Below are 44764 nucleotides of genomic sequence, written 5' to 3'. Positions count from 1 at the left end.
TGTGGCCGCGATTATTTCTGCACGTAAGAACGGAACGTTCCTTAAAGCATTAACGGATAAGTTGCCTGAGCTTTCAACGAAACTCCAGCCGGAGTTTAAAGGCGCAGTGAAGGCGGCTTTGAAAAAAGTTAAACCTCAAGCCTCGATTGGTGTTAAATTTGGAAGAATAGCTAATTATGGCTCTACATCAAGCCCCATGGGTCAATTACAAAAATTATTCAATTAAGCTCTCTTTCTCAATCGTTAAAGGCGCTCGCAGAGCGACGAAACGATTGAGAAAGAGTTAAATAAAATGAGTGTTAATTATTTCTAGAATAACTTTCCGACAATAACTTTACACATACACTACAAGTCGAATGATTTTAAAAATAGTGTTATTGTGGTATACTAATGATTGATTATTATAGGGATAGTATGCTTTTCTTTTATTTCTATATAAACACCTAGTACAAGAAGGGGGATGAAAATGAGTAGAATACCTGAAGAAACAATTAATACGATTCGAGAGCAAACAGACATTGTTCAGGTCATTTCTCAATACCTTCAATTACGAAGTTCTGGACAAAACCTTTTTGCGTCCTGCCCCTTTCATGATGATAAAACACCCTCTTTTTCAGTGAGTAAAAAGAAACAGATTTATCATTGTTTCAGTTGTGGCAGAGGGGGCAATGTTTTTAGTTTTTTACAGGAAATTGAAGGCATATCTTTTGTTGAAGCTGTTGGACGAACGGCTGAACTTTCAAATATCGAAGTCGATCAGTCTCTGTTTGAACAGTCGAAATATAATCGGCCCAATGCGGATTCAACGAAAGGAAAGCTTTTAGCCGTTTATGAGAAGGCTCAACTTTTTTACCATCATATTCTTGTGAATACAAAAGCAGGAGAAGAAGCATTAAACTATCTTATTGATAGAGGAATAACTGAAGAGAGTATTGAAACATTCAAAATCGGCTTTTCTCCCCCAAAAAGAGAAGCGCTGAAAATGTATTTAGAAAATGAAAATTTAAGTGAGACAGATATTTTAAAGAAATCAGGTTTGTTTTCTGATAGGGACGATGATAAATTTTATGATCGGTTCACCAATCGTATCTTGTTTCCTATAATGGATGCAAAAGGACATACTGTTGCCTTTTCTGGTCGTGTTTTTTTAGAAAATAAGGATGATCAAAGAAGAACAGCCAAATATATGAATAGTCCTGAGACGGAAATATTTAATAAAAGGCGTATCTTGTTTAATTATGACAAAGCACGTCCCAATATTCGTCGTGAACAAGAAGTGTTTTTATTTGAAGGCTTCATGGACGTTATATCCGCTTGGCAGGCAGGCATTAAAAATGGATTAGCCACTATGGGAACAAGCTTGACAGAAGAACAGGTTCATACTTTAGATAAAGTGACAGACCATGTCGTTATTGCTTACGATGGCGATTCAGCAGGACTTGAAGCGATAAAGCGAGCAACGGAATTTATTACAGAAGAAACACATTTTTCAATTGAAATTGCTGCATTCCCAGAGAAAATGGATCCGGATGACTTTATACAAAGTAAGGGAATCGATGCTTTCAAAGACTTCCTCTCCCATGGGCGGGATACGTTGATGAGTTTTTTGATGAAGTATCACAAACAAGACATTAATTTAAGTAATGAAAGTGATCGATTAAAATATATAGATAAAGTGTTAGATGAATTAACCCGCGTTACATCAGCTGTGGAACGTGAGATGTATCTTAATCAACTCGCTGAAAATTTTGATTTATCTACAGAGTCTTTGAAAGAACAGATGCATGGACATATTGTTTCTAACCAAAAAGAACGTAGAAAAAAGCAGCGTAAAAGAAATGAAAATCAACCCAATAGACAACAGGAAGCACCTCAAGTTGTGCGTCAAAACAAGAGCAAATTGACAGCTGTCATGAAAGCTGAGAATGCTTTGTTGTATCGTTTGTTTACAAATGACGATGTATGGCAGAAAATAACATCACTTGAAAAAGAATTAAGCTTTTCTATTGAGTCAAATCAGCTTTTGTTTTTACTGTATGAAGAATTTTATCACTCATATGATAATCCAAACATGCATGCTTACATCGATTTTCTCCCTGATGAAAAACTCAAAAGTAGAGCGACGGAGATTATGATGCTAACTCTTTCAGAAGAAATCGCACCAGGGGAAATAGAAGATTATCTGGATTTGATTTGTAATCGTCAGCCACTTCAAGACCTTATACAAAACAAACGTGAAGAATTAGTGGATGCACAAAGAAGTGGAGATAAACAAAGACAACAATCTCTAAGTATTGAAATAATTAATTTATATCGTCAATTAAAAAATAAATAGAATTAATCAGGAGGCATGTCATTTTATGGCAAAAAATAAAAACAACAACAAGAATAAGCCTGAAGAAAAATATGAACTCGCAGTCGTTCGTTTCATAAAAGACTTAAAGAAGAAGAAGGAACAGACGGTTTCATATGTTAAAATAACTGATGAAGTAGCCAAACCCTTTGGATTAGAGAAAGAACAAATGGATGACTTGGTTCAAAAGTTAGAAGATGAAGGGATCGGCGTTGTCGACGAAGACGGGAACCCGTTAACTAAACAATTAAAGAAACAAGAAAAAGAAGCAGAAAAAGCTAAAAAAGAAGAGATGATCGCTCCTCCTGGCGTTAAAATCAATGACCCTGTTCGCATGTATTTAAAAGAAATTGGTCGCGTTGATTTACTCTCAGCTGCCGAGGAAGTTTCTTTGGCTAAGCGTATTGAAGCAGGCGAAGATTTGGCTAAGCAGGAACTTGCGGAAGCGAACTTGCGACTCGTTGTTTCAATAGCTAAACGATATGTCGGACGCGGCATGAGCTTTTTAGACCTTATACAAGAAGGAAATATGGGGTTAATGAAAGCCGTTGAAAAATTTGACTATGAAAAAGGGTTTAAATTTTCAACTTACGCAACATGGTGGATTAGACAAGCTATTACACGTGCGATAGCTGACCAAGCACGTACGATACGTATTCCTGTTCATATGGTTGAAACAATCAATAAACTCGTGCGTATTCAGCGTCAATTACTGCAAGATTTAGGTAGAGAGCCAACACCAGAAGAAATCGGTGCTGAAATGGATTTACCGACAGAGAAAGTTCGCGATATTCTGAAGATATCTCAAGAGCCCGTCTCTTTGGAAACCCCTATTGGAGAAGAGGATGATTCTCACCTCGGCGACTTTATCGAAGATGACGGAGCGACAAGCCCATCTGATAACGCTGCTTATGAGTTGTTGAAAAACGAATTAGAAGATGTCCTTGATACTCTGACTGACCGCGAAGAAAACGTCTTGCGTTTAAGATTCGGTCTGGATGATGGACGTCAACGTACATTGGAAGATGTAGGTAAAGTGTTTGGTGTTACAAGAGAACGTATTCGTCAAATCGAAGCAAAAGCTCTAAGAAAATTACGCCATCCTAGTCGTTCTAAGCAATTGAAAGACTTTTTGGAATAAACACTCTAATAGTGAACAAGCAGAGATAAGCGAAAGAAGACCTGTAAAGTAAAAGTTCTTGTCGCTTTTCTTTGCAATCTGTTCGCAATTTTGGTATACTAATTTCTGGCTTGTTCAGTTAATGAAATATGCTAAATACTTAAAATAAAATCGTGGAAGGTGAAGTTTTATGAAATTAACAGCGACAAAACGTACAGAAACTGGAACATCTGCTTCAAAAAGAGCTAGAGCAGAAGGAAAAATCCCTGCAGCTATTTATGGTAGAGAAGTAGAAACAGTGCCTGTTTTATTAAATGAAAAAGAATTGGAAATGACTTTACGTGAAGTTGGATCCAACGGTGTATTCAAAGTAGACGTTGACGGAGAAACGTATGATGTTTTCGTTAAAGATAAGAAAAATGCTGCTTTGAAACCTGAAATTTACCATGTAGACTTGCTTGCCTTTACTAAAGGTCAGAAAGTAAACATGACAATTCCTGTTTATGTTAACGGCGAAGAAGAAATCAAAGAAGGTATCGTTTCACAATCAATCTCTGAATTGGAAGTAAACGTAGCACCTGCTAACGCTCCTTCAGAATATATTGTAGACGTTAGCGAGATGGAAATCGGAGATGCTAAGCATGTTTCTGATATCGTTATTGCTGATGACGTTGAGTTGTTGACAGACACTGAATTAACAGTTGTATCTGTATCAGCACCACAAATCGAAGAAGAACCAGAACCAACTTCTGATGACGAAATGCCTGAACCAGAAGTTATCGGAGAAGACAAAGATTCAGAATAATACCATTTTGGATTCTTGTTTAATTTGATAGTTAATAAAGCCGAGAAGCTTATGTGCAAACATAAGCTTCTCGGCTTTTTTTTATAGTTTAAGTGCTAGTCGCCCAAGATGGATGATGCTTTGTTACTCAGATGATGCCGATTAGTTTAATCCTTTACTTTAAAAAGAATGTTCAACTCTTATCAGTGTTGATTTTGAAACAAAAATACTGGTAAAAAGACGACTATGACTATTGTGTGGATGCACGAAAAAAACCGCCACAATAGGACCGTTTGAATCATGATAAGGCTTATTTCTAGAATTAAAAGTGTAAATCCCTTATAATAATTGTACGTGCATCAAATAGTTGTTTAAATGAGATTAAATATAGGAGGAAGTAACATGGAAAATGAAAAAGAGAATAAAATGAATAATGATGTGGAAAGAGAACATGATAAATTAAAAAAACAGAATTAAAAAACGAATCAAAAAAAGATGATATGGATTCTTTGAATAACTATAATGGGATAAGGGGGCAAAATCCCAACAGAAAAGACAATCCGCATGTAGAAGATAGCTCAGATTAAGAGAGAAGAACTCTTGGCTATCAGTTAATCAGGGTACACCAGACTAATTGTGGCTTAGAAAAAAATGAACAAGTCTAATACCTTTTATTAACGAGAGGTGTTAGACTTTTTTAGATGTTATTAAAAACGCGAAGACTCTTTCCAATTCAACAAAAAAACTGGTAAAATAAAGAAAGAAGATAAGAGGTGACATATGAATTCAGTAAATTTATCCAAACGACTTCAAGTTGTTGCGGATTACGTTGAAAAAGATGCAAGAGTGGCAGATATTGGTTCAGATCATGCCTATTTGCCGTGCTATTTAGTACAAAAAAACCAGATTGATTATGCAGTAGCAGGTGAGGTGGTAAAAGGCCCCTTTTTAAATGCAGTAAATGAAGTATCTAAATTAGGGTTAAAAGAAAAAATCCATGTGCGTTTGGGTGATGGATTAGAGGTGTTGACCGAAAAAGATGGAATAGACACAATAACTATTGCAGGTGTGGGCGGCCCGCTTATTGTACATATCCTTGAAGAAGGGAAACAGCAGAATAAACGCTCTGGTGAAGAAACACTTATACTACAGCCGAATATCAATGAGCGTAGCGTACGAGAATACCTTAAGAATGAATTATACGCAATTGTATCTGAGACTATTTTAGAAGAAAATAATAAACGCTATGAAATTATTAAAGCAGAACCTGTAGCTGAAAAAGTAGATTATTCTGAAGTGGACCTACTTTTCGGGCCCTTATTGAGTGAAGAAAAATCTCAAATTTTTATAGATAAATGGAAAAGTGAAGCTAAAAAATATGAGTATATTGTTACACAAATGAAGAAAGCAGACCAAACGAATAAAAAGAAATTGAAGGAGCTAACCGAGCGATTGAATCTAATCAAGGAGATGATAAAGTGAGTGATGTAAAGGTTTCGGATATCATCAGTCAAATGGAATACTTAGCGCCAACAGATTTGGCAGAAGATTGGGATCCCATCGGACTGTCATTTGGACGTTTGAAGCAACACGTTAAGCGAATACTCGTAGCTCTAGATGTCGATGAAAATACTATCCAAGAAGCCAAGAGGAAAAAGGCCGATTTAATCCTTACCCATCATCCAGCTATTTTTGGTTCACAAAAAACACTGAATCAGGAAGATGAAAGAAGGAAACACTATATTGATTTAATAAAATCAGATATTGCTGTTTACTCTGCGCATACTAATTTAGATGCTGCGGATGGGGGAATGAATGATTGGTTGGCAGATAGTCTAGGCCTTAAAGCAGCGGATCGCAAAATTCTATCCGTCAGTTTAAAGCGAGTCTACAAAAAACTCGCAGTTTATGTTCCTGATTATGCGTCAGAAAAAGTAAGGAAGGCCCTTCATCATGCAGGTGCAGGAGAAGTAGGGAATTATACAGATGTTTCTTACACGTTGGATGGCTATGGACGTTTCACACCACAAGAAGGTGCTGAACCAGCAGAAGGAGAAGTAGGTAAAGCAGAAAAGATACATGAAGAGCGTATTGAGATGATGATCAAAGATACGGATGTATTTAACTGTTTATCCGCATTGAAAGAAGCACATCCTTATGAGGAACCCGTTTTTGATTTATATACACTGGAACATAAATATCAATCATTTGGCTTAGGACGTTCAGGAGATCTAGAAACCCCATTAACTGCTAAAAAACTTGCAGAAAAAATAAACGAACAGTTTGATGTTGATGGCGTAAGATATGGAACAGTCGACCCAAATCGCGTACACAAAAAGATAGCAGTACTAGGTGGAGCAGGAGAAAAGTTTTATAAAGAGGCACTAAATAAAGGGGCAACACTTTATATCACAGGAGACATTTCTTATCATGGTGCTCAAGACATGTTAAGAGAGGGACTCGATTTTATAGATGGTGGCCATTATATGGAAGCAATCGCTGTGCCTAGATTAGTCGATTATTTGAATCAGTGTAAAACAGAAAAAAAATGGGACATAGAAATAATGAAAGCAGAAGACCAAAAAGATGTCTTTTCTTATATTAAATAGAGGCGGGATAAAATGTATGATAATTTAGTGGAACGTTTTTTGAAATATGTAAAAATAGAAACACGATCGGATAGTACATCTACCACAGTACCTTCGACTCAATCACAAGTAGAATTCGCTAAGGTCTTAATGAGTGATTTAGATGATGTGGGTATGGAAGAAATAGAATATAACGAGGCAAACGGGTTTGTTACAGCGACCCTACCAGCAAATACAGACAAAGATATTCCCGTTATTGGCTATATCGCTCACATGGATACAGCAGATTTCAATGCAGCGAACGTTGAACCTAAAATCCATAAAAATTATGATGGTGAAGAGATAATACTAAATGAAGATAAAGGTATTAAATTATCTCCAAAAGATTTTCCAAATATGAGAAATTATATTGGACAGACATTAATTACAACTGATGGGACAACGTTGCTTGGCTCAGATGACAAGTCTGGCATTGCGGAAGTATTCTCTGCAATGGAATGTTTGATTGCAAATCCCGATGTTAAACATGGTAAAATTCGTGTTGCTTTTGGACCGGATGAAGAAATTGGCGTAGGAGCTGACCGATTTGATGTTGATCATTTTGGAGCAGATTTTGCCTACACTATTGATGGCGGACCTGTTGGTGAATTGCAATTTGAGAGTTTCAATGCAGCCGGTGCGAATGTGTTGATTCAAGGGAAAAATGTGCATCCCGGTACCGCTAAAGGTAAAATGGTCAATGCTTTGAAATTAGCACTATCATTTGATGAAGCTTTACCTGATCATGAAGTCCCTGAACAAACCGAAGGCAGAGAAGGATTTTTCCATCTTCTAGGCATGACAGGGACAGTGGAAGGTGCAAGCATGAACTATATTATTCGTGACCATGATAAGGAATTATTTATCAAACGGAAACAGCTCATGCGTGATATCGCAATAAGATTAAATGCGCCATTTGAAGAAGAGCGTGTTAAAGTTGTCATGGATGATTCTTATTACAATATGCGTGAAATTATTGAAAAAGATATGAGACCTGTTGATTTAGCTGAACAAGCCATGAAAAATCTAGATATAGAGCCAGATATTAAACCAATCAGAGGTGGAACGGATGGTTCTAAAATTTCATTTATGGGACTCCCAACACCAAATATTTTTGCAGGTGGAGAGAACTTTCACGGTAGATATGAATTTGTTACAGTTGAAAGTATGGAAAAAGCAACCAATGTCCTTGTAGAAATTGCACGTATAGCAGCTGAATAAATGGTTGAGAGGATTGAGAGTATAGATACTTTCTTTCCTTTCTTCTTTATCTTTATTTATATCGAGAGAAGTCAAAACTTTTCTAAGAGAAAGGAGTACTTCAATGAGTCTACAATTTATATTGGGGCGTTTACATACCAATAAAAAAGACCATATTTATAACCAACTTGTAGAGTGGTCACAAGAAAATAGCGACCATAATGTGTTTTACTTAGTCCCAGACCATATAAAGTTTGAGTCAGAAATGAATATACTTGAATATATTAAAGCAGGGCAGCCTGATCGTTCTAACCAGTATGCGGGGATGATTAATCTTCAAGTTTTCAGTTTTAGTCGTTTAGCCTGGTATTACCTTCAAGATACAGTTATTTTTAATCAGTCTCAATTGACTGAAGCCGGCTTAGCCATGCTTATTCGTAAGATTTTAAGAGAAAAAGAAGAAGAGTTAACCATATACAGAGGAGAGAGCCGTAAACCTGGTTTCGTTGAAAAACTAACGACCTTGTTTATGGAAATGAGAAACGGACGCATACTTCCAGATGATTTAAATGATTTATTTATTAATGAACACACAGATACAAAGGAAGTATTAACGAATGATTTAAAATTAAAATTAGAAGATGTTAGAGCATTGTATGCGGCTTTTATAGAACAACTTGTTGGTAAATATATAGAAAAAGAAGATGTTATGGAAGCACTCATAAACGAAGTGAAATCTAGGGATATGAGTCAAACACAAATTATTATCGACCATTTTGATAGTTTTTCTGCTCAAGAACAAGCACTGATTCTTGAACTAGTAGAACAGTCAAAAGATGTAAAAATTTCTCTGACGTTGGATAAAAAATATGCAGTTACACCTCCTGAATTAACAGATTTCTTTTATGAAACAGGAATGACTTACTATCGTTTGTACCAACAAGCAAGAGAAAGAAAGCTCAAAATAAACTATGATGTTCTACTACAAGAGAAGAGTAGCGAGCAGTGTAAAGAGTTGACTACCTTTGAAACGTATTGGGTAAACAGTTTTGAGTTTTCGTCTGAAAACACAACACCAACAGCAAGTACCGTAGGGAATTGTATTGAAATAAGAGCTGCAGAGAACAAACAAGCCGAAGTGTTGCATGCGGCAACTACAATAAAAAAACTAGTTGCAAATAGCAATTATAGATATAATGATATTTTGGTTGTCTCTCGCGTTTTGGATGATTATAAAAAAATGATTGAAGCAACGTTTGCTGAAAATAACATTGAATTGTTTGTTGACCAAGCCGATTCAATGTCAGGACATGCGCTTGTTGAAATGATAAAGAGTCTCTTTTTAATACATAAGAGATACTGGCGATATGATGACATTATGCGTTTCTTAAAGACTGAATTATTGATTCCGATACTTACAGATGAAAGTTTGCCGAAAGATAATTTAAAAAAGCTGTCTTTTTGGACAATGAAGGGGAAAGAGTGGCGCAAGCAACTTGATATTTTAGAAAACGTAATGCTTGCTTATGGTTATGAAGGCCGAGAGTGGGTTCAGGACAGAGAATGGATTTATGCTCGTTTTCAAATAGAGGATATGGATGAGCAACTTGATGCTGATAAGCATATGCAGAAAATAGCAAATCAAACAAAAAATCAGATACGAGGTATTTTGTTACCTTTTTATAAACAACTAAAAAATGTTAAAACTAACCGAGAAGCTGCGCGACTTCTGTATCAATTTATGGACAAGCAAGGCGTTAACGACCAGCTCTTATACTGGCGAGATCAAGCTATTGAACAGGGAGACCTTGATGAGGCTAGGAAACATGAGCAAGTCTGGCAAACGTTTATACAATTGTTGGATGAGTTTGTAGATGTACTTGGAGAAGAACCATGGGATATGGATTCTTTCTTATCTATCTTGGAGACAGGATTTGAACAAGCAACCTATAGTATCGTTCCCCCAAGTATTGATCAAATCATGTTTACAAATTTTGATAAATCAAGGATAAACACAAAAAAGATTGTGTTTATTCTTGGTATGACAGATACTAAACTCCCTATGAATCAAGAGAATGATTCGATATTAACTGATGAAGATAGGGAAAAATTAGCTCACTTTCTTTCTGAAGATAAATATTTGGCACCTACAACGAGTGGGCGCTTAGCTAGTGAACCTTTTACCGCTTACTCGGCTTTTATGAATGCTTCGGAACGCTTGATTTTTAGTTATCCTATAAAAAATGATGGGTCAGGAGATAATCAATTAAGTCCTTATATAGAAAGGATTAGTAGACAATTAAATATTCCGATCAAAAAGCTTAATGCTGAGCCCGAACAGTCATCAGAAAATCCAATTGAAACATACTCAACTTTTATTGGCTCCCGTCGAGAAACAATTGGGCATATGGTGAATGTTTTAAGAGAAGGTATTGATAAGGAAAAACAACCTTCGCTTTTTTGGATTAAACTTTACCAGCAGTTAATTAAGAATGCGAGCATAGTCGAGAGAAAAATATTCAATAGTTTAGAATACACCAATATACCTAAACGGCTTGACTCAGAACTCGCAGAAAAATTATATGGTCGAGATTTGTATTTATCTGTATCACAACTTGAGAGTTTCTATCTAGATCCTTATAGTCATTTCTTACGTTATGGATTAAAGCTTAAAGAGCGCACAATTCAAGAATTGACACCGGCAGAAACGGGAACATTCTATCACGATGCTCTGGATAGTATTTTCAAAACGATTGTTAAAAGAAATCTAAGTATAAATGAACTATCTGAAGAAAAGTTAAATGATTTAACTACTGAGGTATTAAATGAACTCTACGATAAAAATAAATTCCGCTTGTTGTCGATGTCTAATAGAATGAAATTTATACGAAAACAATTAAGTGAGACGATTCGACAGATGATGTGGGCGATTGCGAATCAAACACGACGGTCTCGTATGACACCCCAAAAATCTGAAGTGCTTTTTGGGCGAATTGCAGGCCAACAAGGTATCGAAGGGCTTTCATTTCCTCTAAATAACGGTGGTAAACTACATGTTAGAGGGAAAATAGATCGTCTGGATGCTGTAGAAATTGATAATCAGCTTTACATTAGTGTCGTGGATTATAAATCTGGAGACAAAAAACTTGAATTTGATGAAATTTATCATGGTTTGATGATGCAACTACTTACTTATCTCGATACAGGTATTGAATATTCAGAAGAATTATTTGGTAGAAAAGCAAAGCCCGCGGGCGCTTTTTATGCACAAGTCAAAAACCCTCTGCTTGATGCGCGATCAATGAAAGGGAAAGATTGGTTAAATGAAATGCTTAAGCAGTTTAAGATGAAAGGCATACTGCTCAACGAAGAAGAATTATTGAATACTATCGATCGGACTCTAGATAATGGCATAAAGTCCTTAGTATATCCTCTGGAAAAATTAGCAAAAGGAAAACTTAAAGGTTCTTTTATAACGTTTGATGACTTGGAGTTACTTTTAAAACATCATAGGCATAGAATAAGAGAGGCTGGAAATCTGATCCTGTCCGGGGAGAATCAACTGGCTCCTTTCTATGAGAAAAAAAAGTATACGCCTACAACGGTTGGTAATGAGTATCATCCAATATCACAATTTGATGTGCTTCTGCCTAATAATCAGAACGCTTACCGAAATATATCCAAAATAAAAGATCAAAATGAATTGATTGAAAAGCTTAAACAAAAATATCAGATTATTGAACCTAAGAAGGAGGACGGTAATGTATGAGTATGATACCAAAAAAACCAGCAAAGACTCCGTTTACTGATCATCAGTGGCAGGCGATTCATGATGAAGGGAAAAATTTATTGGTTTCAGCCTCTGCAGGATCAGGGAAAACAACCGTCCTTGTCCAACGGGTGATTGAAAAGATAAAAAAACAAACAGATATCAATCAATTATTAGTTGTAACATACACCAATGCAGCCGCTAGAGAGATGAAACATCGTATTCAATCAGCTATTCAAAAAGAAATTAATCAGTGTGACGAACAAGAACAAAAGCGTCATTTGATTCGTCAAATCCCTATGCTTGGTCATGCGGATATTTCAACATTGCACTCCTTTTGTTTGAAAGTAATACGTAGATATTACTATCTGATTGATTTTGATCCTGTGTTTCGTTTGTTAACTGATGATACTGAGATTGCTTTAATGAAAGAGGATGTTTGGGAAGAGTTAAGAGAAGAGCTTTATGGGAACGATGATGAATTATTTGAAGAACTCGCTAAGGCGTACTCTTCTGATAAAAATGATGATGGACTGACAACTTTAATTCTTTCACTATACGAATTCTCACGTGCAAATACTGATCCTTTAAAATGGCTGTCAGATTTAACGCAAATGTATAAGGTTAATGGGGAGGATTTAGGAGAAAGCTTCGTCTTTCAGAAACTATTAAAATCTCAACTTTTAAGTACCTTAAAAACGATGGATGATCTGCTTGATGATGCCATCGCTATGGGGAATAATGAAGAAGAGTTGGGAAAAACACTTAAAATACTTATAGATGAACGCGAGCATGCTAAAGAACTGCAAACACTTGTCAAGGACAACGATTTAAAAGAAGCATACTTGTGTATAGAAAACTTCTCTCATGCTAGATGGTATGTTCCAAATAAAAAGACAACATCCGAAAGTGTAAAAGAGATGGGTAAAGAGATGCAAGTCTTCCGAAAAAAAGCAAAAGATTTATATAAAGAAATGGAAAGTGATATCTTTTCGTTTACACCCGATGAGCATTTAGAAAATATGTCGAGAGTGAGTCTCCTTGTAGAAGAAATGGCTCGAGTAACAAAACTTTTTTATGAACGCTATAAAAACCATAAAGCTGATAAGAAAGTACTGGACTTCAATGATCTTGAACATTTAACGCTACGAATTCTTTCTATTGAAACTGAAGATGGTAAAGAACCTTCAGAAGCAGCTATTCATTATCGCAGCCAATTTAGTGAAGTAATGATTGATGAGTATCAAGATGTAAATCAGATACAAGAAGAAATACTGAAGTGGGTTACGCAGCCTGAATCTTTAAATGGTAATCAATTTATGGTTGGGGACGTCAAGCAATCCATTTATTCATTCCGTTTAGCTGATCCAAGCCTATTTATAGAAAAATATGAACAATACGAGAAAAAAGAAAAAGGCGAACGGATCATACTTGCTGAAAACTTTCGCTCTCGGCCCGAGGTTTTATCATTTACTAATTTCATTTTTGATCAGTTGATGGATAAAGAAGTTGGTGAGTTAACTTACGACAAGTCTGCTAAGTTAATCAATGGCTACACCTCTTTTCCAGAGTCTAGTGATTTCAATGCAGAATTATTGATTTATGAATCCAAGGTAGAAGAATCAGAGGATGATGAGGACACCGTATCGTCGTCTTTCAGTGTTGACTCAAAGACAAAAGGCGAATTATATATGGTCGCTAATAGAATTTTAGATATGTTAGCGTGTGGCTATGAAATTTACGATAAAAAATTGGAAAAAATGCGTCTATTAGAATTGCGAGATATCGTTCTTTTGACACCTACAAAGAAAAATAATTTAGACATCCAGGATGTATTCAAGCAGTTGGATATACCAACTGCTGTAAAAGATACTCAAAATTACTTTCAAACAACAGAGATAACCATTATGATGTCTATTTTGAAAATAATTGATAATCCATATCAAGATATTCCTCTTGTGGCGGTTCTGCGTTCTCCGATCGTAGGCTTGAATGAAGTGGATTTAACGCATATTCGTATTACTGATAAACAGTCTTCATATTACGAAGCGCTTGTTCAATTTGCAGGTAAAGACGATTTCGAGGCCACACGGAATCTTCACTTACAGGAAAAAGTTCGAGTATTTCTAGAAATATTTGAAAAATGGAGGAGGCAGTCACGGAGGCAATCGCTTGTTGATCTCATTTGGATGATATTTGAAGATACCGGCTTTTTACATTATGTGGGCGGGATGAGCTCTGGGAGACAACGAAAAGCTAACCTGCATGCATTATATGAAAGGGCAGCAGCTTATGAAAAAACTTCTTTCAAAGGGTTATTTCAATTTATTCGATTCATTGAAAAAATGCAGAAAAAAGATAAGGATTTAGCTGAACCTCAAGCAATTTCTGATGATGAGAATGCGGTTCGTGTGATGACAATACATGCAAGTAAGGGATTGGAGTTCCCTGTTGTATTCATACTCGATATGACAAAGAGATTCAATCTTACGGATGTGAGAACGCCGGTTATTTTTGATGAAGAGTATGGTGTAGGTGCTGAATACCGTGATTTAAAAACACGTGAAAGAAAAACGACTCTACCAGAGAAGGGCCTTAAGCATAAAAAGAAAGCAAAAATTCTATCAGAACAAATGCGTGTCTTATACGTAGCGCTAACTCGGGCTGAGCAGAAATTGATATTAGTTGGTTCTTACAAGAACAAAGAAACTGCCTTGTCACGGTGGGGGCTTGTTGGCGGGCATCCTAAGCGTGTTTTGCCGTCGGATTTGCGTATGAGCGCCCAAGGGCTTATGGATTGGATAGGTTATAGCATCATACGACATAAACATATGGATGAACACCGCTCAGTTCAGTCAGAAAATAGCGAGATACATTCTTATGATACATCATTTTCTGTGGATTTTTATACACAAGATGAGCTAGAGGACGCTTTGCTTTCTCGTCAGAAAATAGAGACATCTGATTGGTATCCAAAATTAAAGGAAGGAACCATAAATCTTCCTGCTGATGAAGAAATTAAAGAGGCTATAAAAAAGGCTAGCAAAATTATGAATCAACCTTATTCTTATCAAATAGCCACGCAAACGACAAGTTACCAGTCAGTATCAGAGATTAAACGCTTATTTGAGGAACCGGATGATGGCCAAATGGTTAAAATTGATGTCACAAAACCTAGACAGGTAAATCGTTATGTCGAAGATCAATTAAGCCGACCAACATTTATTCAAGAAGACCTTACACCTACAGCTGCCGAAATAGGCCAAGCGACACACCTCGTTTTACAAACGCTTGATTTAACTGAAACACCCACAAGAGAGTCGGTTGAATTAGTTATTGGTCATTTAGTTAAAGAAAAGATTTTTACACTGGATTTATCTGAAAGTATTCGTATAAATGAAATCCTGCAATTCTTTACTACGTCATTTGGCCAATATATCCTTGAGCATTCTTCTAAAGTTAAAAGAGAAGTGCCGTTCTCATTACTTATGGAGGCAAAGGAAATATTTAATGACATGGAAGAGTTGGACGATTATGTCTTGATTCATGGTATTATTGATGGTTATATTGAGCGAAAAGATGATATCATTTTATTTGACTACAAGACAGATAGGGTTGCACATTTAGGACAATTAGCTGGCGAAGAAATGCTAAAGAAGTACCGCGGACAATTAACCTTATATAAACGGGCGTTGGAATCCATTCTTAAGAAGCCGGTTTCTGAATCTCATCTGGTAATGCTTAATATCAGTGAGACCGTAAGAGTAAGATAAATTATTTGATTAGTGATATTATAGCTGAAAATATTGGTTCGACTACACTTTTGTTGTGAAATAAAGGTGTAGTCGTTTTTTTCGTTAATATATATAGAAATGAGAAGTAAAATTCTATAATAGGGTGATTTATAACAGGTTTGACCAATTTGCATCAACTATTATTGAGAAGTGTCCGAAGTCGAACCAGGTTCGGACAGTGGGGCATTAAGCAAGTAGTCGAATGTGTCGAAGATGAGCGTGTTCGACCAATTTGGATTAACTATTATTGAGAAGTGTCCGAAGTCGAACCAGGTTCGGACAGTGGAGTATGAAGCAAGTAGCCGAATGTGTCGAAGATGAGTGTGTTCGACTGTTTTGCATTAACTATTATTGAGAAGTGTCCGAAGCCGATAAGGAAGAAGTCGAAGGGATTCGTCTTCATACAACAAGTGAAAGTATTTAAAACAAAAGAAAGAAGCTGAGAGGTCATCTCAGCTTCTTTACAAAAATATTAGTTATTAATCAAAACTGTATTGTGCGCCTTCGGAATAAGTGTTAGCGGCATCCCACAGTAGGAACTCATTTACGCCATTATCATTTAGTGCACGAATTTGTTCACTAACTTCTGGAGCACCATAATTTTTATACCAGCCAGAACCTAAATATGAAGCCGTAAAGTCTTGAATCCATGGACGAGAAATTGGCGCATCATCACCTAAGTTATCCAATACTTCATTTTCATATTCTAAATAATTTGCTACAACGTTATAAGGTTCTAAATCCGGCTTGGCGATACCGAGCGAGCCAGGACCCCAATGACTAGGATAGATCATAGAAGAAATCACATCAACATTTTCAGATATACGAGAGAAGTTTTGACCGATACCAGGTGTTTCTTCAACAGTAGCTGAGTAGCCAAAAATATCTACCGATAAATCAACATCGAAAGGTTGAAGTTCTTGGTGTGCATATTCAACAAAATCTATTACTGCTTCAACTCGTTTTTTCACACTATTTAAATCGCTATCTGTATAGTCACCTAAAGAATACGTGAGCTCATCATCACGTAATTCAAATCCTTCAGCAAAACGTACGTAATCGAATTGGATATCTTTGAATCCCATTTTAGCTGCTTCTTTAGCTATCTCAATATTATAATCCCATACTTCTTTCATAAATGGATTCACAAATCCATGACCTGCACGGTTTGTCCATACGGAACCATCAGGATTTTTAAAAGAAAGGTCGGGACGCTCTTTTGCAAGAAGTGAATCCTTGAACACTACGATACGTGCGATAGGGTAGATATCATTTTCTTCCAAATGAGCCATCAATTCTGTTGGGTCAACCCAGTTCTTCATATTCTCATTAATCATTTCATCTTCAGACTCAAAAGGCATGGTAATAAAACCAGTGTCATCCTTAACATCAATCACCATTGAGTTTAATTCGGTATTGTTAAGTAAGTTGGTCAAAGGTTCCATACGAGCACCACCAGCAGAGTTTGCTGTCACGAAGACACCCTTGACGCCGTCTTTTGGATAGTCAATATCCACGCCACTGTCATATTTAAATTGACTAGGGAACTCATCAGGAACTTGAAGTAAAGGCTCAGTATTCAATGTTAGATAAGTCGTTTCTGATGCTTCTTCTTGTTCGTCTGCATGTACAGTTGTGTTTACGAGTCCACTCAATGTTAAAACAGCAGCAGAGCCAAAAAGTGTGTGTTTCATGAAGTTACTCATTCGTTTGTTCCTCACTTTCTTTAGCTACAGACTGAATCAATTGGGGGTCCAGTAGTTCGTAGTCTTTCTCTCTTAACCCATCAATAATCGCAGGGGTAGCTTCTGTTGTCCAAGTTCTGTCGTGCATCAATAAATTGGATCCTGGGACAAGAAGGTTTGTGTTCAACATAATATCTGTTAATGCCTCTGCATTTTGATACTCAGTTTCCCAATCATAGCCATATGTCCAATTCATTAAGGACATGCCTTCTTCTTCAACCAATTGTTTTGAATAATCCGTATTTTGACCAAAAGGAGCTCTAAAGAAACGGGGAGGGGTGCCCGTGATTTCTTCTACTAACTCACTTGTTCTAGTGATTTCCTCTTTTTGTTTTTCTTCAGAAATAGCCTGTAAGTTGGCGTGGGTTTGGGTGTGGTTACCGATAGTAAAGCCCATGTCATAAATTTCTTTAAGTGTTTCTTTTCCTTCATCATCCTCTAAGTACATGCCGTTGACAAAGAAGATCGCTGGTGCATCTTTTTCGATCAAAATATTAGCAATCTCAAGGGCGTGCTTGTCGGGAGCGTCGTCATACGTTAGCAGGGCGACATTTTTATTGGCTTCTTTACCATCCAAGACACTGAGATAAGCAAGATTATCGGTTACTTCGTATAAGTGCTCAGGTGTTTCTTTTAAATCATCATTAATTTTTTCATCAGCATTTTCGTCCGTCTCTTCAGATGCGTCATCAGAATTGTCAATCGTTTCAGTATTTTCTACTTCTGTAGCGGACTCTTCTTCTATATCTTCAGTATCGTCTACTTCAATTGTGCCCTGACTTTCTTCATCTCCACAAGCGGATAGCAGTAGAGTTGATGTGAGTAGGGTAGAAAGGATCATTTTTTTCATCATTTATTCTCCTATTCTTTTTCGCTAAGTTCTGTTTCAATAGATGATTGTAATGTTTTAAGCTGTTCATCCATTGTGACAAGTGTATTATCAAGAGTCATTAGCGGTTCATTTAGATTCTCACGCTTGTCATTCAATGATTTAATACCATCAACAAAATCTTGGTAAGTAGCCTCATCTTTAGAAATGTCAGAGAAAAATTCTCTTTCGTCAGTTAAGGACTGGTTATAAGACTCTGTATAGTTCATTAGGTTGGTTTCAAAGTCATCGACAGCAGTGTTGACGTCTTTGATTTCACTCGAATCAAGTAACTCACCCTCGTAGGATTTTAATACATCCTGTTGAGATTGAAAGTCTTCTGTTATATTTTTAAGTTCATTAAGTATGTCTTCTCGTTTTTCAATGTTTTCAAAAACAGGTGAGGATTCATCTTTTAAAGTAGATAATTCGCCATCCGTTTCCAGGGTCTCATTAAATTGTTCCTGTAATTCTGTTTCAGTTTCTGCAAGTTTATTTAATTCGTTTACTGTGTCATCGGCTATCCGTTCGATTTCACTTGTTGCCTCTTGCATACTATCTAAATTTTCTGAATCACAACCAGCCAGTAAAATAGGGATTGCTGATAATGAAAGAAGTGACCAACCTTTTTTTATCATTTATTAAACTCCTTCTACTTTTAGAACTTATAGTTATAATTTAAAGTACTTTGTAGAGTATAGCAAATATTTGTAACGTTTAAAACAACTTTATAGGTATAACTAAGTAAATATAATAATTATGTAGAAAACTTATTTTTTATCATTTATAAAATAATGATTATATCAAATGAAGGTGGGTTTTAGTCTAGAAATATTGTACAATAATAAAGAGGTTTAATAGTAAAGGAGTTTATTATGTTAATATATTATATTATTTCGCTCGTCGTCATCGGAATTGATCAAATTACCAAGTATTTAACACTCGAAAACATACCATTGCATGAAAATATAGAAGTGATTCCATCTATTTTATCGTTCACTTACTTTAAAAATACAGGAGCTGCTTGGAGTATTCTTGAGGGGCAAATGATTTTTTTCTACATCGTTACGTTTATAGTCGTTGGGGTTATCGTTTACTATATGCAAACGCAAGGTAGGAACGATAAAAAATTTGCCTTTGCGCTAAGTTTGATTTTAGGTGGCGCAATCGGTAATTTTATTGATCGCCTGCTACTTAAATATGTGGTCGATATGATTCGACTGGAATTCATTGATTTCCCTATCTTTAATGTCGCAGATATGGCATTGACTATGGGAGTTGCATTTATGATACTTTACTTGTTTTATGATGAATGGAAAGAACACAAACAAAAGAAAGTTGGAATGAAGTAAAATGGATAAGACAAAGCAGTATCAAATATCAAATGAAACCGGACGTTTAGATAAATATTTAAGCAAAGCGTTGAACGAGCATTCACGTAGTCAAGTGCAAACGTGGATAAAAGAAGGTTTGGTCACAGTAAATGAAGAAGCGGTTAAAGCAAATTATAAAGTCCAAGCGGGTGATCTGATAAAGGTTACAATAAAGGAACCAGAAGAGATTGATGCTAAGCCGGAAGACTTAGATATTTCGATTGTTTATGAAGATGCCGATGTTGTTGTGGTTAACAAGCCATCTGGCATGGTCGTGCATCCATCCATTGGTCATGCAAGCGGCACGCTTGTCAATGCCTTGTTGTATCATGTTGACGATTTGTCTGGAATTAATGGTAAAATCAGACCGGGCATTGTCCATCGTATTGATAAAGATACGTCAGGCTTGTTGATGGTGGCCAAAAACGATTTGGCTCACGAAAAACTAGCGAAGCAGTTACAAGAAAAATCTGCTGGACGTGAGTATATTGCGCTTGTTCATGGTGATATCGAAAACGACAAGGGAACCATTGATGCCCCCATAGGCAGAGATCCTAAAAACCGTAAAAAATTTACAGTTATCGAAGGCGGTAAAGCTTCTGTAACGCATTTTGAAGTTATTGAACGCTTTGGTGAATATACATTGTTGCGTCTTAACTTAGAAACAGGACGGACGCATCAAATTAGGGTTCATTTAGAATATATTGGCCATCGTATGGCTGGGGACCCACTGTATGGTCCACGAAAAACATTGGACGGACAAGGACAGTTTTTACATGCTGCCTCTTTGAGTTTCGACCATCCGCGTACTGGCGAGCATATGACATTTAAAGCTGATTTACCTGAGACATTTAAAGAAACACTTGAATGGGTGAAAAGACGCTAGATTATGAAAGGAGTAAACTGATGGCAGACATTGTATCTATTTTAGATGAGAAAGCTCTAAATCGTGCACTGACGCGTATTTCATATGAAATTATCGAGCGAAATAAAGGGACAGAAAATTTATTGCTGGCGGGTATTAAAACAAGAGGTGTATTCATAGCGCGTCGACTTTCGGAGAAGATTCAAGCTATCGAAGAAACAGAAGTGCCTGTTGGAGAGTTAGATATTACATTGTACCGTGATGATCGTCATGTAAATGAAGAATTACAAGAACCCGAAGTGAAGGGCCAAGATTTCCCCGTTGATGTGAAAGGGAAGGTTGTTATCCTGGTTGACGATGTTATCTACACTGGCCGAACGATTCGCGCTGCTATGGACGCCGTGATTGATTTGGGTCGACCTGAGAAAATTCTAGTCGCCTCACTAACTGATAGAGGACATAGAGAAATTCCCATCAAAGCCGATTTCATTGGAAAGAATATTCCTACATCAAAGAAAGAGCGTGTCAAAGTCTCCATGACAGAATGTGATGACAAAGACGCAGTTGAAATTATTAAATCGAATTAAATAAAATGAGGCAAGAGAGTAAATAGAACTCTCTTGCCTCATTTTATTTTTATTCCGTTATTTCATAAGCGTGAACATAAACACGACCATCATCCACTGAATAGTTACAGGAAATAAGCGTTATGAGTTTGGGATTTCCTTTTAATTCTGAATCGATTGGATAAGCAGAGTTAGCTTTCAGTTTTTCAGCATACTTTTTTAGATCATCCTCTTTAAAAGAAGTCTTGATGTAATTAGAGTCAGCTTCTGCAACATGGACAGAAAAAATTTTATATGTTCGTTTAGTATAAGGATCCATAAAATTAATAGTGGGATTTTTATTGGTAAATGATTCTGATAAAAACTTATCTAATTCCGCAAACATTAAACCGCTTTGAGTGTAATGGCCATATAATATAGTATGATCATCTTGCCCCATGCCAATATTTCGGTAGTCCATAAAAATTGCTCCAAGTATATGTTCGTCTTTATAAAAATCATGGTTAAGATAAAATTTATTATCAGAACTCTTTACTACGGGATAATCAATGACTGTTCCACCAATTTTTAGCCAGCCGACGTAATCTGAGTTGAGGTCATAGTATTTCGCAGAAGGATTAGATTGAATAGGAAAGGTTTGGACTTGTGAAGCGATAGCCTCTGATTCCTGGTCATTTAAGTCTAAAATAGATGATTGCTCAAAAGTGGTTTCTGTATTTTCTGTTGGGATCGAAGGGACGCTAGCAGTAGACGATTGTTCTAATTGCGATTGGATCATTAAAATAAAGAACAGGAAAAAGAGTGATGCTAAAGCAACGAGAAGTGATGTCTTCCTCATTTAATTCCCTCCTTTTTGTAAGTAGTTCTAATTCGAAGTGTTAATAGTTGAATGTTCATGACGACAACTTTATTATAAAGAAGTAAGGTTGAGTAATCAATTTTACTATCTTGTAAGAAGAAGGGGAGAAAGATTATGTCAAAAATGATTAAAACGTTTTTATCATTTGTAACCGCATTCACCCTCGCGTTCGCTCTAGTCCCAACCGCATTCGCTGACAGTCATACAGAAGAAGAACAAGATATTGTGGAAATCGCCTTAGGAAATGAAAATTTTAGTATTTTAGTCTCGGCACTACAGCGTGCTGATTTAGTTGAGACACTCCAAGGAGATGGCCCGTTCACAGTTTTTGCACCTACAAATCAAGCATTTATGGACTTGCTTGAAGCTCTAGATGTAACAGCAGAAGAGCTATTGGCCCAACCAGACTTGGCTAACGTCTTAACTTACCACGTTGTTCCTGGAAAAGTACTTGCCGGAGATTTAACAGACGGCCTGGAAGCTGATACAGTCAATGGACAAGCCGTAACATTTGATTTAAGTGGAGATCCAATGGTCAACGATTCTATGATTGTTGACACGGATATTGAAGCATCAAATGGCGTTGTTCATGTTATTGATAAGATTTTAGTTCCTGATAATTTCGAGTTACAAGAAGTTGATATGGAAGAAGATGACGTACCAGAAACGGGTATTGAATCAAGCTCGATCTTATTATTTGGTATGATTTCAGCTGCGGCAGCCTTTATTTTTGTTCTTGTACACAAGCCAACTAAGCAGTAAAATTAACGAAACATAATACGAGAATAACAAACAGCCTAGAGCATTTATCTAGGCTGTTTGTTTTAGATAATGCCCTGTTTTTTCAAAGAAAAGAAAGGGGCGTTCGCGAGAACTTAGAAGGGATGTTAGATCATTTTTTGGAGCATAATTAAACTACTTTAGAAATGTTAAAAGGCTAGGAGAAATTTATATCCTAGCCTCTTATACTTTTTATTTTTTAGCTTTTAACTCACGGGTCTTCTCATCGCTTGGCGTTACGTAATAGGTCGATTGTCCTTCGTAAACGACAAAGCCAGGTTTAGCTCCATTTGGTTTTTTAATATGCTTGACTTGGACAACATCCACTGGAACAGAAGAGGACAGCCGATACTTACTATAATAAGCAGCGAGTAGACAGGCTTCCTCAATTGTTTGTTCTGAAGGATTTATTTCTTCAATAATAACGTGAGAACCTGGAATGTTTTTGGCATGAGCAAACCAGTACTTTTTATGTGCTTTTTTCAAAGTTAACTCATCATTTTGGGTATTGTTCTTACCAACAAGGATACGCGTACCGTCTGTGGAAACAAAAACTTCAGGATTAGATTTTTTGTTCTTCTTGTTCCGGTTCTTTTTACCTTTCTTCTTTTTCAAGTAGTTTCCATCGCGTAACTCATCGCGAATATCTTCAATATCTGAAGTACTTGCAATAGACAACTGAGTTAGTACCGTGTCAAAGTAGTTCAACTCATGTCGGGTTGATTTTAATTGTTTCGTTAAATGACTTTTTGCGTTTTTCAACTTCTGATAGCGTGAAAAATAATATTGTGCGTTTTCAGAGGGTGTTTTTTGAGGGTCCAAAGCAATCTCTAAAGATTTTTCTTCTTCATAAAAGTTAGGCAAGGTAATCGACGCATCGCCTTGATTGACTTCATGAAGGTAAGCCGTCAAAACTTCTCCCTTTACTTTGTAGGCATCCGCCTTTTCTGTTTGGATCATTTCTTTCTTTAATTTTTGAATCTTTTTCTTGTTTTTTTGATACAAATTCTTAACTAAATGCGTTAAATCATTGGACTGCTGATGCACACGATCACGCTCAGCTTTGTTCTGGTAGTAACGGTCCATTAATTTATTTAAAGAATCATAGGGAAGTTTTTCACCATCTAAAACCTGATAAGGAACAGGGGAGAAGAACTCTTTCTGATCTTTTTTAGTAAGGGTAGGGTTTAAATTATCTGCCTTAAAAGGGGCCATAAAATATTGAAAGATAGCCTTTGGCGAATCATCTGAACTGTTATCCATACGGAAAGCGAGTTCCTGTGCAGAATCCTTACCAAACCCTTGAAACGTTTGCTGGATCCATTTGACTTTATCTTTGAAAGCAAATGCCTCGACTGGAAAAGGCCCTGTGTAATCAAACGGATTTTGTCTATCCTGGCTTGGTGCTTTTACATAATCAAAACCTGGTAATAGGGTACGATAACTATTCTGACTTGCGGGAACATGACGAATCGCGTCAATCAATTTATTGTCTTCCGTATTTACAAGTAAGACGTTACTGTGCCGTCCCATAATTTCAATGATGAGAGAAAGATATTCGGTGTCGCCAAGCTCATTACGCTTGTTAAACGTAAAAGTTAGGACACGATCGTTCTCTGTTTGTTCAATTGTTTCGATAATTGCACCATCCAAGTACTTACGTAGCACCATACAATAGTTAGGTGCTTGTGCAGGATTATCATAAGGAATCTCTGTCAACTGCACGCGTGCATACTGCGGATGGGCAGACAGTAATAGAGACTTATTTTTTCGATTAGATCGAATGCGTAAAATTACTTCATTATCATATGGTTGGTGTATTTTTGAAATACGTCCACCAATTAGTTCATCAGCTAACTCATTTCTTAAACCGTGGACGAAAAGACCGTCAAAAGACATAGTGTCTCACTCCTATCTATAAAAACTCCTTATCATTATAGCATTAAATGAATACCTGTTCCAACAAGGAGGTTTTTATTGCTCAGGGTTCGACATCATGATATAGTTGACGTATACAAATAAAGGATTAAGAAAGAGGGGTAACATGGACAATATTAAAAATTCTACACAATTACTTGATAAAATTACGGAATTGAATCAATACTACAAATACGTCACTGATCATTTACTTTACGATTTGGACCTTTCTCATTCCACAATAAATCTAATAGAAATTATTGGAGAAGATGAAATGACGTTAAAACAAATTACTAAAGAAAGTCGTTTAGATAAATCAACCGTTAGCCGACAAATGAATGCGCTCGTACGCAAAAGCCTAGTTACTAAAACAACGGGTAGCGATAAGCGATTTGTCTATTTCAAGCTGAATGAACAAGCAAATGAAACATATAAAGACTACCAAACGAAATTGGAAGACAAATTCAAGAATATTGTTTCTGGTTGGACAGAAGAAGAGGCACATATGTTGACTGTGCTACTTGGCCGCTTAAATCGTAGTATGAACAACCGTATGACTTGATTCAACCATGTCTTTTTTATAAAGGAGTAACGCTATGTCATTGAACCGAAAAAAATCAAAACCACGCCGCATTGCCTTATTAGGTATATTAACGGCCATTATATTGATTCAAAATTTTGTGCCTTTTTTAGGTAATATTCCAATACCACCACTAAACCCAACGATTATACACGTTACCGTAATTGTTGCTACCTTAACGATGAGTACCACTGATGGAATGATTATTGGAGCAATTTGGGGTGTAACACGTATGATACGTGCCTATACAATGCCTGCGACTCCTTTGGACTTATTGCTTTGGACAAATCCGATGATCGCCTTGCTTCCTCGTATACTTATTGGCCTATTCACAGGATGGGGCTATGCTTTATTTAGACGTATTTTCTCTAAGCGAGATAAGTTGGCTTTAGCAAGTGCTTCGGTTGTTGGCTCTTTTACAAATACTATCTTTGTATTATTCTTTATCTATCTCTTTTACGGGGAAACGTATGCCCAAGCCATTGATGTCGATATCAGTAATTTAGCGGGAGCGCTAGCTGTTATTGTAGGAACCAATGGTGTTGCCGAAGCCATCGCAGCCGCTATTATTGCACCGCTTGTTACACTACCTTTGAGGAAAATAACCTCCCATAAATAAGGAACAGTCAAGATATATTTGATAGAAATATAGTTGAAATGATTGTCGTCACATTGTTATGTTAATTACTCATTAAGATCACTGTTATGTGATACACTCCTTAAAGAGTTAATATAGATGAAAAGGAAGGAAGTCTATCATGAACAAAACACGAACAAATAAAAATAATTCAGAAAAGAAAAAGAAGAAAGGTAAAATAGAAAAGATTTATTATATTGTTATTGGTTTATTGCTAGTTATACTAGGCGGACTCGTTATTTTCATTTTTGCGAGTCAAGATGACGTGAAAACGTCTGAGGAACAGAATGCTGCATCAGGCACGGAAGCCATATCTAAAGCCGAACAGGATACACAAGAGAATTCATCCGAATCTGGAAAGAAAGCCGACGAGGAAAAAACTGATGCGTCCGAGGAAACGAATAATTCTGATGTTACTTCCGAAGAAAAAAGTTCTAATGAAGAAGAATCTGAACAAGATGAAGCAACCGAAGAAAACGACAGCGATACTGACGATAACGCTGACGACTCAAAAGATAATGCAGAAGAGTCTGAGAATGCGGAAGATACGGAGGCAGACGTTGAGTCTGATGCACCATTAGATGAAAGTTATAACATTAGTTTTGGTGATAACTCCGGTGACCGTGCTGCTATTGCACAAAACGCCAGTGCTGTAAGTGGTATTTCACAAGGTAATATGATTACTTGGTGGGTAGGAAATAATGGCCCAGGACGCGCATTCACCGTGGTTTCAGATAGTGATAAAAACACTGTTTATCGTGTCTATTTACAATATGGCGAAGGTGAGTGGCACATTACTGAAGCAGAGGAATTAGATAGCGTTCCTTCAGAGTACCGATAAAATAAATAGATAAATAAAAAAACGCGCTTTTGAAGAAGACCATATATCTTGGTTGTTTCTTTGAAAGCTTTTTTTTAGAATAAATATGGAGAAACTAAGAGAATAGTATCCTATTAGCACCATGTATAAAATGATTCTTCTTAGTTAAACAGATCACTTCATGGTAAACTATAGTTAAACAACCGAGGAGGACGATGATGAAACAACCAAGCAGTAAATATAATATGATACAGGAAATATTAGAAAAAACTGAATCGGAAGTTGAAAAGATGAGCCCGGTTAATATTCTGATTGCTGGGAAAACAGGTGTGGGTAAGAGCACACTAATCAACAATGTTTTTCGTGAACAACTAGCAGATACGGGTATTGGTAAACCGGTCACGAAACATCTTCGTCGTATCAGCAAAGAGGGCGTTCCCATTGTATTATATGATACGAGAGGGCTAGAATTACAGCAGAAAGTTCAAAAACAAGTGATGAAAGAAATATTTAATCTTGTTCAAGATAATAAACACTCAAGTGAAGCTATTCATGCCGTTTACTATTGTATACAGGCAAATTCTTCCCGTATAGAGGATATGGAAATCGAATTGATCAAAGAAATTTCCGAGATCCTTCCAGTTATTCTTGTTTTAACACAGTCAATTGGTAAACCTGCCGATGCCTTTTCTAATTATTTGGAGGATATGAATCTGCCTGTGGCTGCCGTTCAAAATGTTATGTCTGAACCGTATGAAATATCAGATAATTATGTTATTCCTCGATTTGGATTAAAAGAATTGATTGAAAAGACACTGCAACTCATTCCAAAGGAGAGCAGAGAAGCTTTTAACAACGCCCAGCAGGCAGACATAGAACGAAAGGCCAAAGCTGCCAGACGTTGGGCATCCCGATATGTGGCCACAACCTTTGGCGTCGGTTTTGCCCCGATACCTTTTTCAGATGCTTCAGTTTTAGTTCCAATGCAGGTGACTTTGTTGGCACATATAACAGCTATTTTTGGTATATCAATGGATAAGTCAACGATTATTAGTATTATAGCGGCTGTTGGCGGGACGGGATCGGCCACAATGATAGGAAAGACAGTTGTAGCTAATGCCTTTAAATTTATACCAGGGATTGGGACAATCGTTGGCGGTATAATAAGTGGAACAACCGCCTCTATCGTAACGAGTGCCTTATCCTTAAGCTATATTGAAGTATTAAGTATTATTGCAACCAAAGAAAAAAATGGTGAGAGCATTGACTTAGGACTTTTAGAGCGTTTGATGAGAAAGCAATTCAAAAAAAATATCAAGATGAATCGACAAAAATTGAAAACAAAAGATTTGGAATTTGAGGATGATGACGCCTTGAAGGATGCGTTGAATACTTATTCAGACTTGGAAGAGGAAAAAAGTCCGTCTGTTCCATTCAAAAAGAAAATGGTGCGAACGGTCTCAACATTTATTAAAAATCATTTGTCTAAAAAATGAAAAAGAACAAAACAGAAGGGCGTAAATATAACCATTGATGCCTTTCTGTTTTTATTATGATAAAATTCCAATGAGTTATGTACATATTTCTAAAACGTTTTCTGTTATAATACTTAAGAATATACATTTTTAGGAGTGAACCGAAATGAAAAAAAAGCGTAGTCATAATCCAAAAAGAAAAGCCGATAAACGACGTAAAAGCACTGCTCAGTCTGATAAACGTGGAGTCAATAATTACACAGTGGAAGAAGAAACGACCCTGTTGCCGTTTTTACTTTCAATTATTACGAATAAAAGCCGTAACTCAGTGAAATCCATCTTGACTCGTGGACAAGTGACAGTGGATGGCGAGGAAATTACTCAGCATAACCATCCACTTAAACCAGGCCAAACAGTCGGTGTGATGAGTAATAAAGAATCAAAAAAACGTTCAGAATTAGTAGGGCTATCTATTTTACATGAAGACCGTGATATTATTGTTATAAATAAAGAGGCAGGGCTGCTGTCTGTTGCAGCTGACGATCCGACTGAACCCACAGCTTATAACCAACTAAGCGACTATGTAAAAAAAGAAAATCCTGATAATAAGATTTTTGTTGTTCATCGCTTGGATAGAGACACATCTGGGGTTATGCTTTATGCAAAGTCAGAAGATATACAGCAAGTCTTACAAAATGACTGGAAAAACACAGTAAAAGAACGTATTTATACAGCCTTAGCGGAAGGTCGTGTAGAAAAAGAACAGGGGGAACTTTCTTCTTGGTTAAAAGAGAGTAAGGGGATAAAAATGTATTCCAACCAAGAAGATAATGGCGGTAAACACGCAGTCACGCATTACCGAAAAGTACTAGGCAATGAAAATTATTCATTATTGGAAATGGAATTAGAAACTGGACGTAAGCATCAAATTCGTGCGCATTTAAAAGATATGGGCCATCCAATTGCTGGAGATAAGCTTTATGATGCAGAAACAAATCCGATAAAACGTTTAGGACTTCATGCGACTACTCTTGTATTGGTACATCCTGGAACTAATAAACTTGTACGCTATACGTCTGAAGTGCCTGGTTCCTTTTTGAAACGAGTTAAATAAATTTATAAGTTTATGGTAAGCGAGCTATTTACTTATTGACGTTTTTGCTTCATTAAAACATTTAATAATTAATATTAAAAAAGAACTTCAAGAGAAGGGAGAGGCGTTGTAATGACTCATATTCGATTGATTTTCCAAGGACTTCTAAAGAATATGGGGATTATTCTTTTACTATCTATCATATGGGTCATATTGGTTGAGCAATTTTCTGTTCCTACTTTTTTCATGGGCTTGGTGGTATCCATTATTGTTGTGTTTTTTACAAACCGCTTTTTGCTGAATGATGATTATCAAAGAGCCTATATGCTTGGCCCGTTAACTTTTTTAGAATACGGGCTGCGGCTCTTCAAAGGTATTTGGTTTTCTGGCTTTAGTGTGATCCCTCATATTTTATCAGGTGAGGCCGACGTGCAAATCATAACCTGTGAGACAAAGCTAAAAGATGAGCTGCTTATCACTATTTTAGCGAATTCAATCACACTAACTCCAGGAACTGTTACCGTTGATAAAAAAGGGAGCCGCTTGCAAGTCTTGGCCTTAAATCCACCAGCTGACGATGATGACGCTAGAGATGTAATCCCTTATAAATTAGAAAAGGTCCTTTTACGTTACGAAAATAGAATTAAGGAAAGATCTTGAAAAATTAGCAAGGAAAGAATAGGAGGAATGTCAATGAACTTTGATGAAATGGTTCTGATTGTTGTAGCAATCCTTTCTGTATTCGAATTAGGTCGAGTGCTTATTGGACCAACGATATATGATCGTATGCTTGGCTTTGCTGTTTTTTCTTCCAAAGTTATCGTAACGGCCGTCATTATCGGCGTTATAAATGAACGTACCTTTTTTCTTGATATAGCGTTGATTTATGGTGTCCTTGGATTCATTAGTACAATTATGCTTTCTCGCTTTGTTGAAAGAAGGGGTGATATCTGATGAATCTATGGACCACCATTATAGGCAATATTATTATTGTGATAGGCCTTATTTTTATGACCCTTGGCGTGCTTGGTATCTATCGTTTTAATGATTATTTTTCTCGTATTCTGATTACGTCAAAAGTGGACACGGTAGGCTTTCTTACAATTATGACTGGCATGATAATCAAACATGGCTTCGCATTCTTTAGTGGGAAAATCGTACTTATATTGGCTCTTTATATGATTACTAATCCGATTGCGACGCACGCCATTACCCGAGCGGCCCATATCAGTGGTTACCGTATCAAAAAGGAGAGATGATCTTTATGTTTCAAATCTTTTTGATGGTCGGCTTACTCGTTTTTGCATGTTTTGCGGTCTTTTCAGAAAATATTAAGCGTTCAGTTATTTACCTCGGAATCTTTTCACTTATCATGACCCTGACCTACCTGCACTATAATGCGCCCGATGTGGCATTAGCAGAGGCAGCTATTGGTGTCGGGATATCTACCATTATGTATTTAGTCGCCACTAAAAAATTCTCGATTTATGATATCTGTTATGTGAATGAGGATGTTGAAGTATTTAACGACGAAAGTATTAATGAAATTATGTCAAACGTTGTAAGGCCACTGGAAAAATTTCTGGAACGTACAGAAGGATTTGAGCCGCAACTGGCATACACGAATCATCCTATTGAGAAGATTATGCAAGAAGATAACCATGATTTTTATGTACATCGAAAAGGAAATTTGACCTATCTTTATGGCAACAAATCTGACCGTGTCTTCCAAGATATCGTCGCCAACATGGACAAAGTGATTAAAGATATCAAAGATATACGCGTAATTTATATGGATGAGGTGGGTAGAAGTGAAAGAGACGAATAGATCAATCAATATTATTCGCGTCATTTTCATGGTTGTTAGTGTCTTTATCGTCTTGTTTTTCTTCCTTAATTACTCTGAAAAAATGAGCCGACCTTTGATGGATTACTTTACCGCAGGCTTTTTAGCAGAAACAGGTGCTCAAAATGCTGTGGCAGCCATATATTTGGATTACCGTGTATTTGACACATTATTAGAGGCTTTAATGCTGTTAGTGTCCGTTATGGAAGTCATTAACGTTTCCTGGGCGCATAAAGAGGCCAAGCAATACTCACTAGAGGAAGAGCTCTTTAACCGTAAAGATAATTCTGAAATTGTGATCCGTATGGTGGGCGCCATCTATCCTTTTGTATTATTGATTGGCTTGTATACTATTTTCAATGGACATATATCTCCAGGAGGTGGGTTTCAAGGTGGGGTTATCCTTGCTACAGCCTTAATATCCCGCTACTTAGTGTATCCTAACTCTGATTTGGACTTAGAGAAATTAGAAAATTTCGAAAAATTACTTTTTCTAGCCATCGTTGCCATACCTGTATTATATATTTTTATGCAAGTTGAACCTTTTTATTCACTTATTTCACGTCAGTTTTATATGATTCTTATGAATAGCCTAATTGGTTTAAAGGTTTTTTCCGGATTAAGTATTATCTTTTACCGATTTGTTTTTTATGAAGGGCGTTAAAGTAATAAAATACTGGGATGAGTTATAAGTATCTGACCGCAATATTATTCAAGAGAAGAGGATGAAACCAATGAATTTTATTTTTGGAGAAATTGCCGGCATTCTGATATTTTTTATTGGTCTTTGCGGTTTAATGATTAATAAGTCAATTTTGAAAACAATTATGTCACTAACCGTTATGGAATCTGGCATTATTTTATTTTTTATTACAATTAACTATACCCCCGATAGTGTACCACCAATAGGCCAAGCTCAAGAAGCCGCCTTCGCAGATCCAGTACCCGCTGCATTGATGATTACTGCCATCGTTATTGGCATAGGCATTACTGCCATTGGATTGACTATGTTTATGCATTACAAACAAAAACACGGGATCACACATTGGACCAGGGACCGTGAGCAGCAAGGACGTGGACTATAGTGTTAGGTATATTTGTCATAGCACCCATACTTATTGGAACAATCGCCTATCTAATCCGGGATGATTGGGCAAAGCCTCTTGTCTATCTTTTTCAAATCTCATTTGTGCTCTTTGCAATCAATCAATTTCTCACAGTCAAACTATCAGGCCCCATTATTTGGAATACGGGTGATTACTCAGACGGCGTCGCCTTAAGTTTATATGCGGATCCACTCTCCATTTTTATGGTACTCATGACGGCCTTTATTTATCTAGCCTTTTTGATTTATGCAGGGAACACAGAATATTTTCACTCAAAATTCTATTTTTTATTTATCGTTTTAGAAGGACTCATTATGGGGCTCTTCTTGTCGAGTGATTTATTCAATATCTTTGTTTTTTCTGAAGTATCTACAATCGTTGTTTCTATTCTGATTATGATCAACAAGGAAAAACAAGCGATATATGATGGGATGATTTACTTTTTTGTAAACGTCTTAGGCTCATCCTTTCTTTTATTTGGTGCAGCGATGATCTACCGGACATTTGGTCTTTTGGATCTCCGAGCTATCCATGCTGCGATACCTTTGCTGACGGATCCAAAGGCAATGATACTTCCTTATGCTATGTTAATGGTTGCTGTTTCAAATAAAACTGCTGTTATGCCTTTATTTAGTTGGCTTCCCAAAGCACATGGAACACCAAGCGCGCCACCGGTGATTTCCGCTGTTTTAAGCGGCTTATATATTAAAAGCGGGGTTTACCTTTTCATCCGATTCAATCAAATGTTTGAACCGGCTATCAATATGCAGCCTTTCTTTTTCTGGGTCGGCTTTTTCACTTCCATTTTAGGTGTGATTATGGCTTTGGGTCAGCGAGATATAAAATTATTTCTAGCTTATTCTACGGTCTCTCAGGTTGGACTTATTATTGTCGGCTTAAACATGGGGACGGCGATTGCTTATTACGGAGCTATTTTTCATATCTTTAATCATGCTTTGTTTAAATCGACGTTATTTTTAAGCGCAGGCCTTATTGAGAAGGAATATGGCGACCGAAATATCGATAAAATTAGAGGCTTACTAAAGCAAATGCCTTGGGTGGCGCTAGCGATTATTCTATCCGTTCTTGGTATCACTGGAGCGCCATTTTTTAATGGAAGTATTTCTAAATACATGATTGCGAGTGGAACTGATGATTTTTGGATCACACTATTACTTAATATAATAAATTTTGGCACTATCTTGTCCTATGTTAAATTTTCAACCATGTTGTTCGGCAAGCGTATAAAGCCCACCTATATTTTACCTGAAAATTTTTCGCTCATTGCTGTTGTAAGCATGGGTATTGTTACGCTTTTAACCGGACTCTTCGGTGCTAATTTTTCAGACTATTTCATAGGCTTTTCCTTAGAGATTGATACTTTGGAATATTTTAAAAAGGGACTGATTTATATCTTGATGCTGTTAGGCAGTATAGCCATCTACAAGGGCGTACTGAAACGAAATCAATTCTTACTGCGTATCGGCAAATCAGAACTCACCTTTAACGGCATTGTTACCGTCATGTCTGGTTATTTCATTATGATATTACTGTTCTTGATTGTATTTTTATAAGATATATTTTCATAACAAGAGGAAAAGAGCTGAGCTAGCTCTTTTTTTATTTAATTATGTCTGTTTTCTTTGTTAAAGTAAGAAATGTGGTTGGATTACTAAGAGGTTCGGACAAAGAATGAAGATAAGTTGTTTAAAAGTGTCGAAGACAGAGAAGTTCGACAGTTTTGCAACTTGAATTAAAAGGAAGTGTCCGAAGATGAGCACGGTTCGGACAAAGAAAGACGGTAAGTTGTTTAAAAGTGTCGAAGACAGAGAAGTTCGACAGTTTTGCAACTTGAATTAAAAGGAAGTGTCCGAACCCGAGTAGAGAGAGACTGACTTTTTATCCAAATAAAAAGCAAGCTTTCCCCCAAAAGAATAAGGGAAGGCTTGCTTTGCATAATATTAAGCGTTAAATAGTTCTGGGAACCACAATTTTGTTTCTCGCTCAGCACTTTCTATAGAATCAGAAGCGTGAATCGTGTTTTCTGATTTATCTATTCCGTATAAACGACGTAATGTGTTTGGTCGAGCAGCTTTGGGATCTGTAACCCCGACTAACTCACGCACACGGTTAACTGCGTTTTCGCCATCAGCTAAAAAGACTACGACAGGTCCACGAGTAAAATAAGTGAGTAGGTCATTAAAGAAAGGCATGTCAGATAGTTCGGCATAATGCTTTCTAACCCGTGCCGTTTCAGGTTGTATGGTCTTTAAGTGGCTAATTCTTAAATCGTTACGTTCAAACTCCTTTAGTAAATGTCCCGTTAAATTACGTTCAACGCCATCCGGCTTTATTATGACAAGTGTTCGTTCTTCCATTAATAAATCCCCCTATAAATAGTTTATCTGTACTTATCTTATCACAATGAGAGCGTTATACATAAGAAAATCAAATCCTTCTTTTTAGACAAACAGACTAAATGTTACCGCTTTATACAAAAGTTAGAAAGCTAAAACTTTTTTCACAAAGTGATCATTTTGATCCTTTAATTATGTTAGACTGATAATAAATATAGTTCAAAAGGAGTGTGTCTATGAATTATCCTCTATTAGAAAACAAGTTACCCGTTTCACTGAAAAAAGTTTGGCGAAAAACAAGTCTTGTGACGCTAACAATCGCTTTACTCTTTGGTGCAGTTGTTGCAGGAATCTTCCTTTATTTTGAAAATCTAGAAGGAACATGGTTAATTATAGCGGGCGTTTATTTTGGAATAATCCTCATTATTTTCTTGTTGAATTTTTTATTAATTGACTATCGTTATAATTTTTTCAGATATGAAGTCACGCCAAAGGAGATCATTTTCCAAAAAGGCTTTATTTTTCGTTCGATTACCTATGTCCCATTTTCAAGAATCCAACATATCGAAACAGAACAGGGCCCTTTTTTAAGGCGTGAAGAATTGATGGAACTAATTATTCATACTGCAGCGACGGATCATAGTATTGCTGGTTTATCTATTGAAGAGGCACAAATGATAAGGCAAAATGTGATGAAAAAAGTGGAGGAGACGGATGAGTATGGAGAATAAACGAGAGAGATTCCATCCCTCAGCCGTCCTTGTCTACTTTATTCGCGACATCAAGCATTGGGTTTTTCTGTTCGTATTGTTTTTAGTTGATATAGACAGTGGCCGTTTGTATTCAATACTTGCATTAAGTGCACTGATTCTATTCCTTAGTGCGAAGAGTTTCATAAAATATTGGACGCATACTTATACACTTTCATCCGATCATATTACTTTGTATAAAGGGATTTTCAACAAACGTGAAACTGAGATAACCTATGAGCGCATTCAAACAGTGAAGCAACGTCAATGGTTCTTTTTTAAACCATTTAACATTATTGAAGTCCTTATTGAAACAGCTAGCACGTCACCCGGAGAAGCGGAAGCCTCTTTGACGGCAGTTGATGAATCTATTATAAAAACGATTGAAAGTTATCGAAATCAGACGAGTCCTGATTTGGATGAGGAAAAGGAAATTGAAGCTGCTGACAATCAGTTTAGTTTAAAATACCAAGACGTTGTGCTCTTTGGTTTAACTGATTTAACAGCTATTTTAATTGTTTTTACAGCCTTATCTTTTGTTTTCGAATGGATACCTGATCGCTTCTTTTCCGAGCTTGTATCTTTAGTTGGCAATGTTCGAGGCATTCTGATTGTGGGACTCATGTTTATGGGGCTTCTTATAATTGCTGCTTTGTCACTCTTAAAGAGCTTCTTACTTTTCTATGATTATAAAGCAGAACGTCATGAGGATACTCTAACAATTTCATATGGCTTATTTGAAAGAAAAACGCAGAAAATTCCTTTAAGTAAAATACAAGGAATTAAGGTCAACAAACAGCTCTTGCGTCATTTATTTAATCGTTCGTCGGTTGAATTAGTTATTATGGGTGGGCAGGAAAGTGAAGGAGAGAGTTTATCAATCAAGAAGGTATACTTGTTCCCACTCATTTCCAATGACCAAGTGTATACGCGCTTAAACCAGTTTATTCCAGATAGAGCGATTGAGAAGCCTAAGGTTAAAAAGGTAACGCAAAATAGAGTCTGGTACTTTTTGAGATGGAAAATGTTGGCTGGGATCCCTTTGGTGGCTATCGCTTTGTACTTTAATACAACCATAGCTATAATCGCCTCAATGATTTTAATTATTATTTTATTAATGGCATGGAAAAAAAGTCAGGTTCAGGCTTACGCTATACAGAAGAATCGTTTATTGTGTATTCAACAATTTGAAGGCTTTACAACAGTTCAATTCTTTATTATGCCTCAAAATGTTCAGGCCTTGTCGTATTCGACATCTATTGCATTAGTCAATAAAGATATCGGTCATATGGATGTTACATTCAAAGAAAATGAACACCCAACCAATTATGGCATGCGTTATATAAAGGAAAAGGATTCACGAAGGATTCACGAATTATTCTGGGAAGCATTGGAGAGGGAGACAGATTATGTCGGATTTAATTGAATTTATTGTCGAAGTTAGTTTGGACCTTATTCTTGAATTCTTTCATGCGAGACGTAGATCGAAAGGAATGAAAGTGTTTAGTGTTCTTATCCTATTTACTTTAGTAACAGGACTTTTAGTCTTGTCTTATCTCTTTAGAGCAGAACATAGTCTCTTCTATCTCTTTTCTGCTACGGGCTCACTTCTAGGCCTATATCTCCTTTACTTAATCCGGCGTTATATCAAAGATTTTGAAAGGAACTCCGTAAACAAAGAAGTTTAAGCAAATAGCGTGAATTATGTACTTTGTAATTCAGATTGAATAGTTAGATTCACTTTTTATTTTAGACTGTACAACTCAATTTTTTCGAAGGGGCTTTAAGAAGGGCTCCTTTTTTAATGTGTTATAATAAAAGAATAAACAATCGCTATGTTGGCAATTACATATTATGCAGGTGCAAGGAGTGTGGAGAATGAGACTGACGAATTTTGAAGATGAGATTGATCCAACGATTTTAAAAAGAGGCTTGGATTATCATCAACGTGAAAAAATTGCAACAGTGGATAAACGCTCAGAAAACGACTTTGTATTTAAAATAGCTGGGACAAAAAGGTATATCGTTACCGTCTTGCTTGAGGAGGATTCTGATACCATAGAAAGCACTAACTGCACTTGTCCGTATGATTGGGGACCCTACTGTAAGCATCAAGTTGCGGTATTTTATTACCTACTGGAACACAAGAGTGAACGAAGTGGCATGATTAATTATGAGGACCTGTGCCTAAGACTCTCACGCTTTTATAAAAATGAATTGATTGGCCTTTTGATTGCACAAATAAAGAAATATCCAGCTGAAAAAGAGTATCTGTTGAACAAGTATTACGATCAGCGGAATTATCCGGATACAACTTATATTAAGCGAGAGATCAGAGAGGTGATTGCGCATTATTTTGATACCCATCCTGATGGCATTAACGCTTTTCAACTCATGGATTTAACTGATGACCTTGGTGAGCTTATCGACACTACCTTTAGGATAAAAGGCCTTGTCTTCTATTTTGACGTAGCGTTATATCTCTACACGGAAATTTTGATTCTTAAAACCTTTACGACTGACTCAATGGGTAGTATAGATGCCTTACTTATTTATTTATTGCGTGACGTTAAAAAACAATTCACGTCTATCCAAGGAGACACAGACAAAAGTAAACATATCGTTATGATGATTACCGAACAAGCGATGGAAGCACCCGTATACATAAAACAAATGACTCACACCGTTATCCTTCTAAATATATTTAAGGACCATCTTGTCGAACAAAAGCCAAGAATAAAGTATCTTGAACTTATCGACCAAACCATGGAGCAGTGTCTAACGGAAAACGATAAAGTTAATTACGAGAGATTAAATGAATTAAAACGGTATGTAATGAAATGGTATGACAACCAAAGTATGGAGTGAAAAAATACTCGAAGGAACTGTTAAGAAGAGAAGCGAAAAAAATAAATACTCTAATAGATATCAAGCAAAAAATGTCACCGCTTATATCCATCAGGCAGTTTTACTTTCTGAAAATGATAAAGCATAAAACAAGCTAAGAATGATTCTATCAAAGTATGGAGGAACCTATAATGACTGAGAAGCCAAACAATAAAATAAAGAAAATAAAAAAGAAATTCTGGACGACCTATGGTGTTTTTTTAGGAATCGTTGCACTCTTAATTTTAACTTATCTTGTATTAAGCACCTTGAACTTCTTTGGTTAAATAATTAAGTATCATAAACAAACATAACGAATAAAGTAGTGTAAATTAGTGCTATAATACTTTAATAAAAGAAGTGAAAATTGAAAGGGGTAATATTATGAATTATGCAGTAACAGCTTGTAATGGCCAACTCGGGTCAACAATCCTTCGTGAAGTATTTAAACAAAAATCAGCTGATGACGAGGTGATAGGCATTGCACGCTCTCCTTTAAAAGCCCAATTTTTAGTGGATGAATTAGGTGTAGAAGTAAGAAAAGGGGATTACGATTCTCAATTAGAGTTTGAAAAAGCTTTGGTGGGTATCGATGCCGTTCTACTCGTTTCGAGTATGGCCGAGCCAGAAGACCGCCTTGACCAACACCGTCATGTCATTGCGGCTGCAAAAAAAGCTGGTGTAAAGAAAATTGTTTATACGAGCATACAAGGGATGGAAGAGGGCACTGGGTTTTCGCCTGTTGTAAAAAGTAATCGTAAAACAGAAGAGGACATTAAAGAAAGTGGTTTAGACTACGTTATCGGTAGAAATGGAATTTATATTGAACCGGACGTCGAATACATTGATACTTATGTCAAAATGGGACACATAAAAAATTGTGCTGGCGACGGAAAATGTGGGTATACGACGCGTAAAGAGTTAGCCTATGCCTACTATAAAATGCTTACTGAAGATAAACATAATGGTCAAACGTATAATTTAAACGGGGAGGCTATAACCCAAATGGAGTTAGCGACTTATTTAAATGAAGCGTTTGACACAAGACTTGATTATAAACCAATTAGTTTTGAAGCATTCAAAAAATGTCTCAAGATTCTCTCGGGAACTTTCTTGGTGAAATTGTTTCAGGCATCTATCAAGGAATCGCTCTTGGTGCTGAAAATAATCCGAGTGACTTCAAAAAAGCAGCGGGGCGCCCTCATATATCTTGGGGCGAGTACTTTTCCAATTTATGTTGAAAAGTGACTAAGTTAAGTTAACATCCAGAGTTATTTATCGCTAAAAAACAATTTGAATAGTACTTTAAAGAGTTGATATCAGCAGTTTAACCAGCATGATATCAACTCTTTTATTTTTGTATGGGATATCAGTTTGCTATGGGGAAAAAATATGATACGATTATTTTTTGAGAATGTTCTTCGAAGAACTAGCTTACATTACTCGTTAGTCTAGTTTTAGAGGGTGCGAGTAAACAACTATAGGCTAGCAATAAAAAAATAGGCATCCAGGAAGGATTATTCCAAAAGAGAAGGGGTTGATGAGTATAAAGATAGGTAAATAAAACTGTAAATACATATGCACTCGTACTAAGTAAAAAATAGTTGAGGTAGAATGTGTAAAAAAATAGTACAAAGAATAGATAGTTAGTATTTAAATAATAGACTGAACTAATATAGTATAAATAAAAGCGAAAATCTATATATTCGATTTGTGTAATAAGTCACAACGTGGTAAAATCTTTATGATAGAAAATTTAAACGCGTATTTAAAGTAAGGATAGAAAAGGGGACAACTATGACAGCGACAGTTGAATTAGATGGTGTTGGTAAGACAATTAATAGAAAAGAAATAATTAAAGACCTTTCGCTAACAATCAATGAAGGTGAAGTATTAGGTCTTCTCGGACCGAATGGCGCAGGAAAGACAACGCTTATTCGTATGATTGTTGGCTTGATTGATATTACTGAAGGCCAGATTAGTGTGTGTGGTCATAATATTGATAAAGAGCATAAAGAAGCGATGGAAAACGTTGGAGCTATTGTTGAAAATCCAGAAATGTATCCTTTTTTCTCAGGTCAAAAAAATCTTGACTACTTTAGACGGATGGATAAGGGTGTAACAAAAGAAAAAGTGGCAGAGCTTGTAGACTTTGTTAATCTAACTGATAGAATCAATGACAAAGTTCAAGATTATTCACTAGGAATGAAACAACGCTTAGGGATCGCCCAGGCACTAATGAATGACCCAAAAGTTTTGATCCTAGATGAACCGACGAATGGCTTAGATCCTGCAGGTATGCAAGAATTAAGACGACATATTCGCATGCTCGCCAAGAAAAAAAATGTCACAGTTATTGTATCAAGTCACCTACTAAGTGAAATTGAACTGATGTGTGACCGTATTGCTATTATTAAAAAAGGCGAACTTATTACGGTAGAAAATGTCAAAGAAGAGACCAAAGAACGGTATCAATTTAACGTCTCTCATCCACTTAAAGCACAAGAGTTAATGGAAACGCATTATGACATCAAGAGTCAATTAATGGACGATAATTTGGTGATAGAATTGCCACCAAGACTGGATGATGTTTCTGAAATAGTGAAAGTGTTTGTGAATAATGATATCGCTATATACAGTGTAGAACCGATAAAACAGTCGCTCGAAGATCGCTTCTTGCATCTGACAGCTGAATAAAAGGAGAATTCGATGACACAACTAATTATCAATGAATGGCAAAAAGTATTTTCAAGAAAAAGTAATATTATTATCATGGTCTTTATTGTTGGGATTTCCGCCTTCTTTAGCTTTATCCCCCTGCTTTTCAATAATGAACAAGCCATAGAAACCAATACATATGGTGAAAATTGGCAAAGCGAAGTGTCCCAGCAAGTGCAGACGCTACAAGAAGAAGCAGAAACGATACGTAGTCAAGAAGGAGAATTATCTTTTAGCGACAGCATTATAGCGAGCACGAATGAAGGCGAGGTGCAACGACTCAGCTATCATTTAGATAAAGACATTGAACCACCAGCTACTAATAATTTTTTCGATAACTTAGTTGGCGCATCAAGCCTAAATGCATTGATTGGTATTTTTGTAACAATTATAGCAAGTGCGATGGTCTCCAAAGAGTTTAATATGGGAACAATCAAGCTATTATTGATTCGCACTCAGTCTCGTAGCAAAATTTTAACATCTAAATATGTAACAACCCTATTATTGTCATTATTTTATTATGGCCTATTGTATCTATCAATAACTCTTTTTGCTTTATTCACAACAGACATGAATCCAACAAGTGAGTATGTCTTTATGACAACAGAAGGACTGTATGACCATACGTCATTCATTAGTTATTTTGCTGGATTAGTTGCAAGTAATTTAGTTTATTTAGTAATCATTGCCAGTCTGGCCTTTATGTTATCAACCCTTACTCGAAATACCACAATTGCTCTAGGTGGAACACTAGGCGCTATCTTTTTAGGTGCTGGCGTAACAAACTTCTTGGTATCGAAAACAGAACTAGCAAAATACTTAATTACAGCAAACTGGAGTCTGGAGAAATACTTGCCGGGCCGGATGGTGTCGATTGATGGCTTAACTTTACCTTTCTCAATTATCGTAAATGTTGTCTATGTCTGTGCGTTTGTAGGCTTATCTTACTATGTATTTAATAAACAAGACGTATTATCTTAATTTTATAACTGGAGGAGATTTTAAGTGAACAACGAAATAGCACGACCAAAAAAGAAATTCCCTTGGATAGCCCTGTTGGTATTTATTGTTGCCTTAGTGACATCGATTGTGGTGACCTTTAATGCGGCCGACCTTTCATCTGATCCTGAACTAACCGAGCTCGCTGAACTTAATCCGGACGTGATGTCTCTAGGCATTTTTTTTGGAGCTGTATTCGGTGTTATTGGTGGTTTGATTGGAATAGGCATTCAGTATTTAGTGACAAAATTTCCAACGCAATGGATTGCAAAGGACACGGATGTTTATAAAAATGAGATCTGGTCAGCCTTGTTCTACTCTTCAGCAATTGGTGTTGTGTTTGAACTTATTATTATACTCTTGGACATAGGAATGGGGAATATCCTATCGATTATAAGTAATGTCATAATAACGGGGGCCTTCCTGTATCTGTATCTCTCTGGGGAAAGCAAACCTCAGCACATTAAAAAAGCCATAACTATTGTGAGTGCAGCCATTCTATTGATTCGAATTGTAGGAATTATAGCCTAAACTTAGGATAAGGAGGGAGAGGACACAATGCTTTACGCGACTAAAATCAAGATGAACTCAGGAGCTGAGGAGAGTCGGTGTAGTAAAGATATTGAATATATCTATCTTAAAGGAGCCCATGGTGAAACGTATCATACAAAAGAAATGGTACATGCATACCTTGAAAATTGTTCTGAAACAATAGTGGTTAAATGCTCAGAAGCCCCACTACTAGAAGCAGCAACGAGTGAATCGGGTTCCCAATATGTACGATCAAGAAATTTTCGAACAGAGATAGATCCTCTCTTGACTTTACCTAGAGTGTAAAACTCCGAAAACGTTAAGTGTTTATCTCAGAAAAATATGTAAAATAGTTTTTAATAAAGTAGGCGACAGCACTCTCTTTTAACACCTGTGTAGAAGCCGAGTCTTTGTACTGATATTTTCAAAAAAGACTTGTCCAATCTATATTTTTGACATCAATAAGAGAGGCCTGTAAAGAGAAAGTGTATTTACGGCTTACTTTTAATAAGTTTGACAAAACTTAAATACACATTTTCTGATGGCGTAAGCATAAAATAATTATTGGGGGGAATAACACAATGGCTAAAAAAATTGAAAAAATTTCAGCAATCACAGATAAAATGCACACAGTAGTGAGCACGAAGTGACACGAATTCATTATAGATGAGCCTAAACATTTGGGCGGTGAAGATGAAGGAGCAGCGCCTCTTGAAGTTTTACTCGGTTCATTAGCAGGTTGCGAAAATGCAATGGCTAACATTATATCTAAAGAAATGTCCTTTGATCTACAGAAAATTGACTTTGATATCAAAGCAGAAATGGATCCTGACGGCATGATGAGGAACAAAAATGTTCGTCCTTATTTCCAAAAAGTATTCGTGGATGCGCGTGTTAAAACAAGTGAAACACAAGAGCGTGTAGATGAACTTCAAAAAGAAGTGGATTCAAGATGCCCAGTCTTTACAACAATGGAAGCCGCTGATGTTGAAATGGTTGTTAACTGGACAAAAGCGTAGAGTAGTGTATGAATACGATGCGTACGAATAAAGGAGTACAAGTATGATTAAAACAGTACTGTTTGATATGAATGAAACCCTATTAGATTTAACGCCACTAAAAGAAGCATTTGGACGCTACTTCCAAGATAAGCATGTTGTGAAGTATTGGTTTTCCAAGCTGCTCCATTCTTCCACAGTAATTGGTGGCTTGAATGATTATGTTGATTTTGGAAAGCTTTCAGAGGCAGCCTTAGAAAGTGTCTTTATTGAAAATGACAAGGAATTGACGGAAGATATCAAAACTGATATCTTAGGAACGTTTAAACACTTACCTGCCTATGATGATGTCTTCGAAGCACTAGAACGACTAAAAGAGGCAGAGATAAAAATTATTCCAGTAACCAACTCATCCAATGAGATGCTTGAAGCGCAACTTGCCCATTCTGGGTTAAAGGATTTAGTCGACACTTATTACTCAGTGGATGCTGTTGAAAGATTTAAACCCTTTAAGAATATGTATCAATTTGTCTTGGAAAAAGAAGCACTCGAGGCAGACGAAACAGTTCTAGTGGCAACCCACGACTGGGATTTATACGGTGCTAAAAAAGAAGGCCTCGTCACGGCTTATATTAAAAGAAAAAAGGATCAGTATAATCCGTATTACCTAAAACCGGATCTAAAAGAAACGCATCTTGTTCGTTTAATTGAGGAAATTATTCAATATAAGTAGGACAACGTTTTGAAAAATAGAAAGCAGTGGTGATAAGTACAAAGGTATTATAGCCTTCCAATATCATCACTGTTTTTGTATCATTAAATAATGTATAGTTTAAATATGAATATTTAACGAATCATATAGAGTATAGTGTGAGAGGCACCCGTAATAATTATAAAAGATTTCACTTGTTTTACCTTGATTTCAAAATATTGGCTATGAGGCTAGGTGGATCAAATGAAGGTGCACGTATGTACATGCAAAAAGGTACAGGAGAGCGCACGCAAGAAAATAAATTTTAATAGAAAAGCATTATGGTGGTAAGTCAAGAACAAAGATTAAGAGATTTCAGTAATATTCGATAAAAAAAGCCGCACTCAACTAAACCGTCACGTATCCGAAAATACGTTCGGTTTAACTTCCGGATATCCGCCCTTAAGAAAACACTTTTCTTAAGACTCTATCGCCTCCGATCTGGCGATATAGAGTTGGTGATTGCTTAGGAGTGCAAACACCAGACGCACAAATTTTCGTGCTGTTAAGACGAGGGCTCGCTTGTGCTGGGCTTTTGGTACTTCATTGTACTTTTTATCGTAGTAGTCGTTATACTCAGGAATATAACGCCTTACAG

Annotated in this window: 43 protein-coding genes and 1 pseudogene; 37 read left to right on the top strand and 7 right to left on the bottom strand. The window is 36.5% G+C overall.

Annotated features, from left to right (window positions below):
- From BMX83_RS10895 to addA, 9 genes are all read left to right on the top strand, one after another.
- Positions 1-226: hypothetical protein (locus tag BMX83_RS10895; RefSeq protein WP_177170497.1), on the top strand; the 226-nt coding region annotated here is incomplete at its 5' end.
- 240 nt (positions 227-466) lie between these two features.
- Positions 467-2335: a DNA primase gene (gene dnaG / locus BMX83_RS04590; protein WP_091633997.1), complete on the top strand. Its 1869-nt coding sequence runs from the start codon at positions 467-469 to the stop codon at positions 2333-2335.
- Between the two features lie 25 nt (positions 2336-2360).
- A complete protein-coding gene (rpoD, locus tag BMX83_RS04585; RefSeq protein WP_091633995.1) occupies positions 2361-3494 on the top strand; it encodes an RNA polymerase sigma factor RpoD in 1134 nt (377 codons plus the stop codon).
- 169 nt (positions 3495-3663) lie between these two features.
- Positions 3664-4278, top strand: coding sequence for a 50S ribosomal protein L25 (locus BMX83_RS04580; protein ID WP_091633992.1), 615 nt, complete (start codon positions 3664-3666; stop codon positions 4276-4278).
- A 759-nt stretch (positions 4279-5037) separates the two neighbouring features.
- Positions 5038-5739 carry a tRNA (adenine(22)-N(1))-methyltransferase gene (locus BMX83_RS04575; RefSeq protein ID WP_091633989.1) on the top strand — a complete coding sequence of 234 codons (702 nt, stop codon included), beginning with the start codon at positions 5038-5040 and terminating at the stop codon, positions 5737-5739.
- Complete coding sequence (locus tag BMX83_RS04570; RefSeq protein WP_091633987.1) at positions 5736-6866, top strand: Nif3-like dinuclear metal center hexameric protein; 1131 nt, start codon at positions 5736-5738, stop codon at positions 6864-6866. The genes BMX83_RS04575 and BMX83_RS04570 overlap by 4 nt, the downstream gene beginning before the upstream one ends.
- Positions 6867-6878: 12 nt before the next feature.
- Complete coding sequence (pepT, locus tag BMX83_RS04565; protein ID WP_091633984.1) at positions 6879-8105, top strand: peptidase T; 1227 nt, start codon at positions 6879-6881, stop codon at positions 8103-8105.
- A gap of 103 nt (positions 8106-8208) precedes the next feature.
- The gene (locus BMX83_RS04560; RefSeq protein ID WP_091633982.1) at positions 8209-11853 is read left to right on the top strand and encodes a PD-(D/E)XK nuclease family protein; all 3645 of its coding nucleotides are present in this window, start codon (positions 8209-8211) and stop codon (positions 11851-11853) included.
- On the top strand, positions 11850-15626 hold the full coding sequence (addA, locus tag BMX83_RS04555) for a helicase-exonuclease AddAB subunit AddA (RefSeq protein ID WP_091633979.1): 3777 nt from the start codon (positions 11850-11852) through the stop codon (positions 15624-15626). The genes BMX83_RS04560 and addA overlap by 4 nt, the downstream gene beginning before the upstream one ends.
- Before the next feature lie 500 nt (positions 15627-16126).
- Here the strand turns inward: addA and BMX83_RS04550 are convergent, their stop codons facing one another.
- Genes BMX83_RS04550 through BMX83_RS04540 form a run of 3 tightly spaced genes read right to left on the bottom strand, consistent with a single transcriptional unit; the run spans position 16127 to position 18898 of the window.
- A complete protein-coding gene (locus BMX83_RS04550) occupies positions 16127-17341 on the bottom strand; it encodes a putative glycoside hydrolase (RefSeq protein WP_091634006.1) in 1215 nt (404 codons plus the stop codon).
- Positions 17342-17345: 4 nt separating this feature from the next.
- Positions 17346-18242 (bottom strand): polysaccharide deacetylase family protein, encoded by an 897-nt coding sequence (locus BMX83_RS04545; RefSeq protein WP_091633977.1) that lies wholly within the window; start codon positions 18240-18242, stop codon positions 17346-17348.
- 11 nt (positions 18243-18253) lie between these two features.
- The gene (locus tag BMX83_RS04540; protein WP_091633974.1) at positions 18254-18898 is read right to left on the bottom strand and encodes a YkyA family protein; all 645 of its coding nucleotides are present in this window, start codon (positions 18896-18898) and stop codon (positions 18254-18256) included.
- A gap of 237 nt (positions 18899-19135) precedes the next feature.
- On the opposite strand from BMX83_RS04540, the gene lspA reads away from it, so the two are divergent.
- The 3 genes from lspA to pyrR are packed head-to-tail and all read left to right on the top strand — an operon-like array spanning position 19136 to position 21085.
- Positions 19136-19612, top strand: coding sequence for a signal peptidase II (gene lspA / locus BMX83_RS04535; RefSeq protein ID WP_091633971.1), 477 nt, complete (start codon positions 19136-19138; stop codon positions 19610-19612).
- 1 nt (position 19613) lies between these two features.
- Positions 19614-20519 (top strand): RluA family pseudouridine synthase, encoded by a 906-nt coding sequence (locus tag BMX83_RS04530; protein ID WP_091633968.1) that lies wholly within the window; start codon positions 19614-19616, stop codon positions 20517-20519.
- A gap of 20 nt (positions 20520-20539) precedes the next feature.
- Positions 20540-21085, top strand: a complete 546-nt coding sequence (gene pyrR / locus BMX83_RS04525; protein WP_091633966.1) for a bifunctional pyr operon transcriptional regulator/uracil phosphoribosyltransferase PyrR — start codon at positions 20540-20542, stop codon at positions 21083-21085.
- A 49-nt stretch (positions 21086-21134) separates the two neighbouring features.
- Here the strand turns inward: pyrR and srtB are convergent, their stop codons facing one another.
- Positions 21135-21902 carry a class B sortase gene (gene srtB, locus BMX83_RS04520; protein WP_091633963.1) on the bottom strand — a complete coding sequence of 256 codons (768 nt, stop codon included), beginning with the start codon at positions 21900-21902 and terminating at the stop codon, positions 21135-21137.
- A 135-nt stretch (positions 21903-22037) separates the two neighbouring features.
- Here srtB and BMX83_RS04515 point away from each other — a divergent pair, with 135 nt between their 5' ends.
- Entirely contained in the window at positions 22038-22685 is a 648-nt protein-coding gene (locus BMX83_RS04515) for a fasciclin domain-containing protein (RefSeq protein WP_218141919.1), read from the top strand.
- Positions 22686-22895: 210 nt separating this feature from the next.
- Here the strand turns inward: BMX83_RS04515 and BMX83_RS04510 are convergent, their stop codons facing one another.
- Entirely contained in the window at positions 22896-24602 is a 1707-nt protein-coding gene (locus BMX83_RS04510) for an NFACT RNA binding domain-containing protein (protein WP_091633961.1), read from the bottom strand.
- A gap of 145 nt (positions 24603-24747) precedes the next feature.
- Between BMX83_RS04510 and BMX83_RS04505 the strand changes: the two genes are divergently transcribed.
- From BMX83_RS04505 to BMX83_RS04450, 12 genes are all read left to right on the top strand, one after another.
- Positions 24748-25182: a MarR family winged helix-turn-helix transcriptional regulator gene (locus BMX83_RS04505; RefSeq protein ID WP_091633958.1), complete on the top strand. Its 435-nt coding sequence runs from the start codon at positions 24748-24750 to the stop codon at positions 25180-25182.
- Positions 25183-25216: 34 nt separating this feature from the next.
- On the top strand, positions 25217-25819 hold the full coding sequence (locus tag BMX83_RS04500; RefSeq protein WP_091633955.1) for an ECF transporter S component: 603 nt from the start codon (positions 25217-25219) through the stop codon (positions 25817-25819).
- Between the two features lie 139 nt (positions 25820-25958).
- Positions 25959-26678 carry a DUF1510 family protein gene (locus BMX83_RS04495; protein WP_091633952.1) on the top strand — a complete coding sequence of 240 codons (720 nt, stop codon included), beginning with the start codon at positions 25959-25961 and terminating at the stop codon, positions 26676-26678.
- Between the two features lie 197 nt (positions 26679-26875).
- Positions 26876-28153: a YcjF family protein gene (locus BMX83_RS04490; RefSeq protein ID WP_091633950.1), complete on the top strand. Its 1278-nt coding sequence runs from the start codon at positions 26876-26878 to the stop codon at positions 28151-28153.
- Between the two features lie 145 nt (positions 28154-28298).
- Positions 28299-29246 carry an RluA family pseudouridine synthase gene (locus BMX83_RS04485; protein ID WP_091633947.1) on the top strand — a complete coding sequence of 316 codons (948 nt, stop codon included), beginning with the start codon at positions 28299-28301 and terminating at the stop codon, positions 29244-29246.
- 111 nt (positions 29247-29357) lie between these two features.
- Positions 29358-29885 (top strand): Na+/H+ antiporter subunit E, encoded by a 528-nt coding sequence (locus BMX83_RS04480; protein WP_091633944.1) that lies wholly within the window; start codon positions 29358-29360, stop codon positions 29883-29885.
- 33 nt (positions 29886-29918) lie between these two features.
- Positions 29919-30179 carry an MrpF/PhaF family protein gene (locus BMX83_RS04475; RefSeq protein ID WP_091633942.1) on the top strand — a complete coding sequence of 87 codons (261 nt, stop codon included), beginning with the start codon at positions 29919-29921 and terminating at the stop codon, positions 30177-30179.
- Positions 30179-30484, top strand: coding sequence for a monovalent cation/H(+) antiporter subunit G (mnhG, locus tag BMX83_RS04470; RefSeq protein ID WP_091633939.1), 306 nt, complete (start codon positions 30179-30181; stop codon positions 30482-30484). The genes BMX83_RS04475 and mnhG overlap by 1 nt, the downstream gene beginning before the upstream one ends.
- Positions 30485-30489: 5 nt before the next feature.
- On the top strand, positions 30490-31053 hold the full coding sequence (locus BMX83_RS04465) for a Na(+)/H(+) antiporter subunit B (protein WP_091633936.1): 564 nt from the start codon (positions 30490-30492) through the stop codon (positions 31051-31053).
- Positions 31037-31735: an MnhB domain-containing protein gene (locus BMX83_RS04460; RefSeq protein WP_245746629.1), complete on the top strand. Its 699-nt coding sequence runs from the start codon at positions 31037-31039 to the stop codon at positions 31733-31735. Before BMX83_RS04465 ends, BMX83_RS04460 begins: the two co-directional genes overlap by 17 nt.
- A 70-nt stretch (positions 31736-31805) precedes the next feature.
- Positions 31806-32156, top strand: a complete 351-nt coding sequence (locus BMX83_RS04455; RefSeq protein WP_091633932.1) for a sodium:proton antiporter — start codon at positions 31806-31808, stop codon at positions 32154-32156.
- Complete coding sequence (locus BMX83_RS04450) at positions 32156-33751, top strand: complex I subunit 5 family protein (protein ID WP_245746628.1); 1596 nt, start codon at positions 32156-32158, stop codon at positions 33749-33751. Before BMX83_RS04455 ends, BMX83_RS04450 begins: the two co-directional genes overlap by 1 nt.
- A 387-nt stretch (positions 33752-34138) precedes the next feature.
- Here BMX83_RS04450 and ndk read toward each other — a convergent pair whose 3' ends face one another.
- Positions 34139-34555 (bottom strand): nucleoside-diphosphate kinase, encoded by a 417-nt coding sequence (gene ndk, locus BMX83_RS04445; RefSeq protein WP_091633926.1) that lies wholly within the window; start codon positions 34553-34555, stop codon positions 34139-34141.
- A gap of 215 nt (positions 34556-34770) precedes the next feature.
- On the opposite strand from ndk, the gene BMX83_RS04440 reads away from it, so the two are divergent.
- The 12 genes from BMX83_RS04440 to BMX83_RS04390 all read left to right on the top strand — a co-directional run bounded on the left by BMX83_RS04440 (position 34771) and on the right by BMX83_RS04390 (position 44148).
- Positions 34771-35265, top strand: a complete 495-nt coding sequence (locus tag BMX83_RS04440; RefSeq protein ID WP_091633924.1) for a PH domain-containing protein — start codon at positions 34771-34773, stop codon at positions 35263-35265.
- Positions 35255-36709 (top strand): PH domain-containing protein, encoded by a 1455-nt coding sequence (locus tag BMX83_RS04435; protein WP_177170496.1) that lies wholly within the window; start codon positions 35255-35257, stop codon positions 36707-36709. Before BMX83_RS04440 ends, BMX83_RS04435 begins: the two co-directional genes overlap by 11 nt.
- Complete coding sequence (locus BMX83_RS04430; protein ID WP_091633920.1) at positions 36693-36971, top strand: hypothetical protein; 279 nt, start codon at positions 36693-36695, stop codon at positions 36969-36971. Before BMX83_RS04435 ends, BMX83_RS04430 begins: the two co-directional genes overlap by 17 nt.
- 190 nt (positions 36972-37161) lie before the next feature.
- On the top strand, positions 37162-38151 hold the full coding sequence (locus tag BMX83_RS04425) for an SWIM zinc finger family protein (RefSeq protein ID WP_177170495.1): 990 nt from the start codon (positions 37162-37164) through the stop codon (positions 38149-38151).
- A gap of 170 nt (positions 38152-38321) precedes the next feature.
- Complete coding sequence (locus BMX83_RS11105) at positions 38322-38456, top strand: hypothetical protein (protein ID WP_281242037.1); 135 nt, start codon at positions 38322-38324, stop codon at positions 38454-38456.
- Positions 38457-38553: 97 nt separating this feature from the next.
- Positions 38554-39417, top strand: a complete 864-nt coding sequence (locus tag BMX83_RS04420; RefSeq protein WP_218141918.1) for an NAD(P)H-binding protein — start codon at positions 38554-38556, stop codon at positions 39415-39417.
- 549 nt (positions 39418-39966) lie between these two features.
- Positions 39967-40866, top strand: a complete 900-nt coding sequence (locus BMX83_RS04415) for an ABC transporter ATP-binding protein (RefSeq protein WP_091633914.1) — start codon at positions 39967-39969, stop codon at positions 40864-40866.
- A 12-nt stretch (positions 40867-40878) separates the two neighbouring features.
- Positions 40879-41868: an ABC transporter permease gene (locus tag BMX83_RS04410; protein ID WP_091633912.1), complete on the top strand. Its 990-nt coding sequence runs from the start codon at positions 40879-40881 to the stop codon at positions 41866-41868.
- Positions 41869-41892: 24 nt separating this feature from the next.
- On the top strand, positions 41893-42417 hold the full coding sequence (locus BMX83_RS04405; RefSeq protein WP_091633909.1) for a hypothetical protein: 525 nt from the start codon (positions 41893-41895) through the stop codon (positions 42415-42417).
- A gap of 27 nt (positions 42418-42444) precedes the next feature.
- Positions 42445-42723: a hypothetical protein gene (locus BMX83_RS04400; RefSeq protein ID WP_091633907.1), complete on the top strand. Its 279-nt coding sequence runs from the start codon at positions 42445-42447 to the stop codon at positions 42721-42723.
- 374 nt (positions 42724-43097) lie between these two features.
- Positions 43098-43436 carry an OsmC family protein gene (locus BMX83_RS04395; RefSeq protein WP_218141917.1) on the top strand — a complete coding sequence of 113 codons (339 nt, stop codon included), beginning with the start codon at positions 43098-43100 and terminating at the stop codon, positions 43434-43436.
- Positions 43437-43479: 43 nt separating this feature from the next.
- Positions 43480-44148, top strand: coding sequence for a haloacid dehalogenase type II (locus BMX83_RS04390; RefSeq protein ID WP_091633904.1), 669 nt, complete (start codon positions 43480-43482; stop codon positions 44146-44148).
- Positions 44149-44585: 437 nt separating this feature from the next.
- Here BMX83_RS04390 and BMX83_RS10730 read toward each other — a convergent pair.
- A pseudogene (locus BMX83_RS10730) lies at positions 44586-44764 on the bottom strand (IS110 family transposase); the annotation flags it as partial.

The sequence above is a fragment of the Alkalibacterium gilvum genome, from assembly GCF_900109085.1.
Taxonomy (GTDB): Bacteria; Bacillota; Bacilli; order Lactobacillales; family Carnobacteriaceae_A; genus Alkalibacterium; species Alkalibacterium gilvum.
Note: the sequence above shows the minus strand (reverse complement) of the source record. Positions and strands in the feature narration are given on the sequence as shown.

Coding starts and splice junctions, on each gene's coding strand:
- BMX83_RS04480 (WP_091633944.1), top strand. CDS start 29,358: ATGACTCATATTCGATTGATTTTCCAAGGACTTCTAAAGAATATGGGG.
- BMX83_RS04495 (WP_091633952.1), top strand. CDS start 25,959: ATGAACAAAACACGAACAAATAAAAATAATTCAGAAAAGAAAAAGAAG.
- BMX83_RS04530 (WP_091633968.1), top strand. CDS start 19,614: ATGGATAAGACAAAGCAGTATCAAATATCAAATGAAACCGGACGTTTA.
- BMX83_RS04575 (WP_091633989.1), top strand. CDS start 5,038: ATGAATTCAGTAAATTTATCCAAACGACTTCAAGTTGTTGCGGATTAC.
- BMX83_RS04505 (WP_091633958.1), top strand. CDS start 24,748: ATGGACAATATTAAAAATTCTACACAATTACTTGATAAAATTACGGAA.
- BMX83_RS11105 (WP_281242037.1), top strand. CDS start 38,322: ATGACTGAGAAGCCAAACAATAAAATAAAGAAAATAAAAAAGAAATTC.
- BMX83_RS04410 (WP_091633912.1), top strand. CDS start 40,879: ATGACACAACTAATTATCAATGAATGGCAAAAAGTATTTTCAAGAAAA.
- BMX83_RS04420 (WP_218141918.1), top strand. CDS start 38,554: ATGAATTATGCAGTAACAGCTTGTAATGGCCAACTCGGGTCAACAATC.
- BMX83_RS04455 (WP_091633932.1), top strand. CDS start 31,806: ATGAATTTTATTTTTGGAGAAATTGCCGGCATTCTGATATTTTTTATT.
- BMX83_RS04500 (WP_091633955.1), top strand. CDS start 25,217: ATGTCATTGAACCGAAAAAAATCAAAACCACGCCGCATTGCCTTATTA.
- lspA (WP_091633971.1), top strand. CDS start 19,136: ATGTTAATATATTATATTATTTCGCTCGTCGTCATCGGAATTGATCAA.
- pepT (WP_091633984.1), top strand. CDS start 6,879: ATGTATGATAATTTAGTGGAACGTTTTTTGAAATATGTAAAAATAGAA.
- BMX83_RS04425 (WP_177170495.1), top strand. CDS start 37,162: ATGAGACTGACGAATTTTGAAGATGAGATTGATCCAACGATTTTAAAA.
- mnhG (WP_091633939.1), top strand. CDS start 30,179: ATGAATCTATGGACCACCATTATAGGCAATATTATTATTGTGATAGGC.
- BMX83_RS04415 (WP_091633914.1), top strand. CDS start 39,967: ATGACAGCGACAGTTGAATTAGATGGTGTTGGTAAGACAATTAATAGA.
- BMX83_RS04515 (WP_218141919.1), top strand. CDS start 22,038: ATGTCAAAAATGATTAAAACGTTTTTATCATTTGTAACCGCATTCACC.
- dnaG (WP_091633997.1), top strand. CDS start 467: ATGAGTAGAATACCTGAAGAAACAATTAATACGATTCGAGAGCAAACA.
- ndk (WP_091633926.1), bottom strand. CDS start 34,555: ATGGAAGAACGAACACTTGTCATAATAAAGCCGGATGGCGTTGAACGT.
- BMX83_RS04485 (WP_091633947.1), top strand. CDS start 28,299: ATGAAAAAAAAGCGTAGTCATAATCCAAAAAGAAAAGCCGATAAACGA.
- BMX83_RS04475 (WP_091633942.1), top strand. CDS start 29,919: ATGAACTTTGATGAAATGGTTCTGATTGTTGTAGCAATCCTTTCTGTA.
- BMX83_RS04440 (WP_091633924.1), top strand. CDS start 34,771: ATGAATTATCCTCTATTAGAAAACAAGTTACCCGTTTCACTGAAAAAA.
- addA (WP_091633979.1), top strand. CDS start 11,850: ATGAGTATGATACCAAAAAAACCAGCAAAGACTCCGTTTACTGATCAT.
- BMX83_RS04560 (WP_091633982.1), top strand. CDS start 8,209: ATGAGTCTACAATTTATATTGGGGCGTTTACATACCAATAAAAAAGAC.
- BMX83_RS04540 (WP_091633974.1), bottom strand. CDS start 18,898: ATGATAAAAAAAGGTTGGTCACTTCTTTCATTATCAGCAATCCCTATT.
- BMX83_RS04435 (WP_177170496.1), top strand. CDS start 35,255: ATGGAGAATAAACGAGAGAGATTCCATCCCTCAGCCGTCCTTGTCTAC.
- BMX83_RS04490 (WP_091633950.1), top strand. CDS start 26,876: ATGAAACAACCAAGCAGTAAATATAATATGATACAGGAAATATTAGAA.
- pyrR (WP_091633966.1), top strand. CDS start 20,540: ATGGCAGACATTGTATCTATTTTAGATGAGAAAGCTCTAAATCGTGCA.
- srtB (WP_091633963.1), bottom strand. CDS start 21,902: ATGAGGAAGACATCACTTCTCGTTGCTTTAGCATCACTCTTTTTCCTG.
- BMX83_RS04400 (WP_091633907.1), top strand. CDS start 42,445: ATGCTTTACGCGACTAAAATCAAGATGAACTCAGGAGCTGAGGAGAGT.
- BMX83_RS04510 (WP_091633961.1), bottom strand. CDS start 24,602: ATGTCTTTTGACGGTCTTTTCGTCCACGGTTTAAGAAATGAGTTAGCT.
- BMX83_RS04390 (WP_091633904.1), top strand. CDS start 43,480: ATGATTAAAACAGTACTGTTTGATATGAATGAAACCCTATTAGATTTA.
- BMX83_RS04550 (WP_091634006.1), bottom strand. CDS start 17,341: ATGAAACACACACTTTTTGGCTCTGCTGCTGTTTTAACATTGAGTGGA.
- BMX83_RS04545 (WP_091633977.1), bottom strand. CDS start 18,242: ATGAAAAAAATGATCCTTTCTACCCTACTCACATCAACTCTACTGCTA.
- BMX83_RS04465 (WP_091633936.1), top strand. CDS start 30,490: ATGTTTCAAATCTTTTTGATGGTCGGCTTACTCGTTTTTGCATGTTTT.
- rpoD (WP_091633995.1), top strand. CDS start 2,361: ATGGCAAAAAATAAAAACAACAACAAGAATAAGCCTGAAGAAAAATAT.
- BMX83_RS04580 (WP_091633992.1), top strand. CDS start 3,664: ATGAAATTAACAGCGACAAAACGTACAGAAACTGGAACATCTGCTTCA.
- BMX83_RS04430 (WP_091633920.1), top strand. CDS start 36,693: ATGTCGGATTTAATTGAATTTATTGTCGAAGTTAGTTTGGACCTTATT.